We start from the raw sequence: 57671 nt of genomic DNA, 5'->3' as shown, positions 1-57671 counted from the left end.
AACATGCTTCCGAGACCTCGGTGTCGGTGGTGCCCATCCCTTCGGAAGAAGTCAAAGGCCGCATCATTGGCCGTGACGGCCGCAACATCAAAGCTTTCGAGCAGGCCACCGGCGTGAAGGTGGTGGTGGATGACACGCCCGAGGCGGTGGTGCTCTCCGCCTTTGATCCGGTCAAACGCGAAGTCGCGCGGCTGGCGCTGGAGCGGCTGATCAGCAACGGCAAGATTCATCCCCAGCGGGTGGAGGACGTGGTGGCGGCGTGCGAGGAGGAGGTCGAAAAAATCATTTGGCGCGCCGGCAACGAAGCCGTGGCCGCGGTGGGCATCGGCAAAATTCACCCTGATCTCATTCGTGTGCTCGGCCGGCTGCATTTTCGCACCAGCTACGGGCAAAACGTGCTGGAGCACTCCAAGGAGGTGGCCTTCATCTGCGGCGCGCTGGCCGCCGAGTTGCGGCTGGATGTGCGCATGGCCAAACGCGCCGGCCTGCTGCATGACATCGGCAAGGCCGTCAGCCAAAACCAGGAGGGCACCCACACCCAGCTCGGCATGGAGATCGGCCGAAAGTACAACGAAGATCCCATCGTCATCAATGCCATCGGCTCCCACCATGAAGACATTCCCGCGGATAATTTGATCTCGCTGCTGGTGAGCGCGGCCGACGCCATCTCTGGCTCGCGGCCGGGGGCGCGCCGCGACACCCTGGACGGCTATGTCAAACGCATCGACAAGCTCGAGAAGCTGGCGGACAGCTTTGATGCCGTGGCGAAAGCCTATGCCATCTCCGCGGGCCGCGAAATCCGCGTGATGGTGCAGCCCGAAAAAATCAGCGATGCCGAAGCCGATCTGCTGGCCTCTGACATCGCCAAGAAGATTCACCAGGCGCTGGAATATCCCGGCCAAATCAAGGTCACCGTCATTCGCGAAACCAAGGCGACCGCCTATGCCTGAGGTTCTCAGCCTTGCGCCACAGGTTTCGCAATATTGAGAATATTCTGCCACTGCCGGCGCCCAGCCAGCAAGCAGGCAGGGCTTGAACGCAATGGTTTTTACCGACAAGACCGGCCAGGCAGGGGTGGCATGGAAATTGTCTCTCCCGCATGCAACCAAACCCATCACACCCAAACTTTGTCAAAGTGAGAAGATTTATGGAACGTCGCCGTGTTCGCATCTTCGCTGCCTTTGGTGCGGTGATTGCCATCATCGCATGGATGATCGCCAGCGGCTTTAAGGATACCATGGTGTATTACAAGACCGTGCCCGAACTCAAAGCCATTGGCCAGGAGGCGGACGGCCGCGGCTTTCGCGTCAGCGGGCACGTGGTGCCCGGCTCAGTGGTGAAAGCCGAGGATGGTCTGTCCATCAGCTTTGTGATCGAGGAACAAGGCCAGCAACTGCCGGTGTCGTATCACGGCATCGTGCCGGACACGTTCAAGGAAGACATCGACGTCCTGCTGGAAGGCAAATATGCCAACGGCCGGTTTGCGGCCAGCCAAATCTTCACCAAGTGCGCCAGCAAATATGAAAGTGAAAAGGGCAGCGGGGAGGCGGCGCCGCCTTCGACCTGAGCAGTCCGCCCGCAAGCTGGCGAGTGATTGTTGTTCATCTCATGGCCCCGTCAAGGGGCTTTTTGCCACCCGGCCGCCGGGGTGCGACCTGCAAGAAATGCGGTAAAACCTGAACTCGGGACAACACGTCATGACTCAATTGGGAAGCATCTTCATCTGGCTGTCGCTCGGCTGTGCCGTATATGCCATCCTCGCCTCCGTGCTGGGCGCACGGCGCAAGGACGCGCAATTGCTTGCCAGCAGCGAGAACGCTGCCTTTGGCGTCACCATTTTTCTCACGCTGGCTGCACTGGCTTTGTGGCAGGCGATCTTCGCCGACAACTTCCGCGTCGAATACGTGGCGAGCTACAGCAATCGCGCGTTGCCGGCTTATTACAAATTCACCGCGCTGTGGGCAGGCATGAAAGGCTCGCTGCTGTTTTGGGCGTGGCTGCTCTCCCTGTTCAGCACGGTGTGCATTCTGCTTTATCGCCGCAAGCAGATCACTCTAATGCCGTATGTCACGGCGATCAACACAGCGGTAGCGCTGTTCTTCATCTGCCTGATCACCTTCGTCACGCCGCCGTTTGAAATGCTGAATTTCATGCCGGCGGACGGCCGCGGCTTGAACCCCCTGCTGCAGCATCCCGCCATGGCGATTCACCCGCCGGTGCTTTATCTCGGCTATGTGGGCTTCACCATTCCCTACGCTTTCGCCCTGGCCGCCCTGATCACCGGCCAACTCGGCAATGAATGGCTTAAAATCACGCGGCGGTGGACCATCATCCCGTGGTTCTTCCTGGGGGTGGGCATGATGCTGGGCGGCAAGTGGGCCTATATGGAACTCGGCTGGGGCGGCTACTGGGCCTGGGATCCAGTCGAAAACGCCGCGCTGATGCCCTGGCTCACCGGCACCGCCTTCCTGCATTCCGTCATTATTCAGGAAAAGAAAAACATGCTGCGCGTGTGGAACATGGTGTTGATCATTCTCACCTTCACCTTGTGCATCTTCGGCACCTTCCTCACCCGCAGCGGCGTGATTTCCTCAGTGCACAGCTTCACCACCTCCAGCCTGGGTCCGCTGTTTCTCGCCTTTGTCGGCCTGATTGCGATTGCCTCCTCCTGGCTGCTGATTCTGCGCTCGCATCTTTTGCGCAGCCCGGTGCGAATGGAGGCGGTCATCTCGCGCGAATCCACCTTCCTGTTGAACAACGTGGTGTTTGTGGGCGCCTGCTTCGCGGTGTTTTGGGGTACGGTCTTTCCGGTGGTGTCGGAGGCCGTGCGCGGCGTCAAGATCACCGTCGGTGCCCCCTGGTTCAACGCGGTGCTGGTGCCGATCTCCCTGCTGCTGTTGCTGCTCACCGGCGTCGGGCCGCTGGTGGCCTGGCGCAAGAGCTCGCTGGCGCAACTGCGCAGGATGTTCGCGATCCCCGTGCTGGGCGCATTGCTTGCGCTGGCGGTCTTTCTGGCATTCGGCATCCGCCACCTCTACGCACTCATCTCGTTCACCCTGAGCGTGTTCGTGACGCTCACCATCGTGCTGGAATTCCACCGCGGCGCGCTGGCGCGCGGCCACAGCAGCGGCGAACCCTATCCCCTCGCGCTCTGGCGCCTGCTGATGCGCAACAAGCGGCGCTACGGCGGCTACATCGTCCATTTCGGCATGGTGCTGTTGTTCGTCGGGGTGACCGGCATGGCGTTCACCCAGGAGATCGAAGGCCAGGTCAAACCCGGCGAATCCCTCAAGCTGCGCAATTACGAGCTGGTGTACCAAACCACCGAGCAGTTCAGCGACCCCAACAAAGTCATGATCCAGGCCACCATGACAGTCAAGCGCGACGGCAAGGTGGTGGATACGATTTATCCGCAAAAACACTTTTATATCGTACAAGAACAGCCAACCACCGAGGTGGCGTTGTTTTCGAATTTGCGCGAAGACCTGTACGTTGTTCTCGGCGCCCATCAACCCGAAACCAATGCCGCAACCTTTCACGTCTACCTCAATCCCCTGGTCACCTGGGTGTGGATTGGCGGGCTGGTCTTGACGCTGGGCACCCTGATTACCCTGCTGCCCGAGCCGCGTGAGGGTCGGCGCCAGCCAGCCGCCCAACCGGCGGCGCGAGCCGGCAAGCACGCGCCTGCCACGGTTTGAGCGAAGAGGAGATTCCGGCATGAAAATCACCCGTGACTTTCTGCACGCACTACCGAAAACCGACCTGCATTGCCATCTCGACGGCTCGATCCGGGTGAATACCGCCATGGAGCTCGCCCGCGCCAACGGCATTGCCCTGCCGGACAACGCCGAGGCGGCTTATGATCTCCTCTCGGTCAAAGGCCAGGTGGAAAATCTCAGTGAGTATATCGACAAGTTCGACCTCACCCTCAAGCTGATGCAGGATGAGGAGGCGCTGCGCCGCATTGCCTATGAGCTGGCTGCCGATGCCGCCGCCGAAAACGTGCGCTACATCGAAGTCCGCTTCTCGCCGATCCTGCATCAGCAAAAGGGGCTGTCACTCGAACAGGTGATGGATGCGGTGCTTGCCGGACTGAGCGAGGCCGAAAAGCGCTTCCCCATCCGCACCGCGGTGATCATCTGCGCGATTCGCAGCATGTCGCCGGCGGCCACGCTGCGGCTGGCGGAGTTGACCTTGCAATACAAACGCCGCGGGGTGGTGGCCTTCGACCTCGCCGGCCGCGAGTTCGGCAATCCCGCCAAGGATCACGCCAAGGCCTTCTACTTCATCCGCAAACATTGCATCAACTGCACCGTGCACGCCGGCGAAGCCTACGGCCCCGACAGCATCTACCAGGCCATTCATGCCTGCGGCGCCCACCGCATCGGCCACGGCACCCGCCTGATCGAAGATGAAGATCTGCTCAACTACGTCTGCGATCACCGCATTCCGCTGGAAGTCTGCCTGACCAGCAACGTGCAAACCAAAACAGTGCTGCGCATCGAACATCACCCCTTCAAAAAGTTTCTCGACCGCCAACTGCGCGTCACGCTCAACACCGACAACCGTCTCATCTCCCGCACCACCATGACCGACGAGCTGTGGCTCGCCGTGCAGACCTGGGATCTGAATTATGAGCAGGTGAAAAAAATCGTGCTCAATGGGTTCAAAAGCCTGTTCATCCCCTTCGCCGAAAAAACGAAAATCTACCACGAGGCCAAAGCCCTGCTGGCGCAGTACGATTGAACCATTTTCCTGCCGGCGCCGCGGGGCCGTGCTCCGGCATGCATCCCACAACTTTGCCGTGAGGCCGGAGTGCAACCTGCCACCTCCAAAGCCATTCTGTTGATTGCCGACATCAGTGGTTTTACCCGCTTCATGCGGCTGCATCGCATGGCCATCAGCCATGCCAAACAAATCGTGGTGCGGCTGCTGCAGTCGATCATTTCTGCCTCCACGCCGCCTCTTACCCTGGCCGAACTGGAGGGCGATGCCGCTTTCTTCTATGCGCTCTCCGCCGGTGAGAAAGACCTGCCGCAGACGCTCGCCGCGGTCAAAACACAAATACCGCAATTCTTTCGTTCGTTTTATCAGGCGCTCTACCAAACCCGCGACCTGCGGCTGTGCGTGTGTGAGGCGTGCATGCGCGTCGAGGAGTTGCGGCTGAAAATCGTCATGCACGCCGGCGACATCGCAATCGCGCGCATTGAAAAGTTCGAGAAACTGTTCGGCCTGGACGTCATCCTGGTGCACCGCCTGCTCAAAAACCCGCTGCCGGCGCGCGAGTACATTCTCATGACCCGGGAGGTTTACCGCCAGCTCGATGGCTTCCACGAGCTGCAGCCGGAAAAATGCCGGGTCGACTGCGAAGGCATCGGCCGGGTGGAGACGCTGGTGTTCTATCCGCCGCCGGAGTTGACCGGCCTGCCCTCCACCCCAGTTGCGGCAACACCCCCCTCCCTGTGGCACAAACTCCGCTGGATTGCGCAACTCGATTGGGGCTTCCTGCGCAGCCTGCTGCCCGGCAGACAATAAAAAACCCCGCTCATTGAGACGGGGGCTGTGCCAGAGACAGGGTTGGCGGGCCATGCCCGCCTGTGACTCATATGCTCATCCTGCCGGATCGATTCCCGCCATCGTTTCGCGGATCAAAAAATCCATCACCGCAGTGAGGTCGTGATTGCTTTCCTCGTACACCTGAAGCTGGCGGTCGGCGCTGGTTCCGGTCTCCAGGATACGGTAAAGATAATTGATTTCCTGCCGGCTGTCGAGCTCATCGACTGCTTCATCGACGAAGCGAATGTATTCATAAAGCAGGTCGCGGAACGGCACTTCGGCCTGCTTGCCGAAATCAATCAATTTGCCGGAGATGCCGTAGCGCGCCGCCCGCCATTTGTTTTCTTCGATCAGGGTTGGCCGGTAAATGCGGAAGCTCATGTTGCTCTTGTGCAGCATCCAAAGCTTGGCGACGGTGGCCTGGATCAGGGCGGCGATGGCGATGGTGGTGTCAATGTTGGTGGGGAGGTCGCAGATGCGGATTTCCAGGGTGTTGAAAAAGGCATGCGGCCGGATGTCCCACCAGATTTTCTTGCCGTTGTCGATGCAGTTGGTCTTCACCAGGGTTTGCACAAAATGCTCAAAATCGGCCCAGGAGGTGAAATAATCCGGGATGCCGGTGCGGGGAAAACGGCGAAAGATGACAGCGCGCGTCGATTTCAAGCCGGTGCGCCGGCCGAGCCAAAAGGGCGAACTGGTGGAAAGCGCCAGAATGTGGGGCAGGAAGTAGCGCATTTGGTTGCAGAGCGCAATGGCGGTCTCGCGATCTTCGATGCCGACGTGCACGTGCAGGCCGAAGATGAGATTGGCACGCGCGACATCGCCCATCTCGTCGATGATCATCTTGTAGCGTTCGTGCTCGGTGATTTCCTGCGTGCGCCAGTCGGAAAAAGGATGGGTGCCTGCAGCCACGATGCACAGCCCGTTCTTGGCAGCAATCTGGGCGATGCCGCGCCGCAGGGCGGCGACGCTCGCGCGCGCCTCGCGAATGTTGCGGCAGATGCCGGTGCCCACTTCGACCACCGACTGATGCAGCTCCGGCTTGATGTTTTCCTGCAGCAACATCTTGCCGTCCGCCAGCATTTGCGAAAGATGGGAACGCAACTCGCGGGTGCGCGGATCGACAATCTGGAATTCCTCCTCGATGCCAAGAGTGAATAGCTCTTTCACAATCAGGCTCCTTCCTCAATTCGGCACGACAGCACAGCCGGCACTTCCGTCGCGACCCGCCGACCTCAGCGACGCGGTGCGGCAGCAGGCGGGGGCTCCACCGGGACGTGACCTGCACTGCCAATGAAATTCGACCACAGGTATTCGGTTGGCGGGGTCAGCGGCAATTGCGCCCGTTCCAGCGCAAGGTCCGACATCTTGTCAACCACCCATTCAAAGTTGGCCGGGGTGACCGATTTGTAGTCACAATCGGGGGCGGGGTTGCCGAAATCAATCGCGTAAGGAATGCCGTCGCGCACAGCAAACTCGCAGGTGTTGAGGTCATACCCCAGTGCCCGATTGAGCCGCAGGCAGTAGGTGGTGATGGCCTCCTCCAGGGCCGGTGCGGGAGGCGGCGCGTTCTGAATGTACTGTTCAAAGAACGGCTTGCCGGGATCGTAACGCATGATGCGCACATGCCTGCGACCAACGGTGTAGCAGCGATAGTACTCGGTGAACTCAATCGCCTCCTGCAAGACCATGCAAAGGATGCCGGTTTGATTGTAGCAGTTGAAGAACTCTTCGGGGTTGTGGACTTTATAGACGTGTTTCCAGCCGCCGCCGCTGTGCGGTTTCAAAAAAGCCGGCCAGCCGATGTATTCGAACACCGGCTCCCAGTTGATCGGATAAACCATGTTGCGCATCGATTGCGAAGAAGTGTAGGGGGGATGGGCGTTGTGCGGCAGCAGCACCGTCTTGGGGACGGGCACACCCAGCCGGCTGGCAATCGCATAATTGAAGAATTTGTCATCGGCACTCCACCAGAACGGGTTGTTGATCACATGGGTGCCGGAGAGCATGGCGTTTTTGAGATAAGTGCGGTAGAAGGGGATTTCGTGGGAAATGCGGTCGATGATGACATGATAACCGCTTGGCTCGGCCATGCGGATGGTTTCGAGCTTGATGAATTCCGCGGTGGCGGGGAGCTTGCGTTCTGCACTTTTTTCATTGATGCGCGCGATCAGCGCTTCGGGAAAGGAGTTTTCTTCACCGCGCAGGACACCAATTTTCATTGACCCTCCTCTTCTGCGAACCTGTCTTGGTCTGCTCAGGATCTTGACCGCCGCCAGCGGGGTGGCTTGCCCTGGCTGCGGCTGTGGCCCAATCGTTTCATGCCGGAAACACCACTGTCGGTGGGTGCCCGGGCTGGCTGGCACGGCGACAGTGGCAGACACGCACCTGCCCGCGGCAACCGCACGGTTTTCCTGCGTTGCCAACCCCACTAAAACGCGGCTAATATAAGGAACGACTTACAAAAAGGGAAGGGAAAATTTCCCCGGGATAAAATCCCCCGCGTTTTGCTCAGTCGTCTGCATTTGTCAGTATTCTCTAGTGATGGAAGAAGCTTCCCTCATTCCTGGCAATGGCAGGCATTTGCAGATTTACAAGGAGTAAAAATGGGTCCATGGACGCTGATTGCCGGCTGGCAAGCCCGCCTCAATGGCAAGCTGGATGGTGTGAAAGAGAGACCGGCCCAAAACGGCGAGAACATCGCCTATTATTTGTATAAAGGCAAACAAGGGGGGATCAGCAGCAACGGGCAGTGGCACGAAGTGCAGTGCGCCTCGGAGTACGAGCAAAAAATCTGCAAGATCGCAGATCGTGCCATCCGCAAGGTCTACCAGAAATGGCAAAGCCGGGATGCCAAACTCATCGGCGAGCACAAGAATTGGATGCACAAACTCAAGCAGGCCGAGGAGAACTACTTTGCCCGGCGCAACGATTTGGAGCGTGACTCCACTTTCGATGCCACCCCCTGGTGGTATTTTCCCATGATTTTTGTTTTCGGCATTGCCGAGTTCGCGATGAACGCCCAGGTGTTCGACATCTTTGGCTCGCCGCGCTTCGAGACGGTGATCATGGCGCTGATCCTGTCCTTTGCCATTCCCGTGTCCGGGCATTTTTGGGGGCGCTTCCTGCGCGAGGACGAGAAGGAGAAGCCGCTGGTCTTTCTCTCCATCGGCTGCCTGGCGGTCATTCTCTTTTCGCTGTATTCGCTCGCCGAGGTGCGCAACAACTATCTCCGCAGCGCCGCCTCGCCCTCCGACGAAATGGCGTTCAGCACCTGGCTGTTCTTCCTCTCGCTCAATTTGCTCATTTTCGTGATTTCGGTGTATGCCTCCTGGTACGCGCACGAGCGTGATTTCAAACTGTTCAAATTCAAACGGGACTATCTCAAGGCGATGGCCAAGATCCACAAGATCGAAAGCCGGCGCAACGCCTTGAAATCCTCCTGTCACAACCAGAGCTACCGCATCCGGGACGCCGCCCATCAGGCGATCAGTGTATACCGCCAGCACAACATGCGTCACCGCGAAGATGATCGCCGGCCGCGCGCCTTCGAGATGCTGCCGGACATTCTCATCCCCGATTTCGAAGAGGAAACTTTTGCGACCAACGGGCAGAGTCTGCCGTTGCGCAGCCTGCCGCCCCAGGCGGGCAGTTCGCGCTATGCCTTCGATTGAAAGCCGGTGTCCCGTGGCCGGCCCGCGCCACGGTGCCCGCTTGTCTGTTCCATTTTCTTGAACACCAACCCCGCAAGTGGTTTGTTAGGATGAAAATCACGATCATCAACTGGACCGGAGCATTCTTCCGGCGGACGACACTGCTGCTGGCCGCGCTGTCGACGCTGACGCTCGCCACCGCTTGTGACCATACCGAAGCACAGGACAGCGAACCGCGGTGGGTCATGATCTTTCTCGACATGTCGTTGAGCACGCTGCCTGACCGCGAAAATTACCAAAAGTACATCCAAAACATTGTGGCCAAGCTGAACGCCGGCGACCGCGTGACGGTCTGCAAGATCATCGACCTCACCATCGCCGACTTCGCGCCCATCTACGATGCCACGCTGCCCTCTTTCAACTTTTGGACCGACAACCGCACGCAATATCACAAGCACACGCGCGGCATCACCGAGCAGATTCTCACCACGGTTGACAGCGTGCTGCAGACCAGGCCGCGCATCCAAAAGGCCGAGATCATCAATTCTTTCATCATCTGCGAGCAGCTCATGCGCGGCAAGCGCGGCAAAAAGTCGCTGATCATCATTTCCGACATGCAGGAAAGCTCCAGCGAGTTCGATTTCCGCACCGATGCCATGACGCCGGCCTACGTCAGCCAGGCGCTCGCCACCCTGAAAAGCAAGGGCCGCATCCCCAATCTCGCGGGAGTCGAAGTCTGGGTTGCCGGCGCCTATTCCAAGGAAACCGAGCGGTATTTCATCATTCAGGATTTTTGGAACCGCTACATTGCCGCCAGCGGCGCCGAGTTGAAATCGTATTCGCATACCCTTTTGGATTTTGAGTAACCGCCAGGGTGCCGCAAGCTTCCGCCGCGGCCGTGGGGTAAAAAGCTTTCCCCTCGGCAACCGGGGTGCCGGCGAGCCCGCCGGTGTTGCGGCCGGCAGATTTTGAAGAATCCTCGCGGGGCACGTACCAGCGCGTATGGGTGTTTGGCGGGCATGTGCAATCTTGGTGATGAACGGCAGAGCCAGGGTTGTCAAACCTGCGCCTGCAGACACAGCCACCGCCGATTCATGGCACGGCAACCGTGCCACATCCCCATCCGGCAGACGCGAACAAAATATACCGGCGTGCGCATGCTCCGGCAGTTCGTCAAAGGCTTCACAGTTGTGAGGGTTCTTCGAAGCAGTATCCAGCTCCCACCACCTTTTCGCTGTGATCTGAGCCCGACCACTTTGGGCGCCAGCTCAACAGCAAGCGTCCGGAGGCTTGGGCAGACATATAGACCTCGCCGGACGGCACGGTGCATGTCTCAAGGGCTGCCGGTTCGCACGTCAAGGTCATGTTGCTGCCCAAATGTTTTCATTGACAAAGTCGGTAAAATTTTTTATAGTTCCCATCCATTTTAATCCGGCAAGCGACTCGGCATCGGGTGCCGGCGCCGGTTCAGGATCAACCCATCTCTTCTTAATAAAGCGGTGCCAGGTGAAGGTGCAATCCCATCACCAGTGAGAGGGAGCAACGTATCTGCCGCTCCATCATGCCCCCGGAAACGGACGGCGTTCGGGTGAACTCCTCCACCGCCTGCAGTCCCCTACCATCTCTTTCAAGTCGTTCGCAATATTTGTGATACTTTGAGCTGATCGCCACGCTGAGTTGGAAAGCACTTGTAGCTATTTTTGCCGGCGTGCTGAATTGCACTCACCGAATTCAATGCACTGGCGCGGAAGGCTGTTGCACAAGCATTCCCGGCCACCGGCCAGCGGGGTGATGATGTCCGGTCACCGCGTGTGGTGGGTGTGCCTCCAACAGGGAGGTCCTGAAGTTGAGTGGCTGCTGGGGAGGGCGATGTTTGCGGGCGGCCTCCGCATGACGTGATGAACCAATCAACCAAGGAGCAGCAATGCGACGAGTGATTTTGAAGGTGTTCATGCTTCTGACGTGTACCTCGCTGGTATGGGCGTCGGAAGAGGACGTCAAAAAGATGGAGGTCAAGCGGCCCGACGTCGCCATCCCGAGTTTTATCGGCTGGGTGGCGGATGAAATTGTCGTGCAACTCGACAAGTCGGCGGTGATGAATCTCGACCGCACCACCATGGCGCTGGGCAAGTCGGGAATCAATGCCATCGACCAGCTCAACCGGCAATACAATGCGGTGGAGATGAAGCAGCAATTCCCGGTTTCCAAACCACGCTACTACAACGGGCGCCTGGTCGACCTCTCCGGCTGGCACAAAATCAAATTTGCGAGCCCGCAGGCCGACATCGAGGCGGTCGTGGCGGCGTACAAACAGGCGGCCGGGGTGATCGAGGCCCAGCCGATCGGCATTCACACGATCTACGCCACGCCCAACGATCCACAGTACGCCAACCAGTACCATCTCAATCAAACCAATGATCATGACGTCGATGCGCCGGAGGCCTGGGATCAGCAAACCGGCAACAGCCAGATCATCGTTGCCATGCTGGACACCGGCGTGCGTTACTATCACAAGGATCTCGGTGGCAGCAATGCGGCGGCCGGCAATTTTTCCTCGATCAGCGGCAACATGTGGAAGAATCCCGGCGAAATCATCGGCAATGGCATCGATGACGACGGCAACGGCTACATCGATGACATCGTCGGTTACGACTTCGTTTCGTCGCCGATCGCCGGCTCCAGTTCCTGCTGGCCGGGCGAGGATTGCACCACCAAGGACAACGACCCGCGTGATTTCAACGGCCACGGCACGCACTGCGCCGGCAACATTGCGGCGATCAACAACAACGGCTATGCCACGGCCTCGGTTTCCGGCGGCTGGCTCGCCGGCTCGCAACAGACCACGGCCAACGGGGTGCGGGTGATGGCCTGCCGCATCGGGTCCTCGGAAAAATATTTGGGCTTCTTGAACATTGAAGTCGGTTACGTGCGCATGGATTATTGCGCCGAGGCCTTCAACTACGCCGCCACCATGGGCGCCCACATTGCCTCCTGCTCCTGGGGTTCATCCAACTCCGGCGGCCTGGGTGCGGCCATCGACAACTTCCTGGGCTCGGGTGGTTTGATTTTCAAAGCGGCCGGCAATGACAACACCGGCGACAGCCCGGATTACATGGGCTCGCGCACCGACATTATCAATGTGGCGGCCACCGATCAGAACGATCTTAAATCCGATTTTTCGAACTACGGCAGCTACGTCGACGTCTCGGCCCCGGGCACGGACATCGTCAGCCTCTATCACAACCACAACGATGCCGCCAACGATTATGTCGCCACCATGAGCGGCACTTCGATGGCGACCCCCATTGCGGCGAGCGTGGCTGCGTTGATCTGGTCGGCGGAACCGACCTGGACCGCAAGCCAGGTGCGCAACCGTCTGGAGAGCACCACCGACAACATTGACGGCCTGAATCCCTCCTATGCCGGCAAGCTCGGCACCGGCCGGGTCAATGCCTTCAACGCGGTCAATGGCCTGGGCGCGCCCCCGACCCCGCCCAATGCTCCCAGTGGCCTGACCGCCACCGCCGTGAGCACCAGCCAAATCAACCTGGCGTGGACCGATAATTCCACCAATGAAACCGGCTTTGAGATCGATCGCGCCACCACCTCCGGCGGGCCCTACACCCAGATTGCCACTACCGCCGCCAACGTCACTTCTTATTCAGACACCGGTCTCTCGCCCAACACCACCTACTACTACCGCGTACGCGCCACCAACGGCGCCGGCGACTCGGGCAACTCCAACGAGGCCAGTGCCACCACCTTCGCGCCACCCGCGCCGCCGGCAGCGCCCAGCGGCCTGACTGCCACCGCGGTGAGCAGCAGTCAAATCAATCTCGCCTGGACCGACAACTCCACCAATGAGACCGGCTTCAAGATCGAACGTGCCACCACGTCCGGCGGGCCCTACACCCAGATTGCCACCACCGCCGCCAACGTCACTACCTATTCGAACACCGGTCTCTCGCCCAGCACCACCTACTACTACCGCGTGCGCGCCACCAACGAAGGCGGCGACTCGGGCTACTCCAACGAGGCCTCTGCCACCACGCAAAATGCGCCCTCCGGCAACCTGGCCTTAAACAAAACCGCCACCGCCTCCAGCACCTACAGCAGCACCTACTCCCCCGCCAAGGCGGTGGACGGCAGCACCAGCACCTACTGGCGCAGCGCCTCGGTGAGCAAAAGCAACCCCAACACCTGGTTGATGGTCGATCTCGGCGCACCCTACAGCCTGACCCGTGGCGTGGTGAAATGGTATCAAAACTATCACGCCACCCAGTACCGCTTCCAAATCTCCAACACCGGCGGCAGCAGTGACAGCGAATGGACCACGGTCTACACCAACACCGCCGGCACCTCCGGCACCCAGGACGTGACCTTCACCTCGCCCTTTGCGGCACGCTATTTCCGCATCCGCATGGACAAAAACAACAAGGGCCACAATCGTGTGGCGGAGCTGGAGTGCTACGCCGGCTCGGGCGCGGCACCCAAGCCGATTATTGGCGCGCCTGACGTGATTGCCAGTGAGCTGCCCGCTGATTTCGAGCTGGCGCAAAACTATCCCAACCCCTTCAATCCCAGCACCACTATCACCTTCAGCCTGCCGCAGGAAGAACATGTGACGCTGAAGGTCTTCAACGTCATTGGCGAGGAGGTCGCCACGCTGGTGAACGGCCGCCGCGAGGCGGGGATGCACACGGTGAGATTTGAACCCGCCAATCTGCCCAGCGGGATTTACTTCTACGTGCTCGAAGCGGGTGAAACTCGTTTGGTGCGGCGATTGACCTTTATGAAGTGAAAGCAATACGGTAAACTGCAGGGCGGCAAGCACTGCCAATGCTTGCAGCCGGCCCTGCGGTCAGAAGTTACCCACCTTCCATCGGCGTTCGGCGGATTACCAACTCCGCCGAACGCCTTTTTATCCTCCAACAACCTCCCTGCGCCAGCGGATGGCTGGAAATTTTCAAGGGGATGGCAGTTGCAAGGCAGCGACAGACTCTCTCCAGCGGTCCCATCGCATGCAGCGATACCGGACCAATTTATTCACCTGTAGACAGCAGCATTTGCCGCCGTCACGATTCACTGTCCAGGCATGAAGGGCTCAGCTTGCTTCGTATCGAGGCAAGGGTGTTTGTGGGTGGATTTTTCCGGCCAGGCGGCCGTCCGGTCATACTCCGACCGCGGCGGGACTGCGATTGACACGACTTCTTGTGTCATCGCAAATCTCGGACGATGGCCAAAGCCATCGCAGGAGCAGACTCGCAAAAGGTCACGCTTGCGGACGGGCACTCATGATGCGGAGAGCGGGATGCCGTTTCCCGGAATTCCTGACATTTCCCAACTGGAGCTCACACAGGAGGTCAATTTATGATCCCGACCGTTTTGACATCCAATCCGTTTCAATTCATAAATGAGGATGGCAAACGTCCTGCAAAACGCTTTCTTGGCATCGGCATGCTGCTGTTGAGTCTGTTTCTATCGATCACGATCGGCCGGGCACAAAGCATACCTTCAGAAATCACCGTCTCCCCGCGGGTCAATACCGGCGCGGTGAGCGGGGATGCCGACGATCCCGCCATTTGGATTCATCCCAGCGATCCGGCGCTCAGCCTGGTCATCGGCACCGACAAGATCGGCAATGCCATTTACGTATGGGACATGAACGGCCAACAGCTCCAGCGGCTGCCGGTTTCGATCACGCCCAACAACGGGGATGTGCGTTACGGCATGCCCATTGGCGGCGTACCGATTGATATCTATGTTGTCGGCGCGCAAAATCCCAGCCGCCTGGTGATATGCAAAATCGACCCCACGACGCGCCAGCTCAGCGACATTTCCGCCAGCGGCGCCACCAACACGCCCGAGGTGAAGGAGCCGTATGGCATGTGTTTGTACCGTCGTGCCAGTGACGGGGCCTATTTTGCCTTCGTCAACAGCAATGGCGGCGCCGAGGGTGTGCTGTATCAATACCAATTGCTCGACAACGGCGCGGGCAGAGTGCAGGCGGTGTTCGTGCGCTCCTTCGGCGGGGAATACAACGGCAAACATTCCGAGGGCATGGTGGCCGATGATGAACTCGGCTACGTTTACATCGCGGAGGAAGACTGCTGCGTGCACAAGTTCTACGCCGATCCGGCGATGGGGAATCAGCGTGTCGGGGTGTTTGCGCAGGGTGACGGCATCGATCCGGATCGCGAAGGGCTCGGCATCTATGGCTGCGCCGGCGGCACCGGTTACATTCTGCTCTCCAGCCAGGGCAACAAGCGGGTGAAAGTTTACCGCCGCGAGGGGGATCCCGGCAACCCCCACAGCCACACGCTGGTGACCACCATCTTCACGCCGGAAGTAGGTGGCACCGACGGTTTGGACGTCACCAACCGGCCGGCCGGCCCCAATTTCCCTTACGGCTTTTTGGCCAAGCACAATGGCGGGCCCAAAAATTTCGCTTTGATTGCCTGGGAGGATATCGCACAAAGCTATCTCACCATCTGTCCCGGGGGCGCATCATCGTGTGACATCACGGCTGATTTTTCCGCGGATGCGACCACCCAGTGCGTCGGCGGCACAGTGAATTTCACCGATCTCTCCAGCGGAACGGTGACAGGCTGGTCGTGGGATTTCGGCGACGGCAACACTTCGACGCTGCAAAACCCCTCACACACCTACACCGTTGCCGGCAGCTACACCGTCACCCTGACCGCGTCCAACGATTCATGCAGCGATCAGGAAGTCAAAACCGGTTTCATCACTGTCAATGGCACGCCGGTGGCAAACTTCACCGCCTCGCCGACCTTCGGCAATGCCCCGCTCACCGTCACCTTCACTGATCAATCCACCGGCAACCCCACCTCCTGGGCATGGGATTTCGGTGACGGCAACACCTCGACGCTGCAAAACCCCTCGCACACCTACAACGCCGCCGGCGATTACACCGTCCAGCTCACCGTCAGCAGCGCGTGCGGCTCGCACAGCGAGAGCAAGGTCAACTACATTCACGTCGAGCCCTGCGTCGCGCCGGTGGCGAACTTCACCGCCTCGCCGACCTCCGGCAATGCGCCGCTGACGGTCACCTTCACCGATCAATCCACCGGCAATCCCACTTCCTGGGCGTGGGATTTCGGTGACGGCGGCACCGCAAGCGTGCAGAATCCCCAGCACACCTACAATACTGCCGGCACTTATACCGTTGTGCTGAGCGTCAGCAATGCTTGCGGCACCGATGAAGAAACCAAGGTGGAGTACATCACCGTCAGCAATCCGCCCTCCGGCAACCTGGCCTTGAACAAAACCGCCTCAGCCTCCAGCACCTACAGCAGCACCTACTCGCCGGCAAAGGCGGTGGATGGCAGCACCGCGAGCAGTTCCTACTGGCGCAGCGGCTCGGTGAGCAAAAACAACCCCAACACCTGGTTGATGGTCGATCTCGGCGCGCCATACAGCCTGACCCGTGGCGTGGTGAAATGGTATCAAAACTATCACGCCACCCAGTACCGCTTCCAAATCTCCAACACCGGCGGCAGCAGTGACAGCGAATGGACCACAGTCTACACCAACACCGCCGGCACCTCCGGCACCCAGGACGTGACCTTCACCTCGCCCTTTGCGGCACGCTATTTCCGCATCCGCATGGACAAAAACAACAAGGGCCACAATCGTGTGGCGGAGCTGGAGTGCTACGCCGGCAGTGGCGCGGCACCCAAGCCGATTATTGGCGCGCCTGACGTGATTGCCAGTGAGCTGCCCGTTGATTTTGAGCTGGCGCAAAACTATCCCAACCCCTTCAATCCGACGACGCAGATCGGCTTCCGATTGGCGGTGGAGCAGGAGATTTCACTCGTGATCTACAGCACCACCGGCGAGCAAATCAAGCAACTGGCACAGGGGAGATTTGCGGCCGGGCACCACAGCTTCTTGTGGGATGGCAGGGATGACAGCGGGCAGCGCGTGGCGAGTGGCGTGTATCTCTATATCTTGCGAGCGGCTGATTTTGTGGCGCAGCGCAAACTCGTTTTGATGAAGTAGGCTGCCACACATGCGGGGGCGAATCAAAGGCAGGGCACAATCTGGTTGTGTTCTGCCTTTTCTTTTTCTACCTTCCGTCGCCCGTGCCACGGCGGCGCGGCTTCCGGTGAGCACGGTATTGGAGCCAGCTTGCCATTCAAGGATCGCAAGTTCATCTCTCGCGCATGGCATCTACCGCCACGTTCAAAAAAATTCTGGTCATCAAGCTGCGCGCCATTGGCGATGTGATTTTGGCCACGCCCGTGCTGGACAATCTCGCTGCCGCACTGCCCGGCACCGTGATCGACTTTTTGACGGAGGCGCCGGCGGCACCCATCGTGCAGAACCACCCTGCCGTACATGAAGTGATCGTGCTCGAGCGCAGGGCCGCGAGCTGGCGCAAGCCACTGGCCCTGCTGCATGACCTGCGCCGGCGACGCTATGATCTGGTAATCGATCTGTTCGGCAATCCACGCAGCGCGTTGCTGACCTTCGCGACAGGGGCGAGGGTGCGGGTGGGCTACAAATTTCGCGTGCGCCGCTTCGCCTATAACCATCCCGTCACCCCGCGCGGCGATCGCGTGCATGAAGTCGAATTCAATCTCGATGCCCTGCGCCACCTGGGGCTTCCCGTGGTGAGCCGGGCCCTGCACGTGGAGGTGGCGGCCGGCGCGCAGAAGGAAATCGACGCCTGGTGGCAGCAGCAGGCATTCGATCATTCGCGGCCGGTCATCGGCCTGAATGTTTCCGGTGGATGGTACACGAAACGCTGGCCGCTGGCCTCATTCGCCGCCCTCGGCGACCGCCTGACTGGCGAGCTGGCGGCACGGGTCATCCTGTTGTGGGGCAGCCGGCAGGAGCGCGAGGAAGCAACAGCGATTTTGGAAATGATGCGAACGCCGGCGTTGCTGGCCCCCCCGACGAGTTTGATGCAAGCGGCGGCACTGCTGGCACGGCTGCATTTGCTCGTTTCCAATGATTCCGGGCCGCTGCATTTGGCGGCGGCCATGCGGACACCGGTGGTGGGCATCTATGGCCCCACGCGTCCGGAATTGCAGGGGCCCTGGGGAGAAGGCCACCAAGTTGTGCGGCGGGAAGGCCTGGCTTGTCTCGGCTGCAACGGGGTAACCTGCCGCCTCAAAACGCATGATTGCATGCAAAAGCTGGAGGTGGCGCAGGTGCTGGCGGCGGTGAAGAGCAGTCTGGCAATGCAACCACTCGTGAGGGAGGTTGCGGAGGGCCGGGCGGCGGTGGAATGAGTCGCGAGTACAAGATGGAGCAGGCGAAGTTATAGTTTGACAATGTTACATTGTGCCCCTGCGAAATCACGAACTTTGGAGAAAATACTCCTGCAAGGGTTCGGCCGTTGCCTCAATGTCCCCGGCGCCTTCTCGACCTCCGGCGTGGAAAACTCCGGCTCAGCCGGAGTGGAACGTTTTGGGAGGGATATAGTGCTCTGGAAAAGCTGTCACGATCGTGAAGATTTTTGTAGCGCAAGCTTTCAGCCTGCCTGCGTTGCGCTCTTTAGAGTTTAATCTGTGTAAAAAAGCAAAGATTTTTCCAACTGATGGAAAGAGCCCAACGGATAAAACTGCAACAGTTGGGTTCTTCCGTCCGCTGGAGATTTTCTTGTTGGTTGTTGCCGGCCCGCGTTGGGCGAAAAACGACCACGCCCGCGACGTTGGTGAAACCGCCGGGCCACCAAGTGTGCAAAGACATGCAAGCCTGGCAAGCGTTGCGGCGCGGTGTTTGAATTGGGTCGCGGCGCCTGCCGCACCAGACATCTTCCCCGACACTTTGCAAGATTTCACATGAAAGAGCTTGCCGCAGAGTCACCGGCAGGGCGCAGGGACAAGACGCCGGGGGCGCCCCGGCTCTCGGTGATTATCATCACCCAAAACGAGGCACATCTGTTGGGCGATTGTCTGGCGAGTGTGGCCTTTGCCGATGAGATCATCATCGTGGATGGTGAAAGCACCGATGACACGCAGGCGCTGTGCCGTGAATTCGCGGAGGCCCAGCGCCGCCACGGCGGTGCCGAAGTCCGACTGTTCGTCAGACCATGGCCGGGATTTGCCGCACAAAAGCAGTTTGCCCTGGAGCAAGCGCGGGGAGAATGGGTTTTGAGCCTCGATACTGATGAGCGGGTCACGCCCGCGCTGGCCGCCGAAATCCAGGCGGTTTTGCAAAACCCACGGGCGGACGGTTACTACATACCGCGCTTGAGCACGTTTCTGGGGAAATTCATGCGGCATGGCGGATGGTATCCCGGCCATCAACTGCGTCTGTTTCGCGCCGCCCGCACGCGGGTGAGTCAAAAGCATGCGCATGAGGGCTTTCTCGTGACAGGCACCCGGGGTTACCTCCAGCACGACTTGCTGCACGACACCCATCGCACGCTGGAGGAGAGTTTGGCGCGCATGAATCGCTACAGTTCACTGGAAGCACGGGATCGCGCCGGCCGGCGCGTGCATTGGTGGGATTTCTTTTTCCGGCCGCTGGCGGCGTTTTGGAACAAATTCGTCGCGCATCACGGCTGGCGCGATGGCCAGCATGGACTGGTTCTGGCGCTGGTGACGGCAATGGTGAAACTCGCCCTGTATTTGAAGCTGTGGGAGGCCCAGCAAAACACCGGCGCCGGCAGACCGCCGGACGCCTCACCCCCGGACTGAGGGAAACGAAATGACGATCTCCGTGCCGTGCGCTTCGTGCGGCCGCACCCTGATCTCGCCATCATGAGCCTCGATGATCCGCCGGCTCAGGAACAGTCCCAGACCCACCCCCAGACCGAATTTCTCCGCACTGAAAACCGGATCGAAAAAACGCTCGAGCGTTTCAGCATCGCGGGTGGTGCCGCGATCTTCCAGACGCATCACCACCCCTCCGCCGTGGGGCAGCGGCTCGGTTTGCACCTTGGGGACGGCATCTTCACCGGCCGCGAGGATCGCGTATTTCAGCAGATTCTGCAGCGCCACCTGCAGCAAAATGGCATCGCCGGTGACCGGTGGCAGGTTGGGAGCGAGCACCATGGTGCACAAGACCTCATGCCCCATGGTTTGTTGCAACAGGGCGAGCGCTTCCAGAATGGCGTCGTTGAGATCGAGCGCAACCAGGTGTGCCGAGGCATCGCGCGCCAGGCTGACCATGTTGTTGGTGAGATAGCTGATGCGATAGACCTGGGTGATGATGTCATGCAGGCCCGCTTCCAGCTCGCGATTGCCGCCGGGTGTGGCGAGCGCCAGCAGGTCATCCAGGCGATGGCAGATCACATCGAGCGCACCCGCCAGTTCATGGGCAACGCTGGTGTTGAGCCTGCCGAGCAGGAGAAGTCGTTCGAGCAGTTGATTCTGCCGGTGTCGGAGACGGCCCTGGGGAATTTCACTCAGGGCCAGCATCGCCAGGCGCTGCCCGCCGGTCCAGGGCAGCATGCTGAGATGATAGCGGAAGGTGAAGCCCGGACCGTTGCCATGCTGTTGTTGAAACTCGCCCTGCAGGTGCAGGGGCAACTTCGCGTTTTCCCCCTGCTCGCGGTGCGCGCTCTCGAACAGGCGCTGCAACTCACCCCGCAGGCTCTGCTCGAAACCACTCGGCACCAGCGAGAACACCGGCTTGTGCAGCGCCTGCCTGTGCGTCACCCCCACCAGCCGCGCCATGGCCTGATTCCAATACTGCACGATCAAAGCTTCATCGACACAGCAGACGGCTCCGGGCAGCGCCTCGCAAAGGGCGCCGAGCCAATCACTTTGTTCCGGCAATGGAGCGGCAGGTTGCCAAAAGGCGGCGGTAGTGGAAGCCAGCGTGGCCATCGCATCAGGATGCGCGTGCAAAGCAGGCATGGTGGCGGCCTCGAATGATCGGGGTCTGTTGTGTGGTGAGATGGACGAGCCGGACAGCGCTTGCGTCGTGTTCACCACGGTCTGAATTCCACTTTCACAAGGGCGTCCTGGCAGCAGTGGCGTCGCCGCCCTTGCAGCCGCAGGTTTGCGGCAAGTCGTGGGGGTAACAGGCACGACAAAATCAGTGCCAGTGCCCGGCGGCCGATGGCGTCACGTAATGCTGAAGTTAAACCGGCGGTAAAAATGGCTGGATGTTTCACGGTGAGACTGCATCACGAGGCTGCTTCCGGAGATGGCAGGAGTTACGCAATAACAGAATTGTAAACCCGCATGCTTCAGCGCGCACCCAGCAACACAAACGGCGCCCAGCGGGAGGGCTGGCTGGCGGCCCCCGTCCGCATGCGGCGCTTGGCATCGCGCAGGGCCGCCGCCTTGCTCATGCCGCGATTCAAATTGGCATAGAACTGCGCGAGCAACTCTGCGGCAGAGCGCTCTTCCATGCGCCACAGGCTCAGGAGCAAAGATCGTGTGCCGGCATAAAAGAAAGCGCTGGCCAGAGCGCTCAAGTCCTGGCCGCTGCTCGTGCTTTGCACTCTGGTGGTGCTGGCGCTCAACACCGCAAGGTCGGCTTGGAGATTCATGTTGTAGAGCTCGGCCACCCGCACAAAGCCATCGCTCAGCAGGAAAGCCGATTGCAGCGGTTCCTCGGGCTCGAGGTAGCCGAAGGTTGCCAAATGCAGAAAGCGATGGCCCGCGGCATGGCGCTGCCACTGTTCACGGGTGGCCTCGGCGTTCAGCCGGGCTTGCACGTTTTTGCTGTGCGCGCTGATCATCTTGATCTCCTGCGCGGAATAGGGCAGGGCCGGCGCACGGGCTGCCGGGACAACCGCCTGGCCCGCCGGCGCAAGATTATCGAGATAACTCACAGGCACGCGTGCAATATTGTTGTTGCTGGCCCCGGCAAAAGGCGCGAACGCCAGCAGTTCCCCGGCGTAACTGACCGGGCCGCCTTTGCTGACGTTGTGCAACAACCCTGCACTGGGAGAATAGCTCAGCGGGTAACGGTCGAGTAGAAAGGCAGCCGTTGACCGGGCCGTGCCGCTGGCGGCGGGCGCCTGCGTCACGAGCACCTCGAACGGCAGATAGTGGAGAATGCCGTCGGGCACAATGATCAACGCCGCCAGTTCCCGGTTCTGATTGGCCGCTGCAATGCGTGTCTCCAGCGGCTGAATGAGAATCTGGTAAAGTTGATACGCCAGCGCCTGATCGAAAGCGGAGGCGGCGCCGCCCTGCAGGGAGGCGATGAGCTGCTCCACCCTGGCGCTCAGTTTGCCGCGGTCAATCCGGAGGAGAAAGGGATAGAACTTCTTCCGGCCGATGACGAAGCTGTAGAGGGCGCGCTCGCCGAGAAAAAACTCCAGCAACACTTCATCGTCCTGCAAAATCTCGTTCTGCACCTGTTGCAGACGCAGCGGCACGGGAAATTTCAGGCCGGCATATTCCGGATGCGACAATTTCAACTGCTGCACCAGCAGCTTCCACTGGGTGTTGGTTTCTTTTCGCTGGCCGATCAGGAGACGCTGGCGCAGGCTGCCCATGCCGTTTTGCCACTCGGCGCACAAACGGGCGGCGCGCTGCAGCAGACTTCTTTCCGCTTCGCGCAACTCCGGCTCCAGGCCGGGTGCAATGTCCCCGGGCGTGGCAAACAACGCTTCCTGCAGGGGTCGCGCCTTGCCGCGTTCGAGATAGGCGAAGGCATTCTCATAATCTTCCTGTTCAAAAAACAGCGCCACCATGCGGCGATAAACATTCACCTCGCTTTCCGGCCCGGGGGTTTCCGCGAGGGCCAGGGCCGGCAGCGGCGGACTGGTTTCCAACACCTCGACGGCTTGTTTGTACCAGTCCAGCGCCTGCGTTTTCTGCCCCTGCAGCTCGTGCAGGTAACCGATCTGGCCCAGAACCTGGTGCTCCAGATGTGCATCGCCCAAAGTCCGGCTCGAGGTGAGGGCGGTGCGAAAGGCGCGCATGGCGCGGGGATAATCGCCGGCGCTGCGATACACCATGCCCAACTGTTGCTGCACCTGTGCGGCGCGGCCGGGTTCCGCGGCGCGTTGACAAAGCTCGAGTGCGTGCTGCAGGCTGTTCACCGCCGGGGCATCATCGCCGGCCTGGTAATGCATCGCCGCCGCCTGCTGCCACACTTCGGCCTCGGCAAGGGGATCATTCCTTTCCTGATGAATCTCCGCCGCCGTTTGGAAATAGGCACCGGCTTGTTGATAGCGACCCAGCGCCGCCTGCAACTCGCCCAGGCGGCTGAGCGTGCGGGCGGCCGCCGGCGCCTGGCCCGCCTGCTGTTGCAACCGCAGCGCTTCCTGCAGCGTGGTCTCAGCCTGCGGGCGCTGATTGAGCGCCAAATAAACCATGCCGAGATTGCTCAACACAGTGGCCTTCAGGCTCTCATCGTTCAGTTCGGCCATGCGGCGCAAGGCAGTTTGAAAGTGAGCCAGCGCCTCCGGCAATTTGTGCGCGCGCCGTGCAATCTCACCGATTTCATTCAGCGCCCGAATCTCGCCGGCACGGCTGCCGGCCTGGCGGTGCAGGGCGATGTTTTTCTCGTAGTATTCTTTGGCTTCCTGATACGTACTGAAACGGGCCTGCCAGAGGCTCCACTCTTCGCTCGCGCCGGTCTGTCCGGTTTTGTCACCCAAATCCTGATAGGCTTTCTGCAATTCCTCCTTGTAGAAGTCCGCTTGTATTTGGTTGCCGAGTTGGGTGTAAATCTCCACCAGGTCACTGAACACGGTGATCAGGTCGCTCAACTCACCGCTTTCGCCGAGCAGTTTGAGCGCCTCCTGATAGCGCGTCAACGCGGCGGCATAATCGCGCATGGCAAGATAGACGCTGCCGATATGCTTGAGGGCCAGCCCTTCCTGAAACTGGTCGCCGGCCCGGCGCCGGTTGTCGAGCACATGGTTGAAATACTTCAGCGCGTTTTGATAATCCTGCGTGGCGGCATACAACCCGCCGATGCGCAGGAGCACGGTGCACTCGCCGGCCTGGTCGCCCATGCTTTGATACAGTCGCAGGGCGCTGCGATAGTATTCCAGCGCCTTGCGGTTCTGCCCCTGGCGGCCGTGGCTCTCGCCCAGGCTCACGATCGTGCGCGCTTCCGTGGCTTTGTCGCCGAGCTCACCGGCCAGGGTCATGGCCTCCTGCAACCGTTTCATACCCTCGCTGGCGTTGCCGGCCAGACCATGCGTCTCGCCCAGCAGCATCAACGTCCGGGCAACTCCGGCCTGATCTCCCATCTCCTGTGCAATTTGCAATGCCGCGAGATGCTGCGCCAGCGCTTCCTCATGGTTGCGGCCGGCGCGTGCCATTTCACCCAGCAGGTTGCGTGTCACGACCTGCAGCGGCCGTGCGCCGATTTGCTGCGCGAGCGCCAGCGCCTCCTGATGCCTGGCGCGCGCCGTCTGATAATCACCGCCGCGACGGCAGGTGATGCCGAGCTGATTGAGGGTTTTGATGATCCGCATGGTGTCGGCCGCGGCACGGTGCACTTTGAGCACATACTCAAATTGTTTGAGCGCGCCGACCCAATCCCCCGCCTGGCGGTCAATCTCACCCAGCAGCGCCGGGACCGCGGGATCACTGGCGGGCAGGGCCTTCAGCAGCGTGAGCGCCTCGAAATCATGCTTTCGCGCACGGTTGAAGTCCCCGGCACTGCGGCAGGTTTCCGCCATTTGATGCAGCACGGTGGCCTGCCCGAGTGAATCTTCGCCGGCCCGGCAAATCTCCAGCGCCCGCTGAAAATGGCCGAGCGCCTTCTCATAATAACCGTTGCTGGCAAACACGGTCCCCGCATTTTGTGAAACCACCTTCACCTGCCGGACATCGCCGCCCTCGAGGGTGGCCGTCAACGCTTCGCGGAAACGTGCCAAAGCCTGCTTGTATTGTGACAGGTGACAGTGCAACTCGCCCAGACGGTTGAGGGTGCGGCCTTCGCCGGCGCGATCGTGAATCTTTTTGCGCAGACTGATGGCGGTTTCGAAGGCGGTCAACGCCTGCCGAAAATCCCGGCGGTCGCTGTAAAGCTCGCCCAGCCGGTGCCAGAGATCGGCCTGGCCGGCCAGATCATGGGTTTTGCGCTTGAGGGTGAGTGCGGTTTCGTAGGAGAGCAGGGCGTCTTTAAAATTGCCGCGGCTGCGGTAAAAATCGCCGAGATGCATGAAGGTCGTGCCTTTGCCGTTGTCATCGCCGGCGGCCATCATGGCATTGAGCGCATCATGAAAATAGGACAGGGCGGTGGCGTCATGGCCGCTGAGCTGATGCACCTCCCCGAGTTGATTCAACACGCGGCCCATGGCGGGTTGATCATGCGCCTCCTCCAGCGCTGCCAGCGCCTTCAAATAGTATTCTTCGGCGCGGCGAAAATCACGGCCGGCCTGATAGACGCGGCCGAGATTTTTGAGAATCCAGCCTTCGCTGGATTTGTCGGAGCCGGCACGCGCGAGCCGGAGCGCCTCTTCGAAGGCGGAAAGCGCCTTGCGATAATCGCCCAAATCCAGATAAATTTGCCCGAAGTTGTTCCACACACTGGCATGCAGCGAATCATTGCCCGCCTGTTTGACGATGGCCTGGGCCTGCAGCAAATAGCGGAACGCCTGTTCGGGGTTGCCGGCCTCGCGATAAAGCGCAGCCATGCGGTTGAGCATGGCCACTTCGCCGCTGTTGTCGCGGGCGGCACGCAGCAGCGCCAGCACATCCTGCAAGTGGGCCAGCGCAAGTTTGGCGTCGCCCATGCTTTCATAAACCTCGGCGAGCAACAACAGCGTCTCGCGCTCCGCCTCGGTGTTTTTCTGCAGGCGAGAGAGATAAAGGCCGCTTTCCAGGGCATCGCGTGCCTTCTCGGGGTCATTGTCCTTGTAAGCCTTCGCGCCTTGATTGTAGAGGTAGCTCGCCAGCACACCGGCGTGAAAGGGAAAACGTTTCACCAACCGCTCGGCCTGTGCCTGGTTGCCGCTGCGCACCGCCGCCATGAAGCCGTCCATGAATTCCTGTCCGGAGAGCTGTTGCTGTTGGCCCGAATCCGGTGCGGCAGTTTCCGGGATTTGCTGCCCAAACAGCACGGCAACGGTGGCCAGCAGCACCAGGGCGGTGCGCGTGGCGGCCGGGCGAGTCCCATGGTTCATACAGCGGATCCTCGCGCAGGTTTGTTGGCTCATGCGATCGCTTTCTCACTGAAGTGGGGAAAAGACCGCTTGTTTTGCGGTGAAACAGTGCCCTGCCCTGTCGCGGCTCCGGCACGGGCACCAGCCATGCCGGCAGTGGACGGGTGTGCAGAGTAAAGCCTGCGGCCGCCGGGCGAGGGCGGCACGCCCGGGGAGGGCACAGTTGCATTTGTTCGGCTTAGCGGATGCCCCAGCTTTCCTTGCTCTGCCGCGCGCAGAAGGGCAGACGACAAACGCAGTCACCGTTCGCGCTGTGCGGAAGTGGTTCGAATCAATTGCAAGATTCAAGCCAGGCTATGCCGCCGGTGTTCATTTGGATTTGAAGTCATAAACCCCGTCCCAATCCGGCGGCGGCGGCGATTCGATGAAATTGAAGCAGCGCGTGACGTACACCCGCGACGGTCCGTCGGAGGGGAAATAGCGGAGCACGCGCTTGAACTGCTGCAGCGCACCCACCCAGTCACCCTGCCGGTAAAGCGCCAGCCCCTGGGAATACACCTGAATGATCAAATCCTCCTCGATCGCAGGCAGCGGCTCCATGCTGCGCAGCTCGTAGATTTTCACCGGCCGCTTCTTGCCTTTCACGCGCACGAGATCGAGCTCACGCGCGCGCGCGCGGTTTTTCACCTGCGCATAAGTGGATTCGGAAATGATGATCGAGGTCCAATACTCCTTGTTGGCGCCCTCCAGCCGCGCACCGAGATTGACCTCGTCGCCAATCACGGTGTAATCGAACAACTGTTGCGAGCCGAGATTGCCCACGATCATGGGGCCGGTGTTGATGCCGATGCCGATCTGGAAATAATCCTGCGCATTGGCCGACCAGCGCTTCTGCAGTTCGCGCAGGCGGTCGATCATGGCGACGGCGGTTTCGCAGGCCTTTTCGGCATGATTGGGATAGGCATAGGGCGCGCCATACACTGCCATGATTTCGTCGCCCACGTACTTGTCGAGCGTGCCCTGCTGCTGCTTGATGATCTCCGTCATCTCGGTGAGATATTCGTTGAGGCGTAGCACCACAGTTTCCGGCGTGTGCTTCTCGCAATAGGTGGTGAAGCCGCGAATATCGCTGAACAGCACCGTCAACTCGCGTTTCTCGCCGCCGAATTTCGGCATCGCGCCGCTGGCCAGAATGTTGTTGACAATACTTTCGGAGACGTACTGCTGAAACACCCGTTTGGTGCGCCAGCGCTCGCGGCGCTCGGTGATGATGAGCTGCGCATTGTTGCCGACATAGCTCAGCACGATGGCCAGGCTGGGCGCCACCACCGGCAGCCAGACGAGCAACTGCACGAAGCACAGCAGGGCGGCGACCAGCACCGCCAAGAGAGCCAGACCGACCCACAGCATGCCGGTGAGTGTCCGGCTGCTGAGCACCAGCGTCATGGTGCCGAAGCCGGCCGCCAGCAGCACCAGCCATTCCACCCAAAACGGCGTGCGCCGCACCGCGTCACCCAGCAACAGCGTGGCCAGGGCATTGGCATGCACCTCCACCCCCGGCAGCTTGTGTTTGGACTCCCCGCTGCCGTAAAACGGCGTGAACTTGACATCCTGCAATTCCTCGGCGGAGGCGCCGACGAAAACCACCTTGTTCGCAAAGACGCGGTTGGGCAGATAAACGGTTTCGAAATAGTTGCTGTCCAGCTCGGCTTCGGCGAGCTGAAAGTCGCGATCATCCAGCACGCTGGCAAACGAGTAGGTGGGAAAAGTGCGCGCCGGGCCGCGAAAATTGATCAGGAAACTGTTGTCGTCGAAGCGGGGCAGCGGCGGCAGGCCGTTGCTGGCGGCGGCCGCCTCCCGCCCATTGGCGCGCAGGCGGCGATAGGCCAGCATCGCCAGCGGCAAATGCTGGCGGCCCTCCCACTCTTCGTACAGCAAATAACGGCGTACGAAACCATCGACATCTTCATCGATGTTCACGATGCCCCACGGGCTGCCGCTCTGCAGCAGCGCTTTGATCGGTTTGATCAGATAGGTGGTGCGCGTGCCGCCGGAGGCCAGCTCGAACGTCTTCTTGCCGGCAAACACCACACGCCGCGAACGCGCGGCGGCGGCGGCGAGCGCCAGGTCTTCCGCGGGATTGGTGGCGGTCGGCTCGGAAAAAATGATGTCGAACAGGATCAACCGGGCGCCGGCGCGCACGAGATTGTCAATCAACCTGGCGTAGTATGTCCGTGGAAACGGCCAGCGATGGGGCAAATCGAAAAAGGACTGGTCGTCGATGTCGACGATGACCACGCCAAGCGAGTCCACGCGCTGCGCACCGCGCAGGGCAAAACGAAGGTCGTAGGATTTGAGCTCGAGATTCTCAAAAACGGTGGTGAAACTCAGCACGAAGGCCAGCAGGATGGAAAAGAAACTGATCGCACTGCCCAACAGCCATTTGTTGGCCAGCGCCTGCGACAGATTCACGGCCATTCGCCTCAAAAGCGAAATTCATAGTGCGCCCGCACCACGCTGTTGGTGAAGGACGAGCGCGGGATGAAACCCGTCGCCGTTTGCAGGCCCCCCTTGTCGCTGTATTTGATCAAAGCCAAATCCACCACCACCTCATGGCGCCGCCACAGCACCAGCGAGCCGCCGAGCTGCAGGCCGGTCTGCGTGTACTTGATGAGATTCACCGTCGGCGCGCCGGCAAGGCCGTTCCGGCCGGAAGCGCTCACCCGGCGCAGCGCCGCGAACGTGCGGAGCTGTCGCCGCGGGAATTCATAATCCGCACGCCCGCTGAACATGGTGAAATTGAACTGGTTTTGCCGTCCCCCGACACTGTTGTCATTGAATGCCAGACTGAAAGTCGTCGTCAGGGGTGAGTGATACTTCGTCCGGACCGTGATGGAGGTCAAATCGGAAGTGACGTCGCCGCCGTTGAAGCCCACCACCCGCTGACTGGCCCAGCGGTCGATGCGGTCGGAGTTGGTCAGACTGAGCGACACGGTGTGATTATAGCGAAACGCCTGCAAATTGTGGCTGAGGGTCAGCGAAAAGTCGCGTGTGCGATTGCTCTGCCGCAAGTCGGTGGTGTCGGGTGTCCCGCCGGTCAGGTTCGCGATCGCAAGGGTGTCGATGCCATTGTCGCGGTTGTAATGCCGCAGATTGAAGCTCAGCGTCGGCAGCCTGGGATTCCAGTTGAGCAGGAACCCGAATTGCACCGCATGCAGAGCGGTTTGCGGCTTGCCGTCGAAATTGTCGTAATGATCGGTGAACCGCTCCAGGCCGAAACTGAGATTGAGACGGTTGCGCAGCAGCCGCACGCGATCATACAGGCTGAAGCCGCGGATGTCACTGCGCAAATAGGTATGGCCGAAGGAATTGTACTCCGAGCCGATTTGCTTGAGCGTGAACGTGAAATACTGGCTGAAATAATTGAGGCGCAACCCGAGCTGGTAGGCCAGCGCGGTTTTGCCGCGGGGATCGAGCGGGGTCGTGCTCTCGTTGAGAATCAGCCAGTCTTTGAACGCCGCGGGATCAAAAGGCAGCTTGATGTCGCCGTCGGAATAGATGCTGTCGAGGTAGGCTTGCGAGATGATGGGCAGGCGCGTGTCCTTGGTGACAAACGACTGCGCCACCGCCGCCTTGACTTCGATGCGCCGCCGGCTGAACGCCATCAGCACATCGGCGCCGATCACCACATTGTCGCGCGGTGCGACGGTTGCCGGCGCGGCGCTGATGGAAGCCGTGTCGTCACGCGCCTTCATCAACGTCAGGCCCAATTGCAAGGAACGGCTGCCGAAGCTCGGCCGGATCGCGGTCAGCGTCTGCTGATAAGTGCCAGCCAGCACGCCCGGCACGGGAGTGACGGCACGCATGGTCTGCCCGCTGACGTATTCCACATTGATGATCCCGGTGTGCAGGCCGGCTTGCACCCCGCGCACGCGCCGGCCATAGAGCACCAGATCGTTGAAATACGGCGTGGCATCGCCGAGCGTCACCTCCAGCCAGCCCGTTCCCGCGCTCAGCGAAAAACGGTTGCGCGGTTGCACGCTGCGGCTCTCCAGCGAGGTGAGAAAGGCGGAGGCTTCGAAATGTAACGGTCCATGACTGCCGTTGAGATTGCCGCCCACAACATTGTTGTTGAGCGTGACGCCGCTGAATTCCTCATGGCGCAACTCCGCGAAGGTGAGGCCGCTCACCAGTCGCGGGTCGGCGTCCTGCGCGGATTCCGCCGCCTGCAGTCTGCCGGTCACCTGAAATTGCCAGCTCACCGGGCCAATGCGCCGGCCGGCACCGTCTTTGGCAACGATGCTCACACGATGTGTGCCGGGTTTCAGACGGCCGGCCTCGAAGGAGACCAGCAGCGCCGAGATGGTGGCGCGGCGGGTGACCTCCCTCCCGTTCCACTTCACCCGTACCGAGCTGGAATCGATGTGGGCAGCGGGGGCAAAGGAGGCAAGAATCAAAACGCTTTCTTCGGCCGAAATCTTGCTGAACGGCTCCGGGCTCAAAGGAAGAATGGGGTTCTCCAGGCTCAGCTCTGCCGCCGGGGCGGAAGCCGCATCCCCGTCGTTTGCCGCGCGCAGGGCCTCCATTTGCCGCAATTTCTCATGAAGCTGCGGCGAGATGCGTTCGGGTGTTGCCGCGCTGTCCGGTTTTGCCGCACGCTTGCCCGCGCCCGCGCGTGTCGGCGTGGCGGGTTGCAGCGGTTCCGGCTGTGCCCCGCTCTCCGACGGGCTGCCCGCCTCGTTCACGATGATCTCGAACGGCTGGCCATAGGGATTGCGGCTGGGGAAGCTCATCACGCTTTGATCGCTCAACAACGCGATGAGAAAATACTGCACGGCGGGCGGCTGCACGGCGCGCGCTGGAATCTCGCCAACATAACCGGCAACCCCCGGCCGCATATCGGCGAAACGAAAATTGCTCTCCCCCGGCCGCCGGTAATAGACGCGCACATAAATAAGCGACCGCCCGGGCGCATTGATTTGCGCCTCGATGCGCACACTGCGGCCCGCGGGGGCCGAGGTCACCGGCATATGATCAATCTCCGGCTCCCGGCGGGTCGGTGCTGCACCGCCCTCATTCGCCCATGCCCAGCCCGCACCCACGCACAGCGCCAGGGAAATCGCCAGCCCTCGGAGATGAAAATTCATATCGCCTCACAAGCTTGATGATGGGGTCCGATTGCCGCTCACCCGCCTGCCCGGATCTACTCGTAAGTCACTCTCAGCCTTTTCTTCTGCCCGCTGGCATCCTCGAATTCGATTTCGAAGCTGCCACCGCTGCCCTCGTCATTGCCCCAGGAGGGAATCTCCTCCGGCAGGGAAGGTCGCGCGGCCGGCGCCTGATTCTTCAACGCCGTGCCGGTATAGCCGGCCTGCACCAGCACTTTGCCCAGCGCGTTCGCCAGCTCGACGGCGCCCTCCAGGCAGATCACCGACATCCTGCCGCTTTCATCCAGCATGCAATAAAAGATGGTGCCCTTGACCGCCGCCACGCCCGAGGGCGTTTGAATGCGAAACGGTGTGGTGCTTTTCGTTACTCTGGCCCAAAGCTGTCCGAACTCCAGCCCGATTGTTTTGATCACGCTGTTGTGCTCCCGCGCGCCTTTGATCGCCACCCTGGAGTTGGAGCGGACTTTGAGAATGGATTTGTCATCGGTGAAAACCAGCGCGGCCAGCGATTCTTCGCCGGTGCGCAGCAGGTTGCCGCTGTGCAGCCGCATGCCCTGCCGCGCGCTTTCCGCCGGCTGGCTCTGCGCACGCTGGACGTCGACTTTGCCCCTGGCCTTCAGCACCACCGCGACCTCCGCGGCGGACTGGGCGATCGCCACGCCGATACTGCACACCAGCAGCACCAAGGCGCCAAAAACTGCGGAACATTTCATGGTTGCATCCGTGAGTCGGGTCATTATTCCACTGTATAACTGCCCAGATGCCGGGCATTGGCGCGCAATTGCGCGATCAGCTCGTTCAAGTCGATGCGTCTGCCATTCAGGGTGACGGTGCCATTGGGCAGATACCCCTCCAGCGGACCGCCGGTTTCGAACAACTGGTTGATGTCCTGCAGTCCCAGGCTTTGCAGCAAGGACAGCAGTTGCTGCAGCAGCAGTTCATTCTCACTGCCGCCGACCGCATTGACGCGAAAACACCAAATCGGACTGGGCAGTTCGAGTTCGCCGGTTTGCGTCGGTACCAGCGCATGGACCTGCCAGTAATAGGTGCGACCCTCCTGCAACGGCAAACCCTCGGAGGGATATTGAAAAGCGGGGGAGCCGAAGAAATCAACATTGCGCTGCAGCCGCCGGCGCAACCGCGGCGGATTCTGCATGACATCCTGCGGCCCGGAGTTGGTGGGCAGCAGCTCGCACACCGTCAGCAAAAAGGTCTCCGCCTCCGAGTCCCACTTGAACTGCGGCAGGTTGGTGAAGACCGCCGGACATTCCTGCCCGCCCGCGGTCATCCCCGGCGACACCAAATCCAGCGAGGGCAAATTGGAAACAAACAGTTCCTTTTCTTCGCTGTAAATTTCCACCATGCCCTCCTTACCGGCCTGCTCGGAGACCTTGACATTCAGAAAGTAGCGGCCATTCGGCAACCGGCCGCTGCGCAGCACGTTGTCGATGATATTGTCCACGGCGCTGGGATCATACTCATAGCGCGCAATGGTCACATCCCCGTTTTCGCCATTGCTGCGGAAATCACGGTAGGTGAAGTTCCGTACGCGGCCGGCCGGCATGTCAAAAGGATTCGTGTGCGAACGTACGATCGGGTTGGGGTTGCCCTCCTTGCGAAACGTCAACGCGATCATGGCGCGGCTGTCGACTTCACTTGCGTTGGTGATCGTCAAGCGAAACAGCTCCGCCGCACTGCCGCCGCCGGCAATGTCGAAATCAGAAAGAAAGAAGACCGGACTCTCCACCACCATCAGCGGTTCGACCATCAGCGTCTGCGCGTGCGCGAAAGGCCAGGCCAGCCCGCCTGCCAACAGTCCCACCGTCAGCGCCACCGAACGCACAAAGCCAGCACAAAGCGATTTTGACATGTATGCTTCTCCTGATTTGAAATGACAGGCCCTCCTGTCAACTCTCACCTCGCGACACCACCGGCTTGCCTGCCGCGGCATTTGCTGAGCAGGGATTTACCCGCTGTGGTGCGAGGCTGCGTAAGCCTGCACCCTGTTCCTGGAGTCGTGGTTTATACCTGAATTTTGCACCCAAATTGCCCCCTCCGCGAGAAACGTCGATTTGCTTGCAGCGCCCAACCACCCCGCTCGGAACGCTCTGTTTACAGCCCAATAGTGACTCAACCATCGGAGTCAGGATCAAACGCAAGCCATCCGCCCACGAAAGCAGAAATCCCGCGGAAAAAGCCATTTCGTGGGAGAGAAGCCGTGACGCCTTCGGCAAACGGGCGAATTTCGCAGTCCGGGCCGCTCCACATTCGAAAAAAGTCTTGCTTGACTTCGAACGGCATAACTGGCGGAGCTTGGTGAACACGCCGTTTATTCCAGGGAACAGCAAACCCGCATGCAAAATGCAGGTTATATCTGAATTTTGCACCCCGGCCTTCCCTTCGCTCGAAACCGGCAATTCGGCGCGGCGTCATTCTGCAGGCATGAAAAGGTTCGCCGGAAAGTCCCCGCGCGATTGCACGGCACTCCGAAGACACGACAGATGTTTTTCATTTGAATTGACGCAGGCGGGAGGCGGCGCATCCGACAGCTCATGCCTGGTGTAAAATTTTTTGTGCGCCACCCCGGGGGAATAATGATGTGATCCAATCAGTGTCCACCGCGGCCATGAACGACACCAGGGCAAAATCCGGGCTGTACCTGCCACGGGCGGTATTCGACAACGGGTGGGCCCCCAAAAGAAAGGGTGATCGTTCACGATCACCCTTTGACCATCACAGATTTCCGGCTCCCGTTGCAGGCAACGGTCGCTTGGGCGGCGGCCGCCGGCTCATTGCGGCAGGGTCAACACCACTTCAATGCGGCGATTGCGGGCACGGCCCTCTTCGGAGTCATTGCTGGCAATGGGGAAATTCTCGCCGAAGCCGACCGCCTGAATGCGATTGGCCGGCAGATTCATGTTGGCCACGAGATACTGCTGCACCGACAGCGCGCGCTCGGTCGAGATGCGCTGGTTGTTGGCATCATCACCGCGCGAATCGGTGTGCCCCTCGACTGAAATGAAGCAATCCGGCAGCTCGCGAATGGCGCGCTGCAACTTGGTGAGCAGGGGGAAATATTCCGGCATGATGATCGCCTTGCCGGAGGGAAAGACGAGACCGATCAGACGGATGCGCAGGCGGTCGTTTTCGCGCGTCACCACCGCCTCCTCGGGCGTAAACATGGTTTCCACCGCTTTAATGCGCTCTTCGCGGCGCTGCAGCTCCTGCTGCCGGCGCTTTTCTTTTTCAAGCTGCGATTCCAGGCCGGCCTGCGCCTCGCGAATGGTGTTGAGCTCTTTGCTGAGTTCCGCCAGGCGGCTTTCGAGTTTGCCCACTTCCTCACTCAGACTGCGGCGGTCATCACGCAGCGATTTCACCGCCTCGCGAATATCGTTCACCGGCTTGTCCAGGCCCTGTTCGAACTGCGGCTCAAAATCGAGCGCGGCGGCGATGCTGGCGATCTTCTGCTCCAAGGAGAGCAGAAATTTCTCCCATTGCGTCTCGTCAACTTTGACGCGCTGGATCTGTTCGGCGAGATGCCGGGCGTGGCGCACTTCATATTCCGCCGCCTCCGCCTTCTCGCGTGCCGAGCCGGCGGCATAGCGGTTGGTATTGAGAATCTTCTCCGCCTCCGCCAACAGTGCTTCCGCCTTGCGGTATGTCTCCGGCGCGAGGCGGTCCATCCTGGCCGTGCGCGCCTGCACGAGCTGGCTGCGCACACTGCCGATCACACTGTTTTTGATTGCATGCAATTCCGCTTCGCGAAAGAGCTGCTCGGCTTCCTCGCCCTTCTTTTGCGCGGCGTTGACATCACCCCCCTCCAGCCGGCGGGTGGCCTCGCCAAACACCTTGTCGGCCAGCGTGAACTTCTCCGCGGCGTTTTGTTCGGCCGCGGCTTTCAGGGCATCATCCCGCGCGCGCAGCACTTTTTCGAGCGCCACCTTGCCGAGATTGGCGGTTTTCACCGCCGCGTCCAAATCCACACTGATTTCACCGAGCTTGCGGTTGATGTCTGCCAGCGCGCGGCCGCGGCGGAAATCTTCCCGCGCTTCATTGTACTTCTTCAGCGCCCGGCCAAACGCCTCGGGCGCAAGAATGTCGGCCTGCACCGATTTGGCCTGGCCAAATCTCTCCTGCGTTTTGCCAAAGATCTGCTGAAAGACCTTCTCGTCCTGCGCCTGCCGTGCCTGCGTGGTGGACAGCAGACCCGGGACAATCAGCATGAGCGCCAGCCACAGCAACATGAATCGCGGCATAAAACCCTCCAATGGTTGCTACAGAGTCTTCCGTGCCCAAAACCAAGCTGCCTGTCCAATTTAAAGCAATACCCTGACGCGCGCGCATTATAACCAGATTTTGCTGAAAAGGCAAGCCTGCCGGTTGCTCGCACCTGCATGCCGCGCTGTTGCCGCCGGCACGGTCGCCGGAACGCCATTTCGAGTTACGGTTACTCTTTGCGAGGTCCCTGCACGCGGGAAGGCGGGTCACCTTTATCCCGGCAGGCAAAAACCTTCCGCGAAAGTGGAGCTCGCAAGAAAATCCCGGCAAACGATTTCGCGGCAGTGCAATTTTCCTGGGAGAAAACAGGGGAAGGCAGGCGGTGGCCTGGTGAAGCGCTCTTGCGCAACGTCTGCGGCCGGGGGCTGCCATTCGTCATCCCCGCCAATCAACATGAAGTCTCTCACATTTCGTGCCGCCACGACGGACACGGATCAGGCGGCACAGCCGGTCTCAGGCCGTCGCTGCCAGGCACCAGTCGCAGGCACCGCAGGTGTCCGCATGCTTCAGGCCGAAATACTCATGAATGAACGCCTTGCGGCAACCCTGATGTTTGACATATTGCACCAGCGCGTAAAGCCGCCGCTGCTCGCGCTTCAATTTCTGATCCAGCCAGGCTTGATCCGCAAGCTCCTCTGGCAGTTCGCCGATGACTGCCAGGTCTTTGTTCGCCAGACTGCCGGTGATGACGCCATAACGTTCGAGCATGCCGAGCGCGGTTTCCAGGCGGTAATCATGCCGGTTTTTGAAATGCAATTTTTCCTTGAGTCCTTCCGGGCCGCAGGCATTGACCTGTTCGGCATCTTCGAGCAGCAGGCGGTAAAGCCGGTCGTAGAAAGCGGCATCGGGATTGTTCCAGTTGAGAAAGTCCATTTGAATGAGCAAATCCTGCTCGTCATAAAGCAGCAGGCAATCGGAGCGTTGGCCGTCGCGGCCGGCGCGACCGATTTCCTGATAGTAGGCTTCGAGCGACCCAGGCACCTCGGCATGAACCACGAAGCGGATGTTGTCCTTGTCGATCCCCATGCCAAAAGCATTGGTGGCGAGCACGAGTTGATTTTCGCCCTGCATGAATTTGTTCTGCACGCGCCTGCGCTCAGCGCTGTCCAGGTCGCCGTGGTATTGCAAAGCGGTCAGCCCCCGCGACTGCAGGCGTCCGCCGAATTCCTGCAGGGTTTTGATGAGGGCAAAATAGCAGATGCCGTTGCCCGGCAGTCGCCGTGACATCGCCAGCAGGTGCTCCAGCTTTTCCTCCTGCCCCCACACCTGTCGCACTGCAAGATGGAGATTGGGGCGCGCAATGCCTTCATGAAAGAGCTTGATCTGGTCGCGCGACAACCCAAGCTGGCTGATGATGTCCTGCTGCACTTCCGGCGTGGCAGTCGCGGTCAACGCCAGGGTGGGGGGATTGCCAAGCAGGCGACGAATCTCGCCAACGCGGGAATAGTCGGGCCGGAAATCGTGGCCCCACTGGCTGATGCAATGGGCCTCGTCCACGGCCAGCAGCGAAACCCGCCGCGTGCGAATCACGTCGAGAAACTCCGGTTTGCGAAAGCGTTCGGGCGTAACGTAGAGCAGACAATAGGCGCCGGCGGCGATCGCGGCGTGGCGAGCTTCACGTTCGCTGCGACTCAACGAGGAGTTGAGGCAGGCGGCGGCGATGCCTTTGGCGACCAGGGCATCGACTTGATCCTTCATCAGCGCGATCAGCGGCGACAGCACGAGGACAAAGCCGCCCGGCATCAGGGCGGGAATCTGGTAGCACAGTGATTTGCCCATGCCGGTGGGCATGATGACCAGGGCGTGGCCGCCGGCCAGGACGTGGCGAATAATGGTCTCCTGCTGGCCACGAAACGCAGCATGGCCAAAGTATTTGTGCAAAATCTCGTGTATGCCGGGCATCAAAAATTTCCGGTTGGGGTCATGTCTACTGGTACATCCAGCACGATGAAAATGCAGCGCAGACGTCTGCCTGCAGACTGGAAGCCCCATGCGGCCAACTTTTTTCGAAGCGATAAAAATCCAAAAGCCAAAACCTGCCGGCAGGCGCAGCCGCAGGGGTTTCGCAAAGAACAACCGTTCCGCCTCGGTTGGACCGTGGCTTTATCCTGCGATCCGGCAGATGCCTTCTGCAGGAAATTTCCGAAGAATTTCGGCTTGCTTCGGGTGAAACGGTTTCGTATTTTGGCGCGTTCAATAAAACGGCAAATGGGGACGACATGGCTTCGACGGGGGTCGAGGAAGCGGGAACAGCATGTCGAGGTTGTCTGGAGCCTCGTTAAATATCCGGGCATCAAAATTAAACGCAGACAACTATGCGTATGCTGTTGCTGCCTAATTTCAACTAGGTGGCACGCTCATCAGCCTCGCGCCACTCGGGGATGAATGAGCGTCACAACAGTGGCTGGCCCGCGGTTGTGTCTGGGTATCGCGGGCGAGAATCCACAGGCTGGCATGCGATGACCTTTGTCTGCTGCGGTCAGGCATGCGAGATTGAGCAACAGACTAAGCATGTAGAAGTTTCCGTTGACTGGCCTTCGGACGCGGGTTCGATTCCCGCCGTCTCCACCAAAGTCGCGGGCCGTTGATGCGCTGCCGGCATCAGCGGCCCTTTTCTTTTGCGGCTGTCCACCTGTGTTTCAGCGTGACGTAACGGTGCAGCACCCGCGCAAACAGCGGCAGCAGGGCGTGAAAGCGCGGTGCATAAAACAAACGCGCGATCAGGCGGTTGCGCCGCAGCAGCCGGCCGAGCGGATGCCGGAGAATACGGCGGCGGTAGTCTGCCAGTGAAAAATCACGCGCTTCGAAAGCATGCACAATGGCCTCCGCCGCCACCTGGCCGTAAGCCAGCGCTGCGGAGATGCCTTCACCCAGCCACGGTTCGATGCCCGCCGCCTCGCCTGCGAGCAGCACACGCGGCCGGCTGAATTGATCCGCCGGATGAAACCAGCGCTCGGGATGTCCCATCAGCGGTGTCGTCGGCGTAAAGCCGCGCGCTTCCAGATGGCGCGCGAGCAAATCCGGCAGATGCGCGCGCCCGCTGTTTTGCCCGTCGTAAACCCGGCTGTCGAACAGTCCCACATTGAGATGCGGCATGCCGTTCACCCAGCACGGAAAATCCCACACATATCCCTGCAAGCCCTGACGCATCGGGCGGAAATCGATGACCACGGTCTGGCTCTCGAATTCCCCCGCGGCTGCGCCGGCCGCCGGCACCAGCACTTCCAGCAAGCGTGACACCCGCGAGGGCGAGGCCCGAAAAAACTGCCGCCGCACCAGACTCCTGGCGCCATCCGCGCCCACCACCAGGCCGGCGTGATAATCACCGCGGGTGGTGGAGATGATGATGCCATCGGCCTTTTCGTGCAGTGCGAGCACCGCCGTGTTCTCCAGCAGCCGCACCCCTTTGCGGCGCAGACACTCCGCCAACGCGGCATCAAACTCGTTGCGGCGAATGGTGCGCATCAATCCGGGAATTTCGAAGAGCAGCGGCTCATCGTTGAGATAGAACCGCACGCGCTCGACGCAAAAATCTGGTGCCGGCGCGGTCAAATCAAGATCACGCAACAGTTGGTCAACCCAGGGCGTGAGGCCGCCACCGCAAAGTTTGTGACGGGGATGTTTGTCTTTCTCGAGAAGCAGGATATGATCCCGCATCGCTGGCCGCAGTTTGAGGAGCGCCGCAGCGGTCGCAATCCCCGCCGGGCCGGCACCGATGATGCAAATGTCAACTCGTTCCATCGCTGTATGGTATTACCCGGGAAAAACTATCATGCCTGCGAAGTTTTTTTGAACTGCAAAGACGTGGGGAACGCAAAGAGAAAAAGATAAATCTGATGCCAAACTTCGCGTCCTTGGCGGCTTCGCGGTTGACAAATTGGCTGCGGCGGCAGGCCGCGCCAGGAATGGCAATCCTTCACCGACCACTTCGGCGCGGCGCAGTGCTTGTGGACAAGGCTGTGCGTCTGCCCGGTTCGCCTGCGCAGCCCGGCCTCTCTGCCTGTCTTACAGCCGGATTACCCTGGTGGAGAGGGCGGGCGACGTTCCGCGTGCCGTTGCGCGTCATCATGCCGCTCTGCTTGCAAGGTGGAGGGTTGATTCGTCATGATCGGCAAGGCAAAGGTGGCAATGAAACCGCCGAGCATGGCTTTTGCGATGACACGACGAAATTGCCGGGCTGCCACAAGTCCGCGGCCTGTTGCAGACTGCCGGTCGGAAGCCCGGCAGAAAAACGACTCTGATAAAGTTTTCTTGTGCAGCATAAACGGCGAGGCTGCCGGCAGTGATGATGGAACCGGCAGTGGCCGGCCAGCTTTGCAATATGCTGCCAGGAGCCGGGCGGCGCGGCCACGATGCTGCTGGTGATGAAGGCATGGATGCCGTATGGCGCCGGGACATTCGCGATCAGGTTGCGGCGCGGAGTGAAATGCTGCAGGGAATTTCGCCATTGCGCGTGCAGCCGCGCAATCATCGCATCGCCATCGCGTTGGTTCATGGGGAGATGTAAGAGATTTTGGAGGGATTTTGCAAGCAGTTTCTGGACTGGGCTGTGATTCAAATTGCGGGCTGAGGCCTGAGCTGGCTCGCAGTTCCCCGGAGGAAATGGCGTGTTCACAAAATTCCGTCCGGAGGGAACCGTTTGCAGACCGGGGGAAGCTTGCGCGTCTTTAGGCTCCGTGAGGAGTGGCCTGTAGAATTTCTGCTGATCTGGCGCGGTTTTTTGAAGAGGACCAAACAGGTCACCCCTGACGGAGTTGACCGCAAGTTTGCCTGCAAAATTTTTTATGCATCACCCTCTGGATCGTTCGGCGTCGCGATCAAATCGGCGTTATTCGCGGAAGGGATCAATCCGGGTGCTAAATTCAGATGGAATTATTCCGACAGTTCCCCCCCCGCACGAAGCTGTCACACCTCGTGGTAGCGAAAACAAGTTGTCACATGATCATTCACCATGCCCACTGTCTGCATGAAAGCATAACAAATCGTCGCACCCACGAATGAAAAACCGCGGCGTTTCAGGTCTTTGCTCATGGTCTCGGATTCCGGCGTGCGGCTGGGCAGCTCCTTCAGTTCCCGCCAACGGTTCTTTTTCGGCTTGCCGCCCACGAATTGCCAAATGTAGCGGTCGAAGCTGCCGAATTCCTTCTGCACGAGCAGAAAGGCCTGGGCATTGGCCACCGCCGCATGAATCTTCAGGCGGTTGCGCACAATGCCGGGATTCCGCAGCAGCGCGGCGATTTCCCGGGGGCCGAACCGGGCCACGCGCGCCGGATCGAAATTCGCGAAGGCCTTGCGGTAGTTCTCGCGCTTGCGCAGAACCGTGAGCCAGTTCAAGCCCGCCTGCGCACCTTCGAGAATCAACATCTCGAACAGCCGCCGATCGTCATGCACGGGCACGCCCCATTCTTGATCATGATAGGCGACATAAAGCGGGTCATCGCCACACCAGGGACAGCGCCGTTTGTTTTGCACGTTGATCATCCTCGAGCTTTTTGGGTTCGGTGGTATTGTCCTGGCAAAACTATCACAATCGCAAAGATTTTTTGAACCGCCAAGCGCGCCAAGCGCGCCAAAAAAGCAAAGAGAGTGGCATGGCTGGCTTCACGCGTCGGGGTTGGCCTGCCAACAGTGTTCTGCTTAAAAACTGCGCGAGTGCGGTTTGCGAGTGGATGGCGAAGTATCGCCACCGATTCTATATCACGGCCGGCAGATTGAAGCCGGCTACCGCATTGACAGACTCCTCGAAGATTGTATCAAAAACTGCCACCAATACACGAGGCCCAACTACTGCCCTGTTACGTTAATTTTTGTAGCCCCGCCTCTTTGGGGACGCTGCTGAAGTAGCAAAAATTCATCTTTGAACAGCCACCCACAAGGGACGGGGACTACAGAATTCACGTTTACAGTGCACTAGTTCGCATTACAAAAAAATGAGTGGCACATACAGGCGGGCTGTTTTTATCAGGAGGTGCCCCGGTGCCACCGGCAAGGAACGCGGGCAACGTCCTGTCAGGACTTGTTTGAAAAAGCCGGTGACATTGAGCCCCCTGTCTGCATTGGTTTGCCGACAGCAGAGCCGCATTGTGATTTTGCGCAGTTCAAACAAACGCGGGCTGTCTTGGGATGCGGCATCTCACGCCGCGCGCAGCTCCTGCTGGCCGGCTTCCGCCTCTGCCAGCAGGGCGATAAAATCTTCCGCCGCGGTGCAGGTGACGAGGGCGGCGCGCAGCTTGCTGGCGCCTTGAATTTCGGTGATATACCTGACCACGTGTTTGCGAAAGAGAACCAGGCCGTAATCCCGGCCGTAGTACTCGAGCATCAAGCCCAGGTGGCGGCGAATGAGTGCGGCTTTTTCGCTGAAGGTGACTTCGTGGCGATCCTTGCGTGCAAAGATCCAGGGATTGCCGATGGCAGCGCGGCCGATCATCACCGCCTCGCAGCCGGTGTGCTGTTGCAGGCGCTGGATGTCAGCCACGCATTTGACATCGCCATTGCCGATGACGGGAATCTTCACGGCTTGTTTGATCGCCGCGATGGCATCCCAGTCGGCCGCACCGGTGTAGGCCTGCGCCTTGGTGCGGCCATGCACGGCAATCAGGGCCGCGCCGTTGTCTTCGAGAACTTTGGCGACCTCGAGAAAGTTACGTGACTTGTGATCCCAGCCCAGCCGGATTTTGCCGGTCACCGGCACGGACAGCAGTTTGGAGAGCCGATTAAAAATGCGGCCGATCTTGCCGGGCGTGCAGAGCAAGGCCGCGCCCGCGCCCCGGCCGGAAACCTTGGCCACGGAACAGCCCATGTTCAAATCAATCAGGTGCGGCCCGAGCTGTTCAATGCGCTGGCAGGCCTCGACAATCTTGTTTTCATCGCTGCCGAACACCTGAAACGTCATGGGATATTCGGAGGGATGAAAATCGAGCAGGCGCAGTGTTTTGGGATTGCCCTGGAGAATGCCATCGACCGAGACAAACTCGGTGTAGCCCATGGCGCTGCCAAACTCGCGTGCAATCATGCGGTAGGGCAAATCGGAAAAGCCCGCCATCGGTGCCAGCACCACGTCCCCGTAAATCGGCAGATGGCGCACCCAAAAGACCGGCGGCCGGGCCGGAGCAGTGACAATTTGCATGCGGTTATTCCTGAGCATTTGGCCAGTCGTTTCGAATGAGGTGGCCGAATGTAACAAAAAAATCCCAGGAATCCAGTCCCAACTTGCGCAAAGGCGGGTGCACGATCGGCAGCATAACCGGTGCTGGGAAACCGGCGGTGGAGCGCAGCCTGTCGTGCCACCGCTTGTGAGGCAAGGCGGCTTGGGGCAGCCGGGACAAGCCGGCTGCGCTGGTCATCCGGAAGAGGGCAAGGCGGCAGGGTTTTATGATGCGCATGCGAGAACAATTGCGCACAGGGGAATTTTGTGCACCGCGCGGCGGGCGGAACGCAAACAAATCCGGCCCGCTGTGCGGCACGACAACAACGTGTGGTATTGCCACCAAAAGGCGCCGCGCAGCCTGCAGAGAGCAGGGCTGAGCGACATTACCACGAACATCGTTTGTGTCGTGAAAGCGAAAGAGCAAATGAAGCCCGGCCGTGGCACGGAACAACCGGCCTCCGGCATAACCGTCTCCGAAAAGGAGATGTGATTCCACCCCGGCGGATGCCGTGTGCAACAGGGAAATTACGCCGGACAGGTTTCATGGCTCATCACCGATAAAACGGCGGCACGTGATGTTGAGCCGTGTCCGGTAAAGCTTAGTTGCGGCAGGTATGCCGTATTACGGCTGTGGCTGTGGCTGTGACTGCGACTCCGAACCGGAAGCGGGCGGCCCGGCTTTGTCATCCACCCTGGGGAAGGGCTGTGTTGACGGGCCTCTGCCCGGCTGATTTTTCGCGACGATCTCCTTCAATATTTCCTGATTGGGCGTGGCGAGATTCAGCCGCAGGACAGTATTGTAGACCTTGATGGCTTGCTCGTCGCGACGGCCCAGCAGCAGGTAAATGTGCGCCAAAGGCAGATAGAGCTTTTCCCGGTTGGGGTGGCGCGCCAGCATGACTTCGTAGATGGAAGCCGCGGCGGCATAGTTGCCGCGCAGCAGATAGTAGCGTGAGCGCGTGGTCGAAGAGAAAATGACGAAGCTGAGCAGCGGCAACACCACCACGGCGATTACCGCACTGATGAGATATGTCTTCGCGCTCTGTTCGGTCAAGGCCGGCGGCGTCAAGCTCCGGGGTTTTGCCGGGTTGAGCTCGGCGCGTACGCGCTCCAGACGTCTGGTGACATCGCGATAGCCGGGCTGCCGGCGTTCCAGCTCCTCAAAGTCGGCGAGGGCGCGCTGCCAGTCACCGCGGTTCTCATGGTCGCGCGCGGCACGGTAGAGTGAATCCATTTGCGCGTTCCAGATTCGCGCATGTGCTGCCTCCCGGGCCTGTTGCTGCATCGCTTCGATGCTGCGGATTCGCTCGGCAACGTCGCGATACGCCGGGTCTGCGGCATGGATTTGCTCAAACGCCGTCAGCGCACCGCTCAAGTCGTCCTGATTCAGGGCCGCGACGCCCTCGGCATAAAGCTGCGCCCGCCAGTCTTCCTCCTGACTTTCGGACTCGGCCGGTGCGGCCGGCTGCGGCGCGGATTGAGGCGGCAATGGCCGCTGCGCAGTTTGCGCACGAGCGGCCGGCCGGGGTTTCTCAGCTCTTTCGGCGAAAGGATTCGGGGAAGCCGCGGAGGGCGCGGGCGGTGGCGGGGTGTCTGCGATGGCCGTCTCTTCGACCATTTCTGTGGTCAGCAGCGGTGGTGGCAACGCCGCGGCTGTATCCACGGGATTCGCCGGAGAAGGTTGGGCAAGGCGGCTGGTGACTGCTTCGCGAGGCGGTATAGTTTTGAGAGGGTCCTTTGAGGGCGCGGCCTCCGGCAAGGGCGGGCGCAATGCCTTGGTAAAACCCGCCAGGAAAAACTTGCGGCCGCCGTCCTCCGCCAGCACTGGCCTTTGCCAAAAACGCCGGGTGGTGATCCAAACCCGGTAGGGATTGCTGCCGCGCCGGAATTCCAAACCGCCGTGAATGTCGGCGTCCGGTGCGGGCGCCAGCGTCACGATGACGGAATCCTGCAGCAGGTGATGATACAGCACCAACACGTGCGGGGATTCCCGCAGGATTGCAACATTGTTCGCGAGCGATTGTTTGATGGGAAACCATTGCGCCCAGGCGCCGGAGACCGAGGCGAAAAGCGCGATCAGGAAAACACGCCGGAAGAGCCGAATCATGAATCACCTCTGCTTCCGAAAGAAATGTTGATACTGCAGGCTGATGGTGAAGTCATGCCCGCCGTTTTGCAGAGCGTAATTTTGCCGGGCCAGGAGCATGAATTCGCGCAGCTCGTAGGTCATACAAAACGTAACGCCACTGTTCTTGAGATTGGCAAAGATTTTATCCGCGTCCCTGCCGGGATGGCGGGCATCCTCCACGCCATTAAAGGATTGAAAGCCGCTCAGGTAGGCGCCCAGATGATTCCACCACAAGCCCACACCGGCCAGACCCTGCACCCGGCCGTATTTGTTGACGTTCACGCCCACTTGTGCCGAGGGAAAAACAGCGCGGCGTGAAATGGCTGCAAAGCCGTCGGGATCAAACAGGATCAGGCTCAGGCGCAGGTCGCTGTCGGTGGCATAAAGCGCCTGCGCGGGGTTGGTATCACCCCATACACCCAGACGGCCGTAAGCTTCCACGCGCGCCAGGCTGGAGAGCAGGTGGCTGTAGCCGGCAGTGAGCATCACGCCGTCTTCGCGCTTGCCGAAAGAGTTGCCGAGCTTGCGGGTGTGCACCTCCTTGGTGGCATATTGATACGTCGCGCCCACAAAGGCCTGCCCGATACCGAGCTCGACTTCGAAATTGTGGCGATAGAAGTCAACGTCCAACGTGCCGAGATTTTCAAACGTGGCTTTTTTGATCACCATGCTGGCGAACCGGGCTTTGAAATCGGTGAGCAATTGGGCATGGCTGGCAGCGGGCAGAAGCAGGGTCGCCGCGCTCAGAAAGGCGAGGGGCAGGAGGCGCGGCGGAATACTTTTTCGCATGTGATTCCCTTTCAGAGAAAATCGATTTGCGCTCAGCCGCTTTGCCGGCGGAGAAGGCTTGTCATCTCGAATCAGCCGGGAGGATTTCCCAAGAGCGCCTTGTCTCGTTCATGCGTCCGTGAACGCAGCGCTCCTGCTGCATCGTTCACATTGCAGCCCAGGCGATCCCGTAGAAATCCCTTCGCGCCATGCGAGAATGCTCCCGCAGGTTCCTCGAGCTGATGATTAAGATTGATTATTTATAAGGACTAAGCCGCGGATTTGCAGATTCTATACTGACAAATGTATACTGCCACCCGCACTGCGCCCCGGCGGGGCTCGTGGCTTTTCAGGCAAGCACTGTCGCGGTGGCAGCTGGTTGGCGCAAGGTGGGCCCCGCCTTCACGCGGAGAGAGAGCATGGGAACTTTTGTTCTGGCGCTTCAGTTTGAAGGCTGCACGGCCAGGGGCGGAAACGGCACGCGGCCCATGGGAAATTGGGAGGCGAGATTGCTCATCTTCATGTTAAGCACCCTGGGTTCGCAGTTGCTTTCCGATAGTCAATACCGGCAGGCGGGAGGGCCAGAGCAGGCTGAGGGTTGCAGCGACTGCGCAGCGCAAAGTAGCAGTGTCCGGTGCTGGAAGCACCCGGCTGCATCCGGCGCCGGCCGCGACAAGGCCGGGTGCAAGCCATTTTCGAGATTGCCGGAGAAATGGCTTGACTTTTATCCGCCGCGTTTGTAGTATCGCTTCACAATTTTCCAGCGCTCTTTGTCTTTGAAAGTCGAATTCTTCGGGTTCGACTTTTTTTGTCGTCATACGTGTTGAAATCTTGTCATTGACCTTTCTGTACACCGGCAAGCTGACCGAGCAAGGCGCCGGGCGAACTACCTCTTCACACTGCAACCCTAGCTGACGTTCCGAAGCGATCGTTCTCCTACCACAGCAGATGTCGTTGCGATTTCGTTTCGTTGCTGGCCAATCACTGTAAGCAGAGCGTGTAACGACGACGGCTGGAGCACCGCACCCTTTGCCGGTTGTCGCGCTGCAGTCATTGGCACCCATGTCACCCCCTGATTTGGCCAGACCCAGGTCTGCATATAATTTCATGGAAATGGAGGTTCATACCAATGTCAGAAACTCTCACTCCCACGGATGCCGGCAGCCTGCTGAGCATCATCAACGGGTTGCATGATACAAGAACATATCGTGAGCTGAACTGGACCGGCACGTTTGAGGATTATCTGGGGATTGTGCGGCAGAACCCGGCGGTGACGCGCACCGCATTTCAAAGAATCTATGACATGATCCTGTCGCACGGCCGCGAGGAAATCATCGAGTTCAAGGAACGCCTGGTCAAATACAAATTTTTCGATGACCCGATCGACAACGGCCGCGATGCGGTCTACGGCCTGGAGCGCACCATCATGCGCATCGTGAACTTTTTCAAGGCGGCGGCCAGCGGTTACGGCACCGAGAAGCGCGTCCTGTTGCTCCATGGCCCGGTGGGCAGTGCCAAAAGCACCATCGTGCGCCTGTTGAAAAAGGGATTGGAACATTACTCGCGCACCCCGGAGGGCGCGCTCTACACTTTCTCCTGGCGCCAGCACGTCAACGGCAAGGAAGTGTGGGAGCGCTGCCCGATGCACGAAGAGCCGCTGCACCTGGTGCCGGAGGAGATTCGCCCGCGCCTGCTGGAACGCCTGAATATCGGGCGCAACACCGAGCAGCAGATCAACCTCACCGGCGAGCTCTGCCCATTCTGCCGGCAAACCTACCGCGAGTTGCTCAAGCAGCATCAAGGCTCGTGGATCGATCTCATCCGGGACGTGCGGGTCGAGCGCCTGATCCTCTCGGAAAAAGACCGCATCGGCATCGGCACCTTCCAGCCCAAGGATGAGAAAAACCAGGATTCCACCGAGCTCACCGGCGACATCAACTACCGTAAAATCGCCGAGTATGGCAGCGAATCGGACGCGCGGGCCTTCAATTTCGACGGCGAGTTCAACATCGCCAACCGCGGCCTGATCGAGTTCATCGAGGTGCTCAAGCTCGACGTTGCTTTTCTGTATGATCTGCTCGGCGCCTCGCAGGAGCACAAGATCAAACCGAAAAAATTCGCGCAAACCGACATCGACGAAGTCATCATCGGCCACACCAACGAGCCGGAATACCGCAAGCTGCTCTCCAACGAGTTCATGGAAGCCCTGCGCGACCGCACGGTCAAGATCGACGTGCCCTACATCACCCGGCTGAGCGACGAAATCAAGATCTACGAAAAGGACTACAACCCGCAGCGCATCAAGGGCAAGCACATCGCGCCCCACACCATCGAAATGGCCGCCATGTGGGCGGTGCTCACCCGCCTGGAGGAGCCGCGCAAGGCCCAGCTCACCCTGTTGCAAAAGCTCAAGCTCTACAACGGCAAAACCCTGCCGGGCTTCACCGAGGACAACATCAAGGAGCTGCGCACCGAGGCGGCACGCGAGGGCATGGAGGGCATCTCGCCACGCTATATTCAGGACAAAATCTCCAACGCCCTGGTCAGTGAAAAGAGCCAGACGAGCATCAACCCCTTCATGGTGATGAACGAGCTGGAGGCCGGGCTGAAACATCACTCGCTGCTCACCAGCGACGAGCAGCGCAAACGCTACAAGGAGCTGCTCGCCGTGGTCAAGGAAGAATACGAAGACATCGTGAAGAACGAGGTGCAGCGCGCCATCGCCGCCGATGAAGACGCGCTCAAGCGGCTGTGCGGCAATTACATCGACAACGTCAAAGCCTACACCCAGCGCGAACGCGTGAAGAACAAATACACCGGCGCGGACGAGGAACCGGACGAAAGGCTGATGCGCGCGATCGAAGAAAAGATCGACATTCCGGAGAGCCGCAAGGACGATTTCCGCCGCGAGATCATGAACTATATCGGCGCGCTCGCGCTCGAAGGCAAGACCTTCAACTACAAGAGCAACGAACGCCTGCAAAAAGCCCTGGAGCTCAAACTCTTCGAAGACCAGAAGGACACCATCAAGCTGACCACGCTGATCTCCAGCGTGGTGGACAAGGAAACCCAGGAGAAAATCGACGTGGTCAAGGCGCGCATGATCAAGTATTACGGCTACACCGATGAGAGCGCGACCGACGTGCTGAATTACGTGGCCAGTATTTTTGCGCGAGGGGACGTCAAGCATCGGTAGAGAGAGCGAATTGAATTGATGGATGAATGGATTGATGGATTGATGGATGAATGGAGTTTGAGATTCCAGCAATCCATAAAATCCATATGGCGAAGACTGGCGCTATCGCACAATGACAGGCGTTTTGAACTCCGGGGTCATATTTCAATATATGAATGAGCATTTGGTGCGATAGCCTTCAAACCAACATGCGGAAAGACTTCATAATGAAAATGGCTCAGGCATTTCTGGCGACCAAAATTGGCATTTTATTGCTGTCCGAAGATAGTTTGTCGCAATGGTCCACCGACCCCAGCCAGAACCTCAAAGTTGCCGGCGGCGGCATCAATCCGGAAATTTGTATCGACGGCAACGGGGGATCTTTCATTGTTTGGGAAACCGGCACCTCGGGCAACCGAAGACTGCTGCGCATGCAGCATTTGAATCGCTACGGCTATAAATCTTTCTCTGAAAGCGGAATCTCATTAGCTGGCGAGGAGTTCGATCAATCCACGCCGTTCTTTCTCACCTATGGCGGCGAGGGCACGGCGATTGTGCTGTTTTATGATACCCGCGTCATCAATGGACAATGGGTGGCACGCACGCTCGTGCAGCGCGTGGATTCAACCGGCGCATTGCTGTGGGGAAACAGCGGCGTTCGCCCAGCGCAAAGTGACTCCTCTCAATTGCCCGTTGCATTGTTGGCTGACGACAAGGGCGGCGCTTTTGTATTTTGGGTGGAAGATCGTAATGGCGATGGCATTCAAGAAATGTTCGGCAACCGCGTCTCGTCAAGCGGTCAGCTTTTGTGGGAACAAAATGAAAAAAAATTGCACATTATGTCTTCAATTATACACGGACTCAAGTCGTCACGGATGGCTCTGACGGCCTGTTCTGTGCCTTCACCCAAAGCACTGGAATAGTCATCCAGCGCATGAATGAAAACGGAGAATTTCTTTGGCCTGCTGCCATTCCTATGTCTGTCGGAATTTGGGGTGTGCTGACGAGTGATAATTCCGGTGGGTTCTTTTGGACGGCACATGAACAAATTGCTTACCGACCGACAAATGGACGAATTTTCAGAACACGTGTTTTTCGCTATGATGGTGCTGGAGCGAACATTTGGCCAACAACTGGCATTGCCATAACCGACTCAGTTTATGAGCAAACTTTTTCACCCGAAGTTTTAGTCAATGATCATCAGGATGTAGCTATTATTTATCGCGCACTTTCTGGCGCTTTTGATAATATCTATGTCCAGCGTATTAATTTTTGAGGGAAAGTTAATTTTTGACTATGGAGGCTTGCCCGTAAGCATATATCCTTCATCAAGAGCATTCGAACAAACCTGCCTCGGAAACAATGGGAAAATAACCGTTGTATGGCTAGATGGGCGTACACAAAAAGGAGACATTTACGCTCAGTCTTTAGGTCAGAACGGAAATCAGATCTGGAGTAATGATGCTGGAGTTAGCTTGCGGCCTGATTCTGAAAGAAGTCATAGAGTTTCATCTGATGGAAATGGAGGCTGCATTGTGGCTTGGTATGAGATCGGCACCGGTAGCGGTTGGGGCATTTTTGCTCAACAAGTAAGTAAAAATGGCGGTTTGGGTGAAGTGCTTACAAGTGCAGTTTCTGATAATGATGCTGCAAACCAGTCTTCAGGCATTCCAACAGCATTTACTCTTTTCCCAAATCCCTTTGGTGATAGTGTGCAATTCGACCTAAAAGCCACGCCCAATATACCAACCACGATCAGAATCTATGATCTCACCGGGAAGATTGTTCGTGGCTTTCAAGGTTTCGTTCCTCAAGACGGTAAGCTAACTTTAAGTTGGGATGGTCGCAATCAAGACGGGAAAATTTTGCGTACAGGAATTTATCTGATTAAAGTCACTGCTGGAGAATTTATAACCAGCCGGAAAGTTGTTCTCATCAGATGAACGGACAGGCATCATGCAATCCCAGTAAACAGTTGCTGCTTGCGTTGATATGTGGTTTTGCTGCCATGACCACGGTAGCCGATGCGCAAGAAGGAAATTGCTTCGGCACGCCTAGCGCTACTGTTTCCGGGCCAAATATAAGACCGTCCTTGCCGGCTACGATTTCAGTGGGTGTGATCTTGGTTGAATTCACGGATCGCCTACACTTTACCCGAACACCCGACCTTCCCAATGGGTATCTGAAGCTGCATTTCGAGAATATGTTATTCTCGGATGACTTCTACTACACAACGCCGAATTCGGTGACTTCTCCCGATGGAGAAGACGTCTACGGCAGTGTGAAGGACTGGTATCAAGAGAACTCCCACGGCTTGATTCAGATCACCGGGCAAGTCGTCAATCCGGCCAATGGCAGGGGTGTGCTCACGTGGCTGAATTTGGGATCAAGCGCGACGTATCTCAATAATACCTATTTGATGATAACAACTGCGATAGCGCAGGCCGTGAGCAATAACTGGAACTGCAATTATAACATCATCTGTGTTATTGCTTCCCAGGATCTGAATGGTCAATCTGAGAACACTTGGCATGGCTCCGCCAACTTCGGTGGTCCCAGTGATTATCGTATTCCGTCGACTGCCTTGCCATCGGGCTCTCCTCTCTTCAATTATAACAATTTCATGGGATGCTACAACACCTTTGAACGTGCCAGAGGAGTATCCACCGGCACGCCGACCTTTCGCCACGTCGGTGTGCATGTTCACGAAATCTTTCATACTCTGGGCCTCGTTTTCCTGGGCAATTGGTCGGATCAAACCGGCGTGAATTTTACTCACTATGCTACCGGTGATTGGTCAACTATGCATCGAACCGACATCGGCCCCAAGCGCAAGGGCGAATGTGAATCACATCTTTTGGCAGCACGCAAAGTAAGCGTGGGTTGGGCCAACGCTACCGACATCACTTCGAATAATATGGCGGAGAATATTCAATACATCAACACGCAAATCGACATTCCCAACGCGACGGATTTCTACCGCTTCACCGACAACGCGAGCGGCGAACAATTTGTCGTTGAAAATCGCCAATACACCGGCTTCAACAGCTTTCTGCCGGGATGGTGGGACCCCAATGCAGTGAAAGGTGGCTTGTTGATTTTCAACACCAAACCCTATGCTACAATCGGCTGCAATGATCGCAGTATCGAGCGCTTGAGATGGGCGGACAATAGTTTGACCACCAGCTATACGGTTGGAAGCAGCGATCCCACTTTGATCTTTTCTGTCGGCGATCCTGGCGATCCGTTTCCAGGAAGCAACAATAATACGAATTTTTCCATCGCGACAACTCCCAACAGCGCCAGGCGAGATCCAGCACCAACAAATTGCTCTACACCAACACCGACGACAATTGGCGGCGACCCCACGGGCTTTGCCATCACCAACATTTCCGCCTCTGTCACAACGATGACTGCAACGTTCCACAGTAGCTATCTTGCCAGCAACAGCGTTGATGCAACTGCCTCGAACAGCAGTCGAAAGATTGTGCGAGATTCAGGTGGAGTTTACCATCTTGTTTATGAAACAACCGGGGAAATCTATTATCAGAAATCCACTGATGGCGGCAGCACCTGGGGCAGTTATAAGCGCCTCAGCGCCGGCAACGGCAGCAGCAAATTTCCATGTATCGCCGAGCGCTCCGGCAAGCTTTTTGTCGTTTGGCAGCGCAACACCGGCACGAACACTTATGATGTTCTTTTGCGCCATTTCAACGGCTCGAGTTGGGACACCAACATTCGTACGGTCCAAAGCGCAATTTCAAGCTCGAGCCCTCCCACTCCGGTAATTGCCATCAACATGCCGACAGATCCCACGCCAGAGATGGTGGTGGTTTATCGCACCGGCAGCAGCATCAAATCCCGGCGCTCCACCAGCGCAAACGGCAGCGTGTGGGAAGCTGAAAAGAACGTGACCAGCAACACCAGCGCGCGCAATCCCAGCTTGGTCTACCGGCTCGATAATGAAGTCCCCACTCACAAGTTTCATGTCACCTGGGATCAAGGCAGCGATATCTATCATCAAAGCTTTAACGGAAGCTTGAATACTTGGACCGCGGCCGCCGATATTAGCACGGATCCGTTCGCGTCAAACAATCAATACTCTTCCTACGCGATTGCCGGCAACAACGACCGTCACGTCGTTTGGCAAGCGCTCGAATCGGAAGTCTATTTTCATCAAGCGATCTATCACAGCAAAAACCTTGGCAACGCCATGGCAATGCTGGTGAGCAACAGCTACGATCAGCTTCGCCCCAGCATTACGGGCCACGCCGGCAGCGCAGCAACAGCCCTTTGCTACGATAACAGCGCCGGCCAAAATATTCGCAAGCGACGATACAACGGCACAAGCTGGGAAGGCGCGGCTTTAGGCACGATCATCGCGAGCAACGGCGCGGACGCTTCACTTTCGATCGCGAATCCCCCGGGCGCAACGGCATTAGGAGTATGGCGCAGTGCCGGCTCTGCTCCTTACGCGCTCACCGTCGGGCCTTCAGGAGGTTTGAGCAAGAGCAGCAGCGAAGAGGATTTGCTGTATCATCGCCGCATTGCATATTTCTTGAATGATTCCACGAAGCTGATGTTACAAATCGACGGTTTCGAAATGATCGAGGACGGTAATAAGAAAAGCCTTGCCTTTTCCAATGTCGCGAAAGACTCACTTCCGGCCGTTGATTTAGCAGCGACAATGAGTGTGACCGATATGTTGTTGTCACCGAGCGCGGATAGTTTGGCGTTCTCGCTCCATCTCCTTAGTCGCGATGCCGGACAATTACGGGACAATACAAATCTGGCGCTGCTGGCTGCTTTTGAAGTTTCTTCAGCGGAAACAGGCTTAGCGCTTGCCAATATTGCTCTACCACCGATCGCGGTTGTTGGCGAATCGAAGCAAAATGCGCGTTTGGTTTTTCCATTGCAAGCCTTGCGCGGCCAAAAGATCAATCTTGCGCTGAAGCTCTCCAATCTAAACGTGGCCAAAGTCAACGGCACGCTGGTTCATGTTTACGAATTGGCTGAAACAGGCGCGCAAAAGCCTGCGCAGGAGGAAGAGGCACTTGTGGCGGAAACGTGCAGACCCGCCTTCGCCGTGAAAATTCATCCGAATCCTTTTAATCCCTCGACGCAGATTCATTTCTCTTCCGGCTGAAAACGTTGTCGCGGTGCGGGTGTACGATGTGAACGGTAGAATGGTAAAAGAGCTGGTCAACGAGTTTCGAAATGCAGGCCAACACAACATCACCTGGGATGGCCGCGACACGCTTGGCCGAGCCGTCGCCAGCGGCATGTACTTTTCCGAGGTCAGTTTTGGCGAGGAAAGAAGAGTGGCGAAGATGATGTTGGTGCGATAGTCTCAAATCTCCAACGCTTGTTTGCCTTTGAACTTCTTGAGTCTTTCATGGTCAAACGCATCGAAAAAGACCGCAGCCGGTTCCGGCAAATTCTGCGCGGGCAGATCAAGAAAGAGCTGCGCAAATACATCAGTCGCGGCGAGCTGATCGGCAAGCAGGGCAAGGACCTCATCAGCATTCCGGTGCACCAGATCAATCTGCCGCGCTTCCGCTATTCCGGCAAGAGCACCGGCGGTGTGGGCCAGGGTGATGGTGACCCCGGCACGCCCATCGGCCGCAGCGATGATCAGCCGGGCACGGGCAAGGCGGGCGAAGCGCCGGGTGATCATCTGCTCGAAGTCGATGTCTCGCTGGAGGAACTGGCACAATTGCTCGGGGAAGAGCTGGAGCTGCCCAACATCTCGCCGAAGGGCAGGAAGAACATCATCAGCGAGAAGGACAAATACATCGGCATCAGCACCACCGGCCCGGAATCGCTGCGGCATTTCAAGCGCACCTACAAGCAGGCACTCAAGCGGCAATTGATCAGCGGCACCTACAATCCCGAAAGTCCGCGCATCATCCCCTATCGCGAAGACCGCCGCTACCGCACCTGGAAAACCGTGCCGATGCCGGAGGCGAGCGCCGTCATCATCTACATGATGGATGTTTCCGGCTCGATGGGCGACGAGCAAAAAGAGATCGTGCGCATCGAATCGTTTTGGATCGACACCTGGCTGCGCTATCAATACAAAAATCTCGAGACGCGCTACATCATCCACGATGCCGTGGCACGCGAGGTCGATCAGGAGACTTTCTACCACACCCGCGAAAGTGGCGGCACCATCATCTCCTCCGCCTACAAACTCGCCCATGCCATTGTGACGGCAGACTACAGCCCCGACGACTGGAACATCTACATGATGCACTTCTCCGATGGCGACAACTGGGGCGAAATCGACACCGACGAGTGCATCCAAATTCTGGAAAAGAAGCTGCTGCCGGTGGTCAACCTCTTTTGCTACGGCCAGGTGGAAAGCCCCTACGGCAGCGGCCAGTTCATTCGCGATCTGGACGACTATTTCGACGCCGAAGAAAAGCTGGTGCTTTCGGAAATCCCTGACAAGGAGGCGATCTACAAATCGATCAAGGAGTTTTTGGGAAAAGGCAAATAACGTTTCGCCGCGGCCAGAGTGCGGCATTCATAGATTGTTCGTTGCACGTACCGAATCTTCAACCCAAGCCAGCAAGCCATGAGCCTGCCTCCCGATCTTGCCGCCATCAAGGATGAAATCCGGGGTTACGCCCGCGAATACGGCCTGGATTTCTATGAGACCATCTTCGAGGTCATTGATTACGACGAGCTCAACGAAATCGCCAGTTACGGCGGTTTTCCGACGCGCTATCCCCACTGGCGCCACGGCATGGAGTATGAAGAGCTGTCCAAAAGCTACTCCTACGGCCTGGCCAAAATCTACGAGATGGTGATCAACAACGACCCCTGCTATGCCTACCTCATGCGCTGCAACAACATTGTCGACCAGAAACTGGTGATGGCGCATGTCTATGCGCACTGCGATTTCTTCAAGAACAACCTGTGGTTCTCGAAGACCAACCGCAAGATGATGGATGAGATGGCGAACCACGCCACCCGGGTGCGGCGCTACATCGAACTGTATGGGGAAGAAACGGTCGAGAACTTCATTGATGTCTGCCTGAGCCTGGAGAATCTGATCGATCCGCACCTGCCGTTCATGGGCAATGGCAGCGCGCCGGCAGCGCAGCCGGAGGACGAACCGCCGGCCGAGCCCAAACAGATCAAATTCAAAAGCCCGAAAGACTACCTCGATGAATTCATCAACCCGCCCGAATTCCTGGCCGCACAGCGCCGCAAGGAGGAGGAAGAGAGCAGGAAACGACTGCGCAAAGTTCCCGAAAAGCCGCAGCGCGACGTGCTGCAGTTCCTGATCGAGCATGCGCCTCTGCAAAAGTGGGAGCGGGACGTGCTCAGCATCATCCGCGAGGAGGCCTACTATTTTGCGCCGCAGGCCCAAACCAAAATCATGAACGAGGGTTGGGCGAGCTACTGGCATTCCAAGATGATGACCGAGCGCATTCTCTCGGATTCCGAAGTCATCGACTACGCCGATCATCATTCCGGCACGCTGCACACCAGCCCGGGGCGGCTGAATCCCTACAAACTCGGCATCGAACTGTTTCGCGACATCGAGGACCGCTGGAATCGCGGCAAGTTCGGCAAGGAGTACGAAGAGTGTGACGATTACGAGGTCAAAAAAGCCTGGGACACCCAGCTCGGTCTGGGGCGGCAGAAGATTTTCGAAGTGCGCAAACTCTACAACGACGTCACCTTCATCGACGCCTTTTTGACGCCGGAATTCTGCCGCGAGCACAAGCTGTTCGTCTATGACTACAACGAACGCAGCGGCTACTATGAAATCAGCGACCGCCAGTTTCAGGCAATCAAGCAGCGTCTGCTGTTCATGCTGACCAATCACGGCCAGCCGTTCATTTTCGTGGAAGACGGCAACTACAAAAATCGCGGCGAGCTTTATCTCCGCCACCGCCATGAAGGCATTGACCTCAAACTCGACGAGGCCCGCGACACGATGAAGAACCTCTACCGCATCTGGACCCGTCCCGTGCACCTGGAAACCGTGCTGGAGGAGACCAAGACGCTGTTGACCTACGACGGCGAACAACACAAGGAGACGGAAATGGAGTAAGGCAGCAACCTCATCCCTTCTTTCAAACTTCTGGAGGCATTATGAATCTCGGCATGAAGGTCGTGGCGGAACTCGCGCAGTTGCGTCGCGGCCCGCACGAAAAGCCCCCTGCGCTCACGCCCCTGCCGCCGGGCGGCTGGCTCTATGAGGACATCACGGACGGCATCCATCTCAAGATCGAACTGGCAGACTTCGACCGCTTCGGTTATCTGGTCAACAAAATCACGGCAGTGCGCACCAGCTCCCTGCCCGCGGCCAAACCGGTGAAAGAACTGCTGGCGGAACAGGCGGCGGTTCTGGAGCAGCGTGTGACCTATCTGCTCGAATCCTTTCGTTTGATCGAGCTGGATGAAACCACCAATCGTGCGCAGGTGCGCAGCGCCACCCCCTATCGCGAAGCGGAAGCGATTCAATATTATGAAGCCCTGCTGGAACAGGGCGGCGTGCTGGTGTTCAGCCGGTACGCCGGCAGCCGCACCGACCGCGCCCTGCAGCCCTTCCATGTGACGGATGACGTTTGCCGCCGGTTGTTGAACGATCTTGCTGCCGCGTTGCTGGTTTCCTAAAGCCACCGGCACGTTCAATGCTTGGTATCCACCCGGTGAACCCATCTTGAAGCTTGCCACAGTAAGAGATATTTTTGAACTTTTTTCAGCGCGCACTTTTGTGGCGACCAGCCGGAAATGGCAACCGAATGGCAATTCAGATAACGGCCC

Annotated in this window: 37 protein-coding genes, 1 other RNA gene and 2 pseudogenes (1 of these 40 running past the window's edge); 24 read left to right on the top strand and 16 right to left on the bottom strand. The window is 58.9% G+C overall.

The window, feature by feature from the left end; translation table 11 throughout:
- The 5 genes from rny to ONB52_18065 form a co-directional block, all read left to right on the top strand.
- Positions 1-950: the 3' portion of a ribonuclease Y gene (gene rny, locus ONB52_18085; GenBank protein MDZ7418042.1), read on the top strand. 601 nt of this gene lie to the left of the window's left edge; the window shows 950 of its 1551 coding nt (coding positions 602-1551); its start codon lies beyond the left edge, outside the window; the stop codon is at positions 948-950.
- 197 nt (positions 951-1147) lie between these two features.
- A complete protein-coding gene (locus ONB52_18080) occupies positions 1148-1567 on the top strand; it encodes a cytochrome c maturation protein CcmE (protein ID MDZ7418041.1) in 420 nt (139 codons plus the stop codon).
- A 130-nt stretch (positions 1568-1697) separates the two neighbouring features.
- The gene (locus ONB52_18075) at positions 1698-3698 is read left to right on the top strand and encodes a heme lyase CcmF/NrfE family subunit (GenBank protein MDZ7418040.1); all 2001 of its coding nucleotides are present in this window, start codon (positions 1698-1700) and stop codon (positions 3696-3698) included.
- A 19-nt stretch (positions 3699-3717) separates the two neighbouring features.
- Complete coding sequence (add, locus tag ONB52_18070; protein MDZ7418039.1) at positions 3718-4746, top strand: adenosine deaminase; 1029 nt, start codon at positions 3718-3720, stop codon at positions 4744-4746.
- A gap of 69 nt (positions 4747-4815) precedes the next feature.
- Positions 4816-5535 (top strand): DUF2652 domain-containing protein, encoded by a 720-nt coding sequence (locus tag ONB52_18065; GenBank protein MDZ7418038.1) that lies wholly within the window; start codon positions 4816-4818, stop codon positions 5533-5535.
- A 75-nt stretch (positions 5536-5610) separates the two neighbouring features.
- Here the strand turns inward: ONB52_18065 and ONB52_18060 are convergent, their stop codons facing one another.
- Positions 5611-6726: a carboxylate-amine ligase gene (locus tag ONB52_18060; protein ID MDZ7418037.1), complete on the bottom strand. Its 1116-nt coding sequence runs from the start codon at positions 6724-6726 to the stop codon at positions 5611-5613.
- 65 nt (positions 6727-6791) lie between these two features.
- On the bottom strand, positions 6792-7778 hold the full coding sequence (locus ONB52_18055) for a hypothetical protein (protein MDZ7418036.1): 987 nt from the start codon (positions 7776-7778) through the stop codon (positions 6792-6794).
- 384 nt (positions 7779-8162) lie between these two features.
- On the opposite strand from ONB52_18055, the gene ONB52_18050 reads away from it, so the two are divergent.
- The 9 genes and pseudogenes from ONB52_18050 to ONB52_18010 all read left to right on the top strand — a co-directional run bounded on the left by ONB52_18050 (position 8163) and on the right by ONB52_18010 (position 19885).
- A complete protein-coding gene (locus ONB52_18050; GenBank protein ID MDZ7418035.1) occupies positions 8163-9230 on the top strand; it encodes a hypothetical protein in 1068 nt (355 codons plus the stop codon).
- 89 nt (positions 9231-9319) lie between these two features.
- A complete protein-coding gene (locus tag ONB52_18045) occupies positions 9320-10075 on the top strand; it encodes a hypothetical protein (protein MDZ7418034.1) in 756 nt (251 codons plus the stop codon).
- Between the two features lie 1058 nt (positions 10076-11133).
- On the top strand, positions 11134-14010 hold the full coding sequence (locus ONB52_18040; protein ID MDZ7418033.1) for a S8 family serine peptidase: 2877 nt from the start codon (positions 11134-11136) through the stop codon (positions 14008-14010).
- Between the two features lie 656 nt (positions 14011-14666).
- Positions 14667-15677, top strand: a pseudogene (locus tag ONB52_18035) (phytase).
- A gap of 51 nt (positions 15678-15728) precedes the next feature.
- A pseudogene (locus ONB52_18030) lies at positions 15729-16463 on the top strand (PKD domain-containing protein).
- The gene (locus ONB52_18025; GenBank protein MDZ7418032.1) at positions 16446-17234 is read left to right on the top strand and encodes a discoidin domain-containing protein; all 789 of its coding nucleotides are present in this window, start codon (positions 16446-16448) and stop codon (positions 17232-17234) included. Before ONB52_18030 ends, ONB52_18025 begins: the two are co-directional and overlap by 18 nt.
- Before the next feature lie 164 nt (positions 17235-17398).
- Entirely contained in the window at positions 17399-18472 is a 1074-nt protein-coding gene (waaF, locus tag ONB52_18020; GenBank protein MDZ7418031.1) for a lipopolysaccharide heptosyltransferase II, read from the top strand.
- Between the two features lie 217 nt (positions 18473-18689).
- A complete protein-coding gene (locus ONB52_18015; protein ID MDZ7418030.1) occupies positions 18690-19028 on the top strand; it encodes a hypothetical protein in 339 nt (112 codons plus the stop codon).
- The gene (locus ONB52_18010; protein ID MDZ7418029.1) at positions 19025-19885 is read left to right on the top strand and encodes a glycosyltransferase family 2 protein; all 861 of its coding nucleotides are present in this window, start codon (positions 19025-19027) and stop codon (positions 19883-19885) included. Before ONB52_18015 ends, ONB52_18010 begins: the two co-directional genes overlap by 4 nt.
- Here ONB52_18010 and ONB52_18005 read toward each other — a convergent pair.
- The 8 genes from ONB52_18005 to ONB52_17970 form a co-directional block, all read right to left on the bottom strand.
- Positions 19871-21049, bottom strand: coding sequence for a PAS domain-containing sensor histidine kinase (locus ONB52_18005; GenBank protein MDZ7418028.1), 1179 nt, complete (start codon positions 21047-21049; stop codon positions 19871-19873). The genes ONB52_18010 and ONB52_18005 overlap by 15 nt on opposite strands.
- A gap of 335 nt (positions 21050-21384) precedes the next feature.
- Positions 21385-26241: a tetratricopeptide repeat protein gene (locus ONB52_18000; protein MDZ7418027.1), complete on the bottom strand. Its 4857-nt coding sequence runs from the start codon at positions 26239-26241 to the stop codon at positions 21385-21387.
- Positions 26242-26589: 348 nt separating this feature from the next.
- Positions 26590-28698 (bottom strand): adenylate/guanylate cyclase domain-containing protein, encoded by a 2109-nt coding sequence (locus ONB52_17995; GenBank protein ID MDZ7418026.1) that lies wholly within the window; start codon positions 28696-28698, stop codon positions 26590-26592.
- A gap of 5 nt (positions 28699-28703) precedes the next feature.
- Complete coding sequence (locus tag ONB52_17990) at positions 28704-31367, bottom strand: hypothetical protein (protein ID MDZ7418025.1); 2664 nt, start codon at positions 31365-31367, stop codon at positions 28704-28706.
- Between the two features lie 56 nt (positions 31368-31423).
- Positions 31424-32101 (bottom strand): FecR family protein, encoded by a 678-nt coding sequence (locus ONB52_17985; GenBank protein MDZ7418024.1) that lies wholly within the window; start codon positions 32099-32101, stop codon positions 31424-31426.
- A gap of 23 nt (positions 32102-32124) precedes the next feature.
- Positions 32125-33258 carry a hypothetical protein gene (locus tag ONB52_17980; GenBank protein MDZ7418023.1) on the bottom strand — a complete coding sequence of 378 codons (1134 nt, stop codon included), beginning with the start codon at positions 33256-33258 and terminating at the stop codon, positions 32125-32127.
- Between the two features lie 919 nt (positions 33259-34177).
- Entirely contained in the window at positions 34178-35644 is a 1467-nt protein-coding gene (locus tag ONB52_17975; protein ID MDZ7418022.1) for an OmpA family protein, read from the bottom strand.
- 475 nt (positions 35645-36119) lie between these two features.
- Positions 36120-37568, bottom strand: a complete 1449-nt coding sequence (locus ONB52_17970; protein ID MDZ7418021.1) for an ATP-dependent DNA helicase — start codon at positions 37566-37568, stop codon at positions 36120-36122.
- A gap of 308 nt (positions 37569-37876) precedes the next feature.
- Between ONB52_17970 and ssrA the strand changes: the two genes are divergently transcribed.
- Positions 37877-38237, top strand: a transfer-messenger RNA (tmRNA) gene (ssrA, locus tag ONB52_17965).
- A 30-nt stretch (positions 38238-38267) separates the two neighbouring features.
- Here ssrA and ONB52_17960 read toward each other — a convergent pair.
- The 6 genes from ONB52_17960 to ONB52_17935 all read right to left on the bottom strand — a co-directional run bounded on the left by ONB52_17960 (position 38268) and on the right by ONB52_17935 (position 45730).
- Positions 38268-39407, bottom strand: coding sequence for an NAD(P)/FAD-dependent oxidoreductase (locus tag ONB52_17960; protein MDZ7418020.1), 1140 nt, complete (start codon positions 39405-39407; stop codon positions 38268-38270).
- A 361-nt stretch (positions 39408-39768) separates the two neighbouring features.
- Positions 39769-40281 (bottom strand): hypothetical protein, encoded by a 513-nt coding sequence (locus ONB52_17955; protein ID MDZ7418019.1) that lies wholly within the window; start codon positions 40279-40281, stop codon positions 39769-39771.
- 290 nt (positions 40282-40571) lie between these two features.
- Entirely contained in the window at positions 40572-41138 is a 567-nt protein-coding gene (locus ONB52_17950; GenBank protein ID MDZ7418018.1) for a DNA-3-methyladenine glycosylase I, read from the bottom strand.
- Positions 41139-41799: 661 nt separating this feature from the next.
- Positions 41800-42792 (bottom strand): tRNA dihydrouridine synthase DusB, encoded by a 993-nt coding sequence (gene dusB, locus ONB52_17945; protein ID MDZ7418017.1) that lies wholly within the window; start codon positions 42790-42792, stop codon positions 41800-41802.
- Between the two features lie 643 nt (positions 42793-43435).
- On the bottom strand, positions 43436-44920 hold the full coding sequence (locus ONB52_17940; GenBank protein ID MDZ7418016.1) for a tetratricopeptide repeat protein: 1485 nt from the start codon (positions 44918-44920) through the stop codon (positions 43436-43438).
- Between the two features lie 3 nt (positions 44921-44923).
- On the bottom strand, positions 44924-45730 hold the full coding sequence (locus ONB52_17935) for a hypothetical protein (protein ID MDZ7418015.1): 807 nt from the start codon (positions 45728-45730) through the stop codon (positions 44924-44926).
- 1108 nt (positions 45731-46838) lie between these two features.
- Between ONB52_17935 and ONB52_17930 the strand changes: the two genes are divergently transcribed.
- The 9 genes from ONB52_17930 to ONB52_17890 all read left to right on the top strand — a co-directional run bounded on the left by ONB52_17930 (position 46839) and on the right by ONB52_17890 (position 57521).
- Positions 46839-48905 (top strand): serine protein kinase, encoded by a 2067-nt coding sequence (locus tag ONB52_17930; protein ID MDZ7418014.1) that lies wholly within the window; start codon positions 46839-46841, stop codon positions 48903-48905.
- A gap of 206 nt (positions 48906-49111) precedes the next feature.
- A complete protein-coding gene (locus ONB52_17925; GenBank protein ID MDZ7418013.1) occupies positions 49112-49807 on the top strand; it encodes a hypothetical protein in 696 nt (231 codons plus the stop codon).
- Positions 49808-49818: 11 nt separating this feature from the next.
- On the top strand, positions 49819-50160 hold the full coding sequence (locus tag ONB52_17920; GenBank protein MDZ7418012.1) for a hypothetical protein: 342 nt from the start codon (positions 49819-49821) through the stop codon (positions 50158-50160).
- Positions 50138-50827, top strand: a complete 690-nt coding sequence (locus tag ONB52_17915; protein ID MDZ7418011.1) for a T9SS type A sorting domain-containing protein — start codon at positions 50138-50140, stop codon at positions 50825-50827. The genes ONB52_17920 and ONB52_17915 overlap by 23 nt, the downstream gene beginning before the upstream one ends.
- 65 nt (positions 50828-50892) lie before the next feature.
- Positions 50893-54030, top strand: coding sequence for a hypothetical protein (locus ONB52_17910; protein ID MDZ7418010.1), 3138 nt, complete (start codon positions 50893-50895; stop codon positions 54028-54030).
- A 40-nt stretch (positions 54031-54070) separates the two neighbouring features.
- Complete coding sequence (locus ONB52_17905; GenBank protein MDZ7418009.1) at positions 54071-54232, top strand: hypothetical protein; 162 nt, start codon at positions 54071-54073, stop codon at positions 54230-54232.
- A 47-nt stretch (positions 54233-54279) separates the two neighbouring features.
- The gene (locus ONB52_17900; GenBank protein ID MDZ7418008.1) at positions 54280-55386 is read left to right on the top strand and encodes a DUF444 family protein; all 1107 of its coding nucleotides are present in this window, start codon (positions 54280-54282) and stop codon (positions 55384-55386) included.
- A gap of 78 nt (positions 55387-55464) precedes the next feature.
- Entirely contained in the window at positions 55465-56955 is a 1491-nt protein-coding gene (locus ONB52_17895; protein ID MDZ7418007.1) for a SpoVR family protein, read from the top strand.
- Positions 56956-56996: 41 nt separating this feature from the next.
- Complete coding sequence (locus tag ONB52_17890) at positions 56997-57521, top strand: hypothetical protein (protein ID MDZ7418006.1); 525 nt, start codon at positions 56997-56999, stop codon at positions 57519-57521.
- The last annotated feature ends 150 nt before the right edge of the window (positions 57522-57671 follow it).

This window comes from candidate division KSB1 bacterium (assembly GCA_034506255.1).
In the GTDB taxonomy this organism is placed as follows: domain Bacteria; phylum Zhuqueibacterota; class Zhuqueibacteria; order Zhuqueibacterales; family Zhuqueibacteraceae; genus Coneutiohabitans; species Coneutiohabitans thermophilus.
The sequence above is the reverse complement of the archived record's forward strand: the minus strand, read 5'-3'. Positions and strand labels throughout refer to the sequence as shown.

Coding starts and splice junctions, on each gene's coding strand:
- dusB (MDZ7418017.1), bottom strand. CDS start 42,792: ATGCAAATTGTCACTGCTCCGGCCCGGCCGCCGGTCTTTTGGGTGCGC.
- ONB52_18045 (MDZ7418034.1), top strand. CDS start 9,320: ATGAAAATCACGATCATCAACTGGACCGGAGCATTCTTCCGGCGGACG.
- ONB52_18040 (MDZ7418033.1), top strand. CDS start 11,134: ATGCGACGAGTGATTTTGAAGGTGTTCATGCTTCTGACGTGTACCTCG.
- ONB52_17990 (MDZ7418025.1), bottom strand. CDS start 31,367: ATGAATTTTCATCTCCGAGGGCTGGCGATTTCCCTGGCGCTGTGCGTG.
- ONB52_18005 (MDZ7418028.1), bottom strand. CDS start 21,049: ATGCCTGCTTTGCACGCGCATCCTGATGCGATGGCCACGCTGGCTTCC.
- ONB52_17910 (MDZ7418010.1), top strand. CDS start 50,893: ATGACCACGGTAGCCGATGCGCAAGAAGGAAATTGCTTCGGCACGCCT.
- ONB52_17900 (MDZ7418008.1), top strand. CDS start 54,280: ATGGTCAAACGCATCGAAAAAGACCGCAGCCGGTTCCGGCAAATTCTG.
- waaF (MDZ7418031.1), top strand. CDS start 17,399: ATGGCATCTACCGCCACGTTCAAAAAAATTCTGGTCATCAAGCTGCGC.
- ONB52_17895 (MDZ7418007.1), top strand. CDS start 55,465: ATGAGCCTGCCTCCCGATCTTGCCGCCATCAAGGATGAAATCCGGGGT.
- ONB52_17980 (MDZ7418023.1), bottom strand. CDS start 33,258: ATGTCAAAATCGCTTTGTGCTGGCTTTGTGCGTTCGGTGGCGCTGACG.
- ONB52_17890 (MDZ7418006.1), top strand. CDS start 56,997: ATGAATCTCGGCATGAAGGTCGTGGCGGAACTCGCGCAGTTGCGTCGC.
- ONB52_18080 (MDZ7418041.1), top strand. CDS start 1,148: ATGGAACGTCGCCGTGTTCGCATCTTCGCTGCCTTTGGTGCGGTGATT.
- ONB52_17960 (MDZ7418020.1), bottom strand. CDS start 39,407: ATGGAACGAGTTGACATTTGCATCATCGGTGCCGGCCCGGCGGGGATT.
- ONB52_17985 (MDZ7418024.1), bottom strand. CDS start 32,101: ATGAAATGTTCCGCAGTTTTTGGCGCCTTGGTGCTGCTGGTGTGCAGT.
- ONB52_17995 (MDZ7418026.1), bottom strand. CDS start 28,698: ATGGCCGTGAATCTGTCGCAGGCGCTGGCCAACAAATGGCTGTTGGGC.
- ONB52_18075 (MDZ7418040.1), top strand. CDS start 1,698: ATGACTCAATTGGGAAGCATCTTCATCTGGCTGTCGCTCGGCTGTGCC.
- ONB52_17935 (MDZ7418015.1), bottom strand. CDS start 45,730: ATGCGAAAAAGTATTCCGCCGCGCCTCCTGCCCCTCGCCTTTCTGAGC.
- ONB52_17940 (MDZ7418016.1), bottom strand. CDS start 44,920: ATGATTCGGCTCTTCCGGCGTGTTTTCCTGATCGCGCTTTTCGCCTCG.
- ONB52_18000 (MDZ7418027.1), bottom strand. CDS start 26,241: ATGAACCATGGGACTCGCCCGGCCGCCACGCGCACCGCCCTGGTGCTG.
- ONB52_18055 (MDZ7418036.1), bottom strand. CDS start 7,778: ATGAAAATTGGTGTCCTGCGCGGTGAAGAAAACTCCTTTCCCGAAGCG.
- ONB52_17920 (MDZ7418012.1), top strand. CDS start 49,819: ATGAATGAAAACGGAGAATTTCTTTGGCCTGCTGCCATTCCTATGTCT.
- ONB52_17915 (MDZ7418011.1), top strand. CDS start 50,138: ATGTCCAGCGTATTAATTTTTGAGGGAAAGTTAATTTTTGACTATGGA.
- ONB52_17925 (MDZ7418013.1), top strand. CDS start 49,112: ATGAAAATGGCTCAGGCATTTCTGGCGACCAAAATTGGCATTTTATTG.
- ONB52_18010 (MDZ7418029.1), top strand. CDS start 19,025: ATGAAAGAGCTTGCCGCAGAGTCACCGGCAGGGCGCAGGGACAAGACG.
- ONB52_17930 (MDZ7418014.1), top strand. CDS start 46,839: ATGTCAGAAACTCTCACTCCCACGGATGCCGGCAGCCTGCTGAGCATC.
- ONB52_17970 (MDZ7418021.1), bottom strand. CDS start 37,568: ATGCCCGGCATACACGAGATTTTGCACAAATACTTTGGCCATGCTGCG.
- add (MDZ7418039.1), top strand. CDS start 3,718: ATGAAAATCACCCGTGACTTTCTGCACGCACTACCGAAAACCGACCTG.
- ONB52_18050 (MDZ7418035.1), top strand. CDS start 8,163: ATGGGTCCATGGACGCTGATTGCCGGCTGGCAAGCCCGCCTCAATGGC.
- ONB52_17975 (MDZ7418022.1), bottom strand. CDS start 35,644: ATGCCGCGATTCATGTTGCTGTGGCTGGCGCTCATGCTGATTGTCCCG.
- ONB52_17905 (MDZ7418009.1), top strand. CDS start 54,071: ATGGTAAAAGAGCTGGTCAACGAGTTTCGAAATGCAGGCCAACACAAC.